General features: G+C 35.7%; 63 protein-coding genes and 1 tRNA gene. 24 read left to right on the top strand and 40 right to left on the bottom strand.

Features of this window, described 5'->3' with window-relative positions:
* Positions 1-280 precede the first annotated feature (280 nt).
* The 4 genes from ACR1PO_RS15745 to ACR1PO_RS15760 all read right to left on the bottom strand — a co-directional run bounded on the left by ACR1PO_RS15745 (position 281) and on the right by ACR1PO_RS15760 (position 1,587).
* On the bottom strand, positions 281-886 hold the full coding sequence (locus ACR1PO_RS15745; protein ID WP_433987371.1) for a hypothetical protein: 606 nt from the start codon (positions 884-886) through the stop codon (positions 281-283).
* A 72-nt stretch (positions 887-958) separates the two neighbouring features.
* Complete coding sequence (locus ACR1PO_RS15750; protein ID WP_433987372.1) at positions 959-1,276, bottom strand: hypothetical protein; 318 nt, start codon at positions 1,274-1,276, stop codon at positions 959-961.
* A gap of 18 nt (positions 1,277-1,294) precedes the next feature.
* A complete protein-coding gene (locus tag ACR1PO_RS15755) occupies positions 1,295-1,450 on the bottom strand; it encodes a hypothetical protein (RefSeq protein ID WP_433987373.1) in 156 nt (51 codons plus the stop codon).
* Complete coding sequence (locus ACR1PO_RS15760; RefSeq protein WP_433987374.1) at positions 1,447-1,587, bottom strand: hypothetical protein; 141 nt, start codon at positions 1,585-1,587, stop codon at positions 1,447-1,449. Before ACR1PO_RS15760 ends, ACR1PO_RS15755 begins: the two co-directional genes overlap by 4 nt.
* A gap of 250 nt (positions 1,588-1,837) precedes the next feature.
* Between ACR1PO_RS15760 and ACR1PO_RS15765 the strand changes: the two genes are divergently transcribed.
* The 10 genes from ACR1PO_RS15765 (at position 1,838) to ACR1PO_RS15810 (ending at position 10,880) form a co-directional block, all read left to right on the top strand.
* Positions 1,838-3,004, top strand: coding sequence for a Clp protease ClpP (locus tag ACR1PO_RS15765; protein WP_433987375.1), 1,167 nt, complete (start codon positions 1,838-1,840; stop codon positions 3,002-3,004).
* Positions 3,005-4,108 (top strand): hypothetical protein, encoded by a 1,104-nt coding sequence (locus tag ACR1PO_RS15770; protein WP_433987376.1) that lies wholly within the window; start codon positions 3,005-3,007, stop codon positions 4,106-4,108. It abuts the gene before it with no gap.
* 10 nt (positions 4,109-4,118) lie between these two features.
* Positions 4,119-4,724 (top strand): hypothetical protein, encoded by a 606-nt coding sequence (locus ACR1PO_RS15775; protein ID WP_433987377.1) that lies wholly within the window; start codon positions 4,119-4,121, stop codon positions 4,722-4,724.
* Positions 4,725-4,782: 58 nt separating this feature from the next.
* Positions 4,783-5,283: a hypothetical protein gene (locus tag ACR1PO_RS15780; RefSeq protein ID WP_433987378.1), complete on the top strand. Its 501-nt coding sequence runs from the start codon at positions 4,783-4,785 to the stop codon at positions 5,281-5,283.
* Positions 5,283-6,680: a hypothetical protein gene (locus ACR1PO_RS15785; RefSeq protein ID WP_433987379.1), complete on the top strand. Its 1,398-nt coding sequence runs from the start codon at positions 5,283-5,285 to the stop codon at positions 6,678-6,680. The genes ACR1PO_RS15780 and ACR1PO_RS15785 overlap by 1 nt, the downstream gene beginning before the upstream one ends.
* Positions 6,655-7,248 carry a DUF6712 family protein gene (locus ACR1PO_RS15790; protein WP_433987380.1) on the top strand — a complete coding sequence of 198 codons (594 nt, stop codon included), beginning with the start codon at positions 6,655-6,657 and terminating at the stop codon, positions 7,246-7,248. The genes ACR1PO_RS15785 and ACR1PO_RS15790 overlap by 26 nt, the downstream gene beginning before the upstream one ends.
* The gene (locus ACR1PO_RS15795) at positions 7,235-9,103 is read left to right on the top strand and encodes an SGNH/GDSL hydrolase family protein (RefSeq protein WP_433987381.1); all 1,869 of its coding nucleotides are present in this window, start codon (positions 7,235-7,237) and stop codon (positions 9,101-9,103) included. Before ACR1PO_RS15790 ends, ACR1PO_RS15795 begins: the two co-directional genes overlap by 14 nt.
* A gap of 18 nt (positions 9,104-9,121) precedes the next feature.
* Complete coding sequence (locus ACR1PO_RS15800; protein WP_433987382.1) at positions 9,122-9,679, top strand: hypothetical protein; 558 nt, start codon at positions 9,122-9,124, stop codon at positions 9,677-9,679.
* Positions 9,642-10,214 carry a hypothetical protein gene (locus tag ACR1PO_RS15805; protein WP_433987383.1) on the top strand — a complete coding sequence of 191 codons (573 nt, stop codon included), beginning with the start codon at positions 9,642-9,644 and terminating at the stop codon, positions 10,212-10,214. Before ACR1PO_RS15800 ends, ACR1PO_RS15805 begins: the two co-directional genes overlap by 38 nt.
* 114 nt (positions 10,215-10,328) lie before the next feature.
* Positions 10,329-10,880, top strand: coding sequence for a glycoside hydrolase family 19 protein (locus ACR1PO_RS15810; RefSeq protein ID WP_433987384.1), 552 nt, complete (start codon positions 10,329-10,331; stop codon positions 10,878-10,880).
* 58 nt (positions 10,881-10,938) lie between these two features.
* Here ACR1PO_RS15810 and ACR1PO_RS15815 read toward each other — a convergent pair whose 3' ends face one another.
* Positions 10,939-11,184 (bottom strand): helix-turn-helix transcriptional regulator, encoded by a 246-nt coding sequence (locus ACR1PO_RS15815; RefSeq protein ID WP_433987385.1) that lies wholly within the window; start codon positions 11,182-11,184, stop codon positions 10,939-10,941.
* A gap of 108 nt (positions 11,185-11,292) precedes the next feature.
* Between ACR1PO_RS15815 and ACR1PO_RS15820 the strand changes: the two genes are divergently transcribed.
* Positions 11,293-12,120 (top strand): phosphoadenosine phosphosulfate reductase domain-containing protein, encoded by an 828-nt coding sequence (locus ACR1PO_RS15820; protein WP_433987386.1) that lies wholly within the window; start codon positions 11,293-11,295, stop codon positions 12,118-12,120.
* A gap of 32 nt (positions 12,121-12,152) precedes the next feature.
* Here the strand turns inward: ACR1PO_RS15820 and ACR1PO_RS15825 are convergent, their stop codons facing one another.
* From ACR1PO_RS15825 to ACR1PO_RS15835, 3 genes are all read right to left on the bottom strand, one after another.
* Positions 12,153-12,374 (bottom strand): zinc ribbon domain-containing protein, encoded by a 222-nt coding sequence (locus tag ACR1PO_RS15825; RefSeq protein WP_433987387.1) that lies wholly within the window; start codon positions 12,372-12,374, stop codon positions 12,153-12,155.
* Between the two features lie 391 nt (positions 12,375-12,765).
* Positions 12,766-13,269: a hypothetical protein gene (locus tag ACR1PO_RS15830; RefSeq protein ID WP_433987388.1), complete on the bottom strand. Its 504-nt coding sequence runs from the start codon at positions 13,267-13,269 to the stop codon at positions 12,766-12,768.
* Between the two features lie 17 nt (positions 13,270-13,286).
* Positions 13,287-13,469 (bottom strand): hypothetical protein, encoded by a 183-nt coding sequence (locus ACR1PO_RS15835; RefSeq protein WP_433987389.1) that lies wholly within the window; start codon positions 13,467-13,469, stop codon positions 13,287-13,289.
* Positions 13,470-13,595: 126 nt separating this feature from the next.
* Between ACR1PO_RS15835 and ACR1PO_RS15840 the strand changes: the two genes are divergently transcribed.
* From ACR1PO_RS15840 to ACR1PO_RS15865, 6 genes are all read left to right on the top strand, one after another.
* Positions 13,596-14,009, top strand: coding sequence for a hypothetical protein (locus ACR1PO_RS15840; protein ID WP_433987390.1), 414 nt, complete (start codon positions 13,596-13,598; stop codon positions 14,007-14,009).
* Positions 14,010-14,012: 3 nt separating this feature from the next.
* Positions 14,013-14,315: a hypothetical protein gene (locus ACR1PO_RS15845; RefSeq protein ID WP_433987391.1), complete on the top strand. Its 303-nt coding sequence runs from the start codon at positions 14,013-14,015 to the stop codon at positions 14,313-14,315.
* A gap of 20 nt (positions 14,316-14,335) precedes the next feature.
* Positions 14,336-14,593, top strand: coding sequence for a hypothetical protein (locus ACR1PO_RS15850; protein WP_433987392.1), 258 nt, complete (start codon positions 14,336-14,338; stop codon positions 14,591-14,593).
* 211 nt (positions 14,594-14,804) lie between these two features.
* Entirely contained in the window at positions 14,805-15,113 is a 309-nt protein-coding gene (locus tag ACR1PO_RS15855; RefSeq protein WP_433987393.1) for a hypothetical protein, read from the top strand.
* A gap of 38 nt (positions 15,114-15,151) precedes the next feature.
* Positions 15,152-15,805, top strand: a complete 654-nt coding sequence (locus tag ACR1PO_RS15860; RefSeq protein ID WP_433987394.1) for an SOS response-associated peptidase family protein — start codon at positions 15,152-15,154, stop codon at positions 15,803-15,805.
* A gap of 2 nt (positions 15,806-15,807) precedes the next feature.
* A complete protein-coding gene (locus tag ACR1PO_RS15865; RefSeq protein ID WP_433987395.1) occupies positions 15,808-16,176 on the top strand; it encodes a hypothetical protein in 369 nt (122 codons plus the stop codon).
* Positions 16,177-16,189: 13 nt separating this feature from the next.
* On the opposite strand, the gene ACR1PO_RS15870 is transcribed toward ACR1PO_RS15865, so the two are convergent.
* The 3 genes from ACR1PO_RS15870 to ACR1PO_RS15880 form a co-directional block, all read right to left on the bottom strand.
* Positions 16,190-17,344, bottom strand: a complete 1,155-nt coding sequence (locus ACR1PO_RS15870; RefSeq protein WP_433987396.1) for a tyrosine-type recombinase/integrase — start codon at positions 17,342-17,344, stop codon at positions 16,190-16,192.
* A gap of 118 nt (positions 17,345-17,462) precedes the next feature.
* Positions 17,463-17,549 (bottom strand) — tRNA-Ser (locus ACR1PO_RS15875).
* A gap of 55 nt (positions 17,550-17,604) precedes the next feature.
* Positions 17,605-18,621, bottom strand: a complete 1,017-nt coding sequence (locus ACR1PO_RS15880) for an asparaginase (protein ID WP_332386178.1) — start codon at positions 18,619-18,621, stop codon at positions 17,605-17,607.
* Positions 18,622-18,788: 167 nt separating this feature from the next.
* Between ACR1PO_RS15880 and ACR1PO_RS15885 the strand changes: the two genes are divergently transcribed.
* On the top strand, positions 18,789-19,463 hold the full coding sequence (locus ACR1PO_RS15885) for a TrmH family RNA methyltransferase (RefSeq protein WP_433987397.1): 675 nt from the start codon (positions 18,789-18,791) through the stop codon (positions 19,461-19,463).
* 47 nt (positions 19,464-19,510) lie between these two features.
* Here the strand turns inward: ACR1PO_RS15885 and ACR1PO_RS15890 are convergent, their stop codons facing one another.
* The 3 genes from ACR1PO_RS15890 to tsaD all read right to left on the bottom strand — a co-directional run bounded on the left by ACR1PO_RS15890 (position 19,511) and on the right by tsaD (position 21,876).
* On the bottom strand, positions 19,511-20,206 hold the full coding sequence (locus ACR1PO_RS15890; protein WP_433987398.1) for an RsmE family RNA methyltransferase: 696 nt from the start codon (positions 20,204-20,206) through the stop codon (positions 19,511-19,513).
* A gap of 102 nt (positions 20,207-20,308) precedes the next feature.
* Positions 20,309-20,761: an IS200/IS605 family transposase gene (gene tnpA, locus ACR1PO_RS15895; RefSeq protein ID WP_433987399.1), complete on the bottom strand. Its 453-nt coding sequence runs from the start codon at positions 20,759-20,761 to the stop codon at positions 20,309-20,311.
* Between the two features lie 98 nt (positions 20,762-20,859).
* The gene (gene tsaD, locus ACR1PO_RS15900) at positions 20,860-21,876 is read right to left on the bottom strand and encodes a tRNA (adenosine(37)-N6)-threonylcarbamoyltransferase complex transferase subunit TsaD (RefSeq protein WP_332386175.1); all 1,017 of its coding nucleotides are present in this window, start codon (positions 21,874-21,876) and stop codon (positions 20,860-20,862) included.
* A 4-nt stretch (positions 21,877-21,880) separates the two neighbouring features.
* Here tsaD and ACR1PO_RS15905 point away from each other — a divergent pair, with 4 nt between their 5' ends.
* From ACR1PO_RS15905 to ACR1PO_RS15915, 3 genes are all read left to right on the top strand, one after another.
* Positions 21,881-26,671 (top strand): translocation/assembly module TamB domain-containing protein, encoded by a 4,791-nt coding sequence (locus ACR1PO_RS15905; protein ID WP_433987400.1) that lies wholly within the window; start codon positions 21,881-21,883, stop codon positions 26,669-26,671.
* Positions 26,672-26,805: 134 nt separating this feature from the next.
* Positions 26,806-27,276 (top strand): Lrp/AsnC family transcriptional regulator, encoded by a 471-nt coding sequence (locus ACR1PO_RS15910; protein ID WP_002984446.1) that lies wholly within the window; start codon positions 26,806-26,808, stop codon positions 27,274-27,276.
* Between the two features lie 69 nt (positions 27,277-27,345).
* Positions 27,346-27,723 (top strand): hypothetical protein, encoded by a 378-nt coding sequence (locus ACR1PO_RS15915; protein ID WP_433987401.1) that lies wholly within the window; start codon positions 27,346-27,348, stop codon positions 27,721-27,723.
* Positions 27,724-27,804: 81 nt separating this feature from the next.
* Here ACR1PO_RS15915 and gwsS read toward each other — a convergent pair whose 3' ends face one another.
* From gwsS to ACR1PO_RS15970, 11 genes are all read right to left on the bottom strand, one after another.
* Positions 27,805-28,875 carry a grasp-with-spasm system SPASM domain peptide maturase gene (gene gwsS / locus ACR1PO_RS15920; RefSeq protein ID WP_433987402.1) on the bottom strand — a complete coding sequence of 357 codons (1,071 nt, stop codon included), beginning with the start codon at positions 28,873-28,875 and terminating at the stop codon, positions 27,805-27,807.
* Positions 28,876-28,900: 25 nt separating this feature from the next.
* Positions 28,901-29,671 carry a hypothetical protein gene (locus ACR1PO_RS15925; protein ID WP_433987403.1) on the bottom strand — a complete coding sequence of 257 codons (771 nt, stop codon included), beginning with the start codon at positions 29,669-29,671 and terminating at the stop codon, positions 28,901-28,903.
* Positions 29,672-29,996: 325 nt separating this feature from the next.
* Complete coding sequence (gene gwsG, locus ACR1PO_RS15930; protein WP_433987404.1) at positions 29,997-30,899, bottom strand: grasp-with-spasm system ATP-grasp peptide maturase; 903 nt, start codon at positions 30,897-30,899, stop codon at positions 29,997-29,999.
* Complete coding sequence (locus ACR1PO_RS15935) at positions 30,896-31,633, bottom strand: hypothetical protein (protein WP_433987405.1); 738 nt, start codon at positions 31,631-31,633, stop codon at positions 30,896-30,898. The genes gwsG (ACR1PO_RS15930) and ACR1PO_RS15935 overlap by 4 nt, the downstream gene beginning before the upstream one ends.
* Before the next feature lie 146 nt (positions 31,634-31,779).
* Positions 31,780-31,959: a hypothetical protein gene (locus ACR1PO_RS15940; protein WP_433987406.1), complete on the bottom strand. Its 180-nt coding sequence runs from the start codon at positions 31,957-31,959 to the stop codon at positions 31,780-31,782.
* A complete protein-coding gene (gene gwsG / locus ACR1PO_RS15945; RefSeq protein ID WP_433987407.1) occupies positions 31,956-32,861 on the bottom strand; it encodes a grasp-with-spasm system ATP-grasp peptide maturase in 906 nt (301 codons plus the stop codon). The genes ACR1PO_RS15940 and gwsG (ACR1PO_RS15945) overlap by 4 nt, the downstream gene beginning before the upstream one ends.
* Before the next feature lies 1 nt (position 32,862).
* Positions 32,863-33,750 (bottom strand): hypothetical protein, encoded by an 888-nt coding sequence (locus ACR1PO_RS15950; RefSeq protein WP_433987408.1) that lies wholly within the window; start codon positions 33,748-33,750, stop codon positions 32,863-32,865.
* An 84-nt stretch (positions 33,751-33,834) separates the two neighbouring features.
* A complete protein-coding gene (locus ACR1PO_RS15955; RefSeq protein ID WP_433987409.1) occupies positions 33,835-34,017 on the bottom strand; it encodes a TIGR04139 family peptide modification target in 183 nt (60 codons plus the stop codon).
* An 804-nt stretch (positions 34,018-34,821) separates the two neighbouring features.
* Positions 34,822-35,769 (bottom strand): transketolase family protein, encoded by a 948-nt coding sequence (locus tag ACR1PO_RS15960; protein WP_374465427.1) that lies wholly within the window; start codon positions 35,767-35,769, stop codon positions 34,822-34,824.
* A 30-nt stretch (positions 35,770-35,799) separates the two neighbouring features.
* Positions 35,800-36,684, bottom strand: coding sequence for a transketolase (locus ACR1PO_RS15965; protein WP_433987483.1), 885 nt, complete (start codon positions 36,682-36,684; stop codon positions 35,800-35,802).
* Between the two features lie 69 nt (positions 36,685-36,753).
* Positions 36,754-37,272 (bottom strand): hypothetical protein, encoded by a 519-nt coding sequence (locus ACR1PO_RS15970; protein WP_433987410.1) that lies wholly within the window; start codon positions 37,270-37,272, stop codon positions 36,754-36,756.
* 312 nt (positions 37,273-37,584) lie between these two features.
* On the opposite strand from ACR1PO_RS15970, the gene ACR1PO_RS15975 reads away from it, so the two are divergent.
* Complete coding sequence (locus ACR1PO_RS15975; RefSeq protein WP_433987411.1) at positions 37,585-39,816, top strand: reprolysin-like metallopeptidase; 2,232 nt, start codon at positions 37,585-37,587, stop codon at positions 39,814-39,816.
* Positions 39,817-39,891: 75 nt separating this feature from the next.
* Here the strand turns inward: ACR1PO_RS15975 and ACR1PO_RS15980 are convergent, their stop codons facing one another.
* The 14 genes from ACR1PO_RS15980 to ACR1PO_RS16045 all read right to left on the bottom strand — a co-directional run bounded on the left by ACR1PO_RS15980 (position 39,892) and on the right by ACR1PO_RS16045 (position 53,864).
* Positions 39,892-41,451, bottom strand: a complete 1,560-nt coding sequence (locus ACR1PO_RS15980; RefSeq protein ID WP_332386160.1) for a sodium:solute symporter — start codon at positions 41,449-41,451, stop codon at positions 39,892-39,894.
* 170 nt (positions 41,452-41,621) lie between these two features.
* The gene (locus ACR1PO_RS15985; RefSeq protein WP_002984420.1) at positions 41,622-41,909 is read right to left on the bottom strand and encodes a GNAT family N-acetyltransferase; all 288 of its coding nucleotides are present in this window, start codon (positions 41,907-41,909) and stop codon (positions 41,622-41,624) included.
* Position 41,910: 1 nt separating this feature from the next.
* A complete protein-coding gene (locus tag ACR1PO_RS15990; RefSeq protein WP_332386159.1) occupies positions 41,911-42,306 on the bottom strand; it encodes an OsmC family protein in 396 nt (131 codons plus the stop codon).
* On the bottom strand, positions 42,306-42,524 hold the full coding sequence (locus ACR1PO_RS15995) for a (4Fe-4S)-binding protein (protein WP_433987412.1): 219 nt from the start codon (positions 42,522-42,524) through the stop codon (positions 42,306-42,308). The genes ACR1PO_RS15990 and ACR1PO_RS15995 overlap by 1 nt, the downstream gene beginning before the upstream one ends.
* A 1-nt stretch (position 42,525) precedes the next feature.
* The gene (locus ACR1PO_RS16000; protein WP_433987413.1) at positions 42,526-43,104 is read right to left on the bottom strand and encodes a TMEM175 family protein; all 579 of its coding nucleotides are present in this window, start codon (positions 43,102-43,104) and stop codon (positions 42,526-42,528) included.
* Complete coding sequence (locus ACR1PO_RS16005; RefSeq protein WP_433987414.1) at positions 43,097-43,636, bottom strand: NADPH-dependent FMN reductase; 540 nt, start codon at positions 43,634-43,636, stop codon at positions 43,097-43,099. The genes ACR1PO_RS16000 and ACR1PO_RS16005 overlap by 8 nt, the downstream gene beginning before the upstream one ends.
* Before the next feature lie 21 nt (positions 43,637-43,657).
* Positions 43,658-44,557 (bottom strand): pirin family protein, encoded by a 900-nt coding sequence (locus tag ACR1PO_RS16010; protein WP_332386158.1) that lies wholly within the window; start codon positions 44,555-44,557, stop codon positions 43,658-43,660.
* A 50-nt stretch (positions 44,558-44,607) separates the two neighbouring features.
* Positions 44,608-44,919, bottom strand: coding sequence for a GNAT family N-acetyltransferase (locus ACR1PO_RS16015; RefSeq protein WP_374465420.1), 312 nt, complete (start codon positions 44,917-44,919; stop codon positions 44,608-44,610).
* A 157-nt stretch (positions 44,920-45,076) separates the two neighbouring features.
* Positions 45,077-45,952, bottom strand: coding sequence for a pirin family protein (locus ACR1PO_RS16020; RefSeq protein WP_433987415.1), 876 nt, complete (start codon positions 45,950-45,952; stop codon positions 45,077-45,079).
* A 178-nt stretch (positions 45,953-46,130) separates the two neighbouring features.
* The gene (locus ACR1PO_RS16025; RefSeq protein ID WP_433987416.1) at positions 46,131-47,534 is read right to left on the bottom strand and encodes an MFS transporter; all 1,404 of its coding nucleotides are present in this window, start codon (positions 47,532-47,534) and stop codon (positions 46,131-46,133) included.
* A 137-nt stretch (positions 47,535-47,671) separates the two neighbouring features.
* Positions 47,672-48,514 (bottom strand): hypothetical protein, encoded by an 843-nt coding sequence (locus tag ACR1PO_RS16030; protein WP_332386154.1) that lies wholly within the window; start codon positions 48,512-48,514, stop codon positions 47,672-47,674.
* A gap of 300 nt (positions 48,515-48,814) precedes the next feature.
* Positions 48,815-50,482, bottom strand: coding sequence for an asparagine synthase B (asnB, locus tag ACR1PO_RS16035; RefSeq protein WP_332386153.1), 1,668 nt, complete (start codon positions 50,480-50,482; stop codon positions 48,815-48,817).
* A gap of 319 nt (positions 50,483-50,801) precedes the next feature.
* The gene (locus tag ACR1PO_RS16040) at positions 50,802-52,469 is read right to left on the bottom strand and encodes a GLPGLI family protein (RefSeq protein WP_433987417.1); all 1,668 of its coding nucleotides are present in this window, start codon (positions 52,467-52,469) and stop codon (positions 50,802-50,804) included.
* A gap of 189 nt (positions 52,470-52,658) precedes the next feature.
* A complete protein-coding gene (locus ACR1PO_RS16045) occupies positions 52,659-53,864 on the bottom strand; it encodes an RsmB/NOP family class I SAM-dependent RNA methyltransferase (protein ID WP_332386151.1) in 1,206 nt (401 codons plus the stop codon).
* A 430-nt stretch (positions 53,865-54,294) separates the two neighbouring features.
* Between ACR1PO_RS16045 and ACR1PO_RS16050 the strand changes: the two genes are divergently transcribed.
* Positions 54,295-54,639: a zinc ribbon domain-containing protein YjdM gene (locus tag ACR1PO_RS16050; protein ID WP_027373877.1), complete on the top strand. Its 345-nt coding sequence runs from the start codon at positions 54,295-54,297 to the stop codon at positions 54,637-54,639.
* Positions 54,640-54,977: 338 nt separating this feature from the next.
* Here the strand turns inward: ACR1PO_RS16050 and ACR1PO_RS16055 are convergent, their stop codons facing one another.
* Positions 54,978-55,913 carry an ABC transporter ATP-binding protein gene (locus ACR1PO_RS16055; protein ID WP_433987418.1) on the bottom strand — a complete coding sequence of 312 codons (936 nt, stop codon included), beginning with the start codon at positions 55,911-55,913 and terminating at the stop codon, positions 54,978-54,980.
* 75 nt (positions 55,914-55,988) lie between these two features.
* Here ACR1PO_RS16055 and ACR1PO_RS16060 point away from each other — a divergent pair, with 75 nt between their 5' ends.
* Entirely contained in the window at positions 55,989-56,648 is a 660-nt protein-coding gene (locus ACR1PO_RS16060; RefSeq protein WP_433987419.1) for a YceI family protein, read from the top strand.
* Positions 56,649-56,686: the final 38 nt, after the last annotated feature.

The following is a 56,686-nucleotide window of genomic DNA, read 5'->3' on the forward strand; positions in this document are numbered from 1 at the left end:
TTCAATTTCGTAGTAATAAACATTATTAGTGCCAGGTATAAGATGAAAATTGGTGCTTTCTCCTGATCTTATGTAATCAACATCGTTACATCTTTTTTCACCTGCACTATATGGGTTGCCGGTTTTACTCCATTCTTCCTTAGATATTATATCAGAAGGCGTGGTAGTTGATCCAACAGTACTTACAACCTTTCTTTGGTATTTTTGTTCAGTACATTGACATTGCCCGGGTTCGTCAGCAGAGTTACAAGATAATAATAGTAGAGAAGTGATAACGATACTACTTAAATAATTCATCTGTTTTCTTTTTTGATTTAAAAAGGTCATCAATCTTATTGACATCTAAATTATTAATAACTTGATCAAATTCCTGTTCATCATTAAAAACCAAGTAAAATCCCTTAGTGGTCATAAATTTGTTACTGCTAGAAGTTAACTCATATTCGTTACTCAGAATGAATAAATACTTACCATTAATTATTTTGAATCTAGGAATAATAGTTTTTGAAAAATCAAAATTCCATTTTGACCCATAAAGAAAAGCAATATCATATCTGCTAAATTTAACATCAATATCTTTATCAAGGTCAGTAACTTTGTTTTCTATTGCGGTTTTTTTCCAATTTGAATATACTTCCTTACATTTAGTTAAATCTGATTTAAATTTATCTAAGTCGGAAATAGGAATTAAAATGTCAATTTTTTTTACAATATTATCTTTAGGCGATGTGCCAAAATAAACTCTGGCTTTTTTTTCGGTAGGATTATCAGCCTGTATTTCATACTTTTCACCCGGAAAGTAACTCATTGTATATGTTGATAAAACTTCTTGAGCATAACTTATACAAGAAAACATAAAGGCACTTAATAAGAATATTTTTTTCATGATTATAATTTTCCACAAAGAAAGCAAATATTTTTGATATGGGTTTTGCGGGAAACCGTAATTGTTACTTAGCTATTTTTTTAAATAATCTAAAACTAAAATAAATTTCATGTTTGATCTGTTGTGTCTAAAATCTATTTTTATTTGGTTTTTCCATTTTGTTTTATGAACATATTGAATTTCGCCTATATCTTCACCAGCATCTACGAAAACAAATGTAGGACCATTTAACGATATACTTTCAACAAAAAAACCGTTTGATTCAATATTTTCAATCTGCCTAATATTATAAGATGGATATTCATTGCTAAATAATAAATTATATAATTCACTTCTTATATCTTTCTCAATATAAGGCTTATCGTAAAATAAAATATTATTACATCCCATAACTATTACATTTTTAAGTTAATATGTATTTCTGTCTAAACGTTCTAACCTTTCCTTTAAATAAGTAAGCTTTTCCAACAACACAGCGTTCTGTTTTTTGACCAATTTTAAAACTCTTATTAATTCAGCACGTGTCGGTTGTTCTACAGGTTTAGGATGTTCAATATCCATCATCTTATTGCATTATTTATTTTTTCTTTCATTTTTTCCTCCTTCATTCTCAATTCATGAAACCCGGATTTCTCCATTGGCAATTCTCCATTCATTTTACAGAACTCTAAATATTCATCATACATCTTATCGTCTACCATCTTTTTTTGATGCGTATCAATATAGGGATTTACCTGGCTTTTTTTCTTTCCAAATAAGGCATTTAGTAACCAATAGAAACAAAAACAAAGAATAAAGAACATTAATATCATAGTCGGTGCGAAATAAATAATTCGCTAAAATCCGTAATTGCTTTATTAATAGCTATAAACGATTGTTTTACTGCGAATTGTGTTTACACAAATTTACAAAAAAATAAGTGAAACTTTGTATTAGGTAGATTGGATTTTAATGAAGCACGAGATTTTTATTTACGGAGATATAGTTCCGTTCAAATGGCTGAATGATGGTAGCGAATATGACTTAAAGGATTTGAGAGATTCTATAAGTTCAATTGTTTTCCAGCCTTCTGATGAACTTATCGTTAACATTCATACTTATGGCGGTGATACCACTACTGCTTTTGCAATCAGAAACTTACTAAAAAGAACCAAAGCCGAAAAAGGCATTTCCATTAGAACAAGAGTAGACGGATACTGTGCTTCTTCCGGGGTTATTATTCTTTTGGCAGGAGACAAAGACAAGAGAACTGGAAGTAAGTTTTTAAAGCCGTTTGTTCACAATGCTTGGTCATGGATGGTTACAGGTGACAAAAATGAGGCTAAAAAGATTTTTGAAGCTCTGGATATTGTCGATAATGAGATTGCAGAATGTTACGCCGAAGATACAGAGATTTCAAAAGAAGAAGCTTTGCAATTCATGAGTGAGGACCGTGATCTTACAATAGAAGAGTGCATGAAATATGGATTTTACTCAGAGCTTGAAAATGTGCAAGCCGTTCAAAACTCCATGATCTTTAATTCTATCATTTCAAGGAATAAAGAAAGCAGAAATAATTCAATAAATAATAAAATGACGCAAGAAGAGAATTCATTTTTTAACAAGATTAAAAACTTGTTTAATGAGAAAGTTCCTTCTAAAAATGCGATGCTGTACACTGATAAAAATGAAGAGGTTGTATTTGCTGAGCTAAATGAAGGAGAAAAGCCGAAGGTTGGCGATGCTGCAACTATCAACGGCAAAAATGCGAGTGGAACAGTGAATATGGCTGACGGATCTACTTATAAGTTCGAAAGCGGTAAAGTAACTGAGATTGAGGAAAAAGAAGGAGGAATCGACTCTGTGACGCTTAATTCTATCAATGAAAAACTTGAGGGTTTAATCACTGAAAACAAGAATTTGAAAAGCACAGTTGAAGCACAAAACTTCACTATTGACGGTTTAAAAGAAAAGCTTAACAAAGTAACTGATTTTGAAGCGACTTTCAATAGTCTCAAAAGTATTGTTGGGGAATACGGCGCCGGAATGGAAAATGAGCCTCAGGCTACTCCAAACAACGTGCAACCCTCTGTGAAAACAAACAGATTCGAAAATTTCAAACTAAAAAACACAAAGTAAATGGCATTAGCATACGATTTTAATATTCAAGATTTAATTGATGCTTCATGTGATCTTGCACAAGCAAGAGAATTGAATATCAATAATATGATTTTCCAGGAGACTGTTGAAACTTCTGATTTTGCTCAGAAGCACTACATTCAAACTGGGATCGAGCATAACACTCCAATTATCGCATGGGAGCAACCTAAAAACTGGGGGTTCTTAAAAAAGTCAAGTGATACAGGATGTTCGTGGAACTCATGTACGCTGTCTTCTGAACCTACTAAAAAAGTTTGGTCGCCTCATAACTATGACTGTTCATTAGAATTCTGTTGGAATGACGCACAAATTACTAAGAACTTCAGAGCATTCTGGATGCTTAAATGCCAATCAGATCCTGAAACAGAATTTGACAGTGCGTTTTATCAATTCGTAGTAGATCAAACTATGAAAGCGGTAAACGATTCACAGTGGAGGATTACATATTTCGATTATAAAGATAACACCAATACCGATTTTGCGGGGATTGATAATATCTTCTTGAAATTACTGGGAATTCTTACAGATCCTGTTTTAGCAGCCCAGCAAAGAGTAACGATTACCGAAAATGCAGGAGCAGATATTGCCGCACAAATGACTTTGCCAGCAGATGCGGGTTATAAGTATTTCAAACAAATGTATTCTCTGATGCTGACTAACAGGCCATTTATGATGACTAAGCCAGGGCTTAAGATCAGAGCGACTCAAGAACTAGCATTGAATTATCTGAACTGGTTACAAGAGAATAAAGAAATTAATTGCTGTTTCTCACCTACTGACGGCGTGACAGGGTCAAAGTATTCATTAGAGAATCTTAATTACATGGGAGTACCTATTCAGATCGAACATGAATGGACTGAGCTGATTAAGTTTATTGCCGGACCTACTGCAACTGTGTATGACAAACCTCATAGAGCATTGCTTACTTATGATACTGAGATTTCAGTAGGTACATGTGACATGAATGCATTCAAACAAATGAAGAGAATATACGACCCGGTTACAGAAAAGCTTCATATCAGAGTTAAAACTAACATTGATGTTCAGGCAACTTTTGACAAAAATTTCATTATAGCAATTTAATAAGGAGGATATGGCAAATTGTGCAAAAATTATAAACAATTCACTATTCAATTGTGACAACAAGGCCACAGGAGGATTAGAACAAACAATAAAGCTGATTAACAGGGATGATATTTTAGCAAATCTATCGGATTTTACTATCCAAAGAGCTTTGGTACCAGCGTGTCAACATTCTATTACAGCTTATGCGGGAGACCCTACAACATTAAAGGCCGTAACCTTTGAAGGGATTCCCTCTAAACAGCTTCTTTCAGCTGCTTATAACCTGACTATTGGAGATTACGCTGATTTATTCACCCACACTGTTAACTTATTCAGTCAAGGAATGACCATTGACACTGTGTGTAACCTGAAAGCGTTAGCGGTTGGGGCTGAAGTAGTGGCAATTGTTCATCAGAGAGATAAGGGAACCGATAATAAGGATGCGTTTTGGGTGTACGGCTTTGACAACGGGTTAAAAATTGGTGAATTCACGTGGAATTCTAACGAAAATAACGGTAATTCTATTATTCCATTAGCTTCAAGAGAACCTAATCTGGAAAAGGACCCACCATTAAGGCTACTACTAACGGATTATACAACCACATTAGCATTCTTCAACTCCCTGGGAAACTAAATGGGGGTGGGGACACTCCCTTCTTCAATTACACTTTTGATTACCTATTAAGTTAGTCATGGATAGATTAGAATTAATAAATAAAGGAGCGGATGCGGTTAGGAACACACCGCTCCTTTTTAATGCTTACAAACAATTTCTCATTGAAGACTGGGGCGAATTACCGCAAGGCTGTTTTGGGTGTCAGTTCAATAACCATTTCAGTCAATGGAGAAATCAAGTTTTAAACAATAACATTATTCCTATGGAAAAGAAAGCAGAAAATAACAATAAAACATATGTTCTAAAAGATCGTGGAACATTAAAGTACCTATACGGTGACGTATGGTCGAGCAATTCATCTGATGAAGATTGGATTCGGTATTTAGAATTAAAACCAGATGCGAAAGATCTTTTTTATGTACTGCCTGTGTCGTTAGAAAAAACAACAGAGGATGCGATTATTGAGGATGATTATAAAAAAAAAGAGCTGAACGAATTGCCAATGACAGAAGGTGTTGTGGTTGATGAAGTGGTTGAGGTTGAAAAACCTAAAAGAAGAAGAAAAAAACAAAACTAATGCAGAAAGCAGAAGATAATTTAGCAAAGTTTACAGCAAAATTTGTTGAGATTTATAATCGATTAATCCCGCAACGTAAAGAGTGTGATTATGATATATATCTTAATGATGTAGATAACCTGTACCCTGATAGGTTAGAGGCTATCGAGCGTAATTCGGTTACTGCCATTAGCTGTTCAAATAAGCTAGGTAATTTCATCTTCGGCAAAGGTTTTGAGAAAAATTTCGCAGCAGAAATTAACACTAGAAATAAAAAAACAATAACTTTAAATAGGTGTTTATTAGACGTTGTTTCCTCTTTAAAAACACATAAGGCTGTATATATACATCTAAACTATGATATTGAGGGAAAAGTAAATTACTTCGATGTACTTGAGTATAAAAAATGCCGTAAAGTTAAAGAAGACGATTACGGGAATGAGGGTATTATTGTTTATAAAGATTGGTCTAAAGTAGAAAAAAGATTTAGTTTTTTCTCTGAAAGGAAGAATAAAAAAAGTAAATGGTTTTATCCTTATAATCCTGGAAGCATTAAAAATCAAAGGGAAAAAGACAGCCCAAAAAGTAATATTAAAGATCAGATAAGTAATTACCGTGGACAGGTATTGTATTATTCTTTAGACGATAAAAATAAGCAGTATTCTCATGGTTGGCTCAATGCCCAGGGTATGAATGACGCTGATTCTGAATTTAGAATGAGTTTGTATCACAACAATAATATTCGATTAGGGTTCATTGATAAGACTATTCTAATTACCAACGGATTAGATGCTGATTCAGAAGAGCAATTCCAAAAAGATTTTTACGGGTGGTTAGGAACTGAGAACGCAGGGGGTGTTTATCATATTAATACACCATATCAGGTTGAAAATATTAAAAGCACCATAGCTATTGAAACTGTTAAGTCGTCTTATGATCCCAAAAAATTCAAAGAGGTTTTAGAAGATATTAAGGACAATATTAGAAGTTGCTATCTTCAGATACCTAAGATTTTAATTAATGATAAAGATGGGGGTATTTTTGGCAATTCCGGAGAGGCTATAAAGCAAGCAACCAAAGTTTATAATTCTGAAACAGCATTTATCAGATATGAATTAGAAGATCTATTTAAAAAGATTTTCAATGCTGAATTTAAGATCATTCCAATTATCGAAGAAGAAGTTTCTAGTGATGTAGGAGAGGAATTAAGACTTAAATCACAAGCTGAATTAAAAGGATCAGTAGGAGGAGTGTCAGCTCTTATTGAGTTACAGAAAAGCGTTAGCGAAGGATATACAGAAAGAGAATCAGCAATTGAGATCATTAAAGAAATTTATGGAATTAATGCCGATTTAGCTGAAAAAATGATAGGACAACCTAAAGAAAATACCGATGATAACATGCAGCCTGGAGGATAATTTAATCCAAAAATCAGATTTTGAATGTATTGGACAAGTTGCAAAACATTGCAATTGGGAGCAGCTATGTGTATTCATTCGTGAGCAAACAAACCTGTGGCTAATTCCTAAAATAGGCTACTGCTTGGTTAGCAAAATATCTGCAAATCCGGGAAATGAATTGATAAAAAAAATATGGTGTGGCTCTGAATATGTATGCTCAGGAAAACAAATGATTCATTTCGGTTTAAAACGAGTGCTGATACATGCAAGTTATGCCGCTTACATATTCAGACATGGGTACATTGATACTGCAGTAGGAGTAGTTCAGAAAATTAATCAAGATAGCGTACCTACACCAATTAACGAACTTAAATCCATCATGAATGAACATTATCGAAATGCGGATATATACCTTGAAATGGTAAAAGATTATTTGTGTACGATAAAAGATGAAGAACTAATAAATGACTGCATTCACTTTGAATGTAAAAATTGTGGTTGCGGATCACAGAGTGTAAATAATGATATTCAAAACAGAAACCCTATCGGGAAAAATATAACGAAGTGGAATTATGGCGATAGATAAAAAACCGATACAAGACATGCCAAATAAGGCATTTGGAGACAAGCATTTTGCTTCCGAATTTAATACTGTAAAAAAGTCGTTGCTTGAAATAATTGATGGATTGAATGCTGTTCCAGCAATGGTTGAATCAGATTTTAAGGGTATACTTTCACCTTCAGATCCTGAGCCAACAGAGGACGGGACTTATAAGCCTTCTGTTTCATCAGCTGATCCAGGCACAAACTATCCAAATGCAGGAAATTTAAAAGCGAGGGATAGATACAGTACTTTATTCTATAAAAAAGGCTCTGTATGGACAAAGTCAGAAGATCGACTTCCAGACCTATCCTTAAATAGTACATTCAAGAACTATATTAATCCACCATTAGAAGTTGGAGCAATAGCATTGACTGGTTCGCCGGGTGTCCCTACAGGATCAACAACAAGAGGTAGAACAATTTCATATTTAGATATAAATTACGCTTCGCAATTGGAATTAATCGGAGATATGTTGTTTCAAAACATATTTTATTACGATGTAAATAATGCCTATTTAGGCACGCAGATTATTAATGGGAAAGTGTTTGTACCTACGATTCCCGGAAATGCGGTTAAATTTAAATTTTCATTGTATCATACTACTAACACACAAACTGTAACACAGGCGGAGTTAGATGCATTAAAAATTAATTGCTATTCTGCAGTAGATACGACATTTAAAACAGTTGTTGACAATTCAAACAATTCAGTAAAGGTTACTAACGATTATAATTCACTGATTATTAATTTAGGAGACGGAATTTATAAAGAACTTGGGGGAATAGATGTTGGAACGGGTGGGGATTCTCCAAATGATATAAGAATCCGTACTGAAAAAATATCAGTATTAAATGGAGCGCATTCTTTAACTCAGGATGCAGGATATGTTATTTCCCGTGTTTTTTATTATAAAGATGGAGTTTATACTGGAACATATGGCACATCACCTGATTTTACAATTAATACATCAACAGCAAACCAAATTAGGCTAGTTTGGTCAAAAACGAATGCTACAACCATAATAACTCAGGCGGAAGTAGATGCATTCAAATATACACTTCAAAACAAAACTGTAAGTAAGTTTGAACAGCAACAGGCTATTATTAAGAAGAATGCTTCCAAGGTTGTTTCATGGTTTACAAACAAAAAAATGTCTAGTATTGGAGATTCCATCACTTACGGGTATATTCCAAGAAATTATACGGGTTATCCGGGACAATTGGATTCTTATGCCAAGCAGGCAGCAGCTCTTCTTGGTATGACATGGGAAAATAAAGGTATTTCAGGCAGTACATTAGGGGAGGTTACAGCAGGAGATACAATTACACGTGATCCAATGGTTGACCGTTTCTCTTCAATGGCTTCTGATGCTAAAGTCGTAACCTTTATGGGAGGCACAAATGACCTTCGTAATATTTCAAATCTTGGGGTTATGACAGATAGGGTTAAAACAACATATTACGGAGCCCTGCATGTTTTAATTCAAGGTCTTTTAAATAAATATGTTTACAGTCAAAATCTGGCTCTTGCAAAGGATATTTTAATAGTTGGAATTACACCAATACGTATTTATCCAGATTCTACATATAATGGGCTTAAAATGTCAAATTATGTAGCAGCTATGAAAGAAGTTTGCGCATACTATTCAATCCCATGTTTTGATGCTTACAATTTAAGTGGCCTAACGCCTGAAGAATTTAGAACTCTTCAGGGAACCGAAACAGGGTATACGGACATGTATAATCCGTTGATAACTGATGGGGTTCATCCGACAAAAGAAGGTCATGCTATATGGTCAAGAATATTTGCCGGATGGTTGAAAACTTTAGTCGCATAAATTTAATTCATAAATGAAATGGGAAATCCAATAGTAAATTTTATCGTAAAAAATCTAATTTCGATTCATTCGGGACCGGTATATAGTAAAATATTTTCATCCTTAAAGCTTGCAGCAGTTCCGGCTGTTGGATTGTCTCTTTCTGAAAGATTTGCAGGGTGGTATGTAGATGCTCAGTTTTTTATTATTCTTTTAACTGGAGGGTTATTAGGTGATTTGATTATTGGTATTATAAAGCATTTGAAATTACACAGTTTTTCATTTAAAAAAATGCTGTTAGGTTTCACTTTAAAAATGGCAATAATAACAATAGCCTATTTTTTTACAGAGGCTATTCTACAGATAATTTCAGAAGGGGAAATGGATAGTATATATTTCAAAGTAATATCCAAGTTGGCAATATTTTTATTTCCTGCCGGAAACGCGGCAATTAATATGGGCATTATTACTAATGGTAAATTTCCACCATTAGGTTTTTTAATGAAGTTTGAGAAATTCAATAAAACACTTGATGTCAATGTATTTAAACAAAAGGAAGATGAAAGCAAGAATACTGATAATAATACTCCTGAGTAGTTTACTACTTGCATGTAGGACCAAGCATAAAACGTCTTTCTATTCCAAGGAAGGACGAACGGAGATTGAGCGATTAAAACTGGATTCAGTGAAAGAAAAGACGGTAAAGGAGTCGACAAAGAAAGTTTCTGATCAGACAGTAAAAAAGCAGATTCAAGATTTTTCCGGGGACATTGTTATAAAAGGAAAATCAGACACTTTAAACCCACTGATCTTTCACAATGTTGTCTCCGGAGATACCTTGCAAAGTATAGTTATTCGTGGAACCGCTGATTACTACATAAACAATAGCTACCGAAAATCAACAGAGAACAAAAAAGAATCTTCCAGTGAGGAAAAAACAAACATTATTCAGGATCTGGCCAAAACTGCGGTTTCTAAAGAAACTATAAAAAAAGTAGCTTCTGAAGTAGAGAAGAAAACCAATGACATAAAATCAAAAGGTTTTCAGACCGGAATGTGGATTGTCCTGGCTGTTTTTGGAGTCGTGGCAATTATAATATTTGGAATTTATAAATATGTAAAAAGAAAGTAATGGAAAACTTCGGGCTTATAATGATTTTAGCGGGTACTAATTTTGGGCTCGTTGCGATCTTAAACGAATTGATTCGTATTAGAAAGAATTTGGAGAACAAAAAAAATGAACAAGATGAACAGGAAAATATTTTTTGACGAGTACAGAAAAACTTTAGACCCTGATAAATCTATCAGCAGCCAAGAAGTCAAGGACATTGATTTGTTTTTGTCGTTTTATGAAAGAGATATTGCAATGTTTTCAGTCCCACAATGGGCATATATATTCGCAACTGTATACCACGAGACTGGAGCTACATTTCATCCAGTAAGAGAGGCGCCAAAGGCTTCAGAGGATTGGAGAAAAAGAAACTTAAGATATTACCCATATTACGGCCGTGGGTACGTCCAGATAACCTGGCAGACAAATTATGCTGCATATTCTAAAAAGCTTGATGTTGATTTGGTAAACAACCCAGACAAAACTATGATTCCGGAAGTGTCTTGGTATATTTTAGTTGATGGATTTAGAAACGGTGTTTTCACCGGAAAAAAGATTTTTGATTATATCAACAACAAAGAAAATGATTATAAAAACGCCAGAAGATGTATTAACGGAACCGATCGGATGGATCTGATCGCAAATTATGCTAAAGAGTTTGAAAGGATTCTTTTAGTGGCGAAATAAGCTGAAGTACTACAATACCGTTTTTAAATAGGAAAGCCTCCAATTAAGGAGGGCGATTTTATTTTTCTTTTATTCCATGCCAAATACCTTCTCTGTAATCGTGATAAAAATGATCAGAGGTTTCAAATAATTCATGTATTTCGCAATTAAATACTTCCGTCATTTTAACCAGTTTATCAAATGTTGGTTTACGGCTACCATTTCTATAGTTAGTTATTTGTTGATCACTTACATTTAAAAGTTCAGCCAGTCTAACATTAGAGATGTTTTTCTTTATCTGCAATTCCGCAATAAGCAATTTCATATAGATGATTATGAGAACAAATATAACAAATAGTTGTAATATTTGAGTATAACAATTTGTTGTATACAACAAATTGTTGTATTTTTGATATAATAATCAAAAGTAAATATGAGAAATATTCTAATTTCATTTTCCGGAGGTAGAACCTCTGCGTTTATGGCAAAATTTTGCAAAGAGTACTATAGCAATGATAATTTACTATTTGTTTTTGCTAATACGGGTAAAGAGAGGGAGGAAACTTTAGACTTCGTGGATAAATGCGACAAAGAATTTAAGTTAAATGTTGTATGGCTAGAGGCTGACGTGCAAGCTGAAAAAGGTGTAGGTACAAGATATAAAATTGTTGACTACTGTGCCGCTTCCAGAGAAGGAGAACCTTTTGAAGAGGTGATTAAAAAATACGGACTTCCATCTAAACTGTATCGACATTGCACAAGAGAATTGAAAGAGGTGCCAATTCATAAGTTTGCTAAAGAATATTTTAAAGGTGAAAAATATTATACTGCTTTGGGAATACGATCAGATGAGCCAAAACGGTTAAATTATAATGATCCTTTAAAAATTTATCCATTAGCGGAAATTAATATTTCAGAAGAATTCATTCGCGAATGGTGGTCAAGGCAACCGTTTGATTTAGAATTGAAAGACTACGAAGGCAACTGTGATGATTGTTTTCTAAAATCTTTGAGAAAAAAAATGACAATTGCTACTGAATGCCCAACAAGGCCATTATGGTGGATTTCAATGGAAAAAAATTACGGTACAGAAAGGCAGCCAAAGTTTGATGTTCGAAATAATTTATCATATGAAGAAATATCTGACCTTGCTATGAAGCCATTTAGCAAAGTTGTTGATAAAAAAGAAGAGCGAGATCAGATACCTAAGCTATTTGAATTGAATTTAGATATTGAATTTAGTTGCTACTGTGGAAATTAAAATAAATTCCCCACTGTTAGGTGGGGATTTTTTTAAGGTAGTTTGTACAATTCTGTATAATGACAATTCTGACAAATATAAACATCAAAAGTTTGTACTTCATCAATCTTGACCTCTGTCATTCCGTTTTGTCCTCTTATTCCTCTTGGCATTACTGCGTTTCCTTCTACTTTAATCATTGGATGATTTTGGTTACCATTTACAGTCTTTCCTTCACTAATACATACTACTTTACCTTGTTCGTTTTTAGGCATGATTTATTGTTTTTGATTGTTAAGCAGCCAATATACAAAGAACTTAAACTCAATCATTACGGTTTCCCGTAGAGTTATTACTACAGCCTCACCGTATATTTACGGAGTTATTTAGAAGATATGTACAGAAAGGTTTTTTAGCCTCATACGAGAGGTTTTTTTGTGACAATAAAAACTCTCCTTTTTAGGGGAGAGTGAATTGTACATAGGAGGTTGCACAACTATTATGGTTCAACAAATTTCAAGTTTACAAATAGAAAATTTTATGATTAAGGTTATAAACTATAATTATTTTAAATATACTCACTAGGTAATGAATAAAATTGTATATTTGTACTTCTTAGTAAAATATCGTTGTGATATTAGACCTCCTTTAGACCTGGGAGGTTTTTTATTTCTTGACATTGCTTAAGTAGTTGAGTTTTGTAAAGCCGATGTCGTTTTGCAATTTTAATATAAACTGCTTGCATTCATAAATAGATTCAGTATACAAAGGAATTAGCTTTTCAAGCTCTTCTCCAAGCAATTCGTTGTCATAAATCTTGTGAAATGAAGCTAAGAGTACGTCAATATCGCTCTTTGTATTTGGACTTGTAAATATAGCGTGTTCTGCAATTGCATTTTTAAAGTCTACGTAAATATGATAGAATTTGTCGCTTTCTTGCTTTCTGTAATATTCCGATCTTACTTGTTCCAAACCTCGCATGCTTTCTGTAACAATCTTTGCCAGCAACGTGTATACTTTCACTTTAGCGGAAAAGAGCTCGTCTCTCATTTTTTGCTCCTTGTTAAAGTTAGCTGTAAACCATGGAGTTAAAAACATAGCTATCAGTGCAACAATTGGAGTGGAGGCTTTAAGTATTTCTATTAGATCTTTAGGATCAGTTGTAAGCATGGTTAAAGTATTTAGTTTTAGATAGGGTTTTCGTTTTTATAGTCTTCTATTTGCTTTTTAGTAATCTTTTCTTTTTTTGCCTCATTTTTCAAAGCCTCTTCGATTACTTGCGCTTGTGAGTGGTCGCGTTTTTTGCAGATTATTTCAAGTATAGCCTTAGTGTCGGCATTCATTCTTATGTTCTGCTGTTTCTTTGCCATGTTCCTTATTTGCAACAAATATAGTGAAAATATGTATATCAAAATAATTTACAATTTTAACATTATATAATTGTTTTGTATATTAAAATGATATACATTTGCAAAAGAAACATAAACCAAATAGTCATGAAACTGATCCCTCTTTCCGATTTTGTTCTAGAACAAGATAAAATTACAAGCAAAAGGCCATTGCGAGGTATATATACATACAAAGCAATCAGATCATATGATAAAATAGTGGGCTATGCAAATTTTTTAAAGCAATCGGTTCATGAAGGAATGTTTATACCGATTGATGAACAAGGGAACATAATTTCAAGACCTAATTTGGAAGGTGGATATACATCGTTTGGTTATTCGTCCGAAGCATTCGAGGTTATAACTAAGTACAAAAAAGCCGAAAAGAAAGTCTTTTTCAAAGGAATATGCAAAACAGGAATGTTTGATAAGCCTATTTCTGAAATGATAGTTGAAGACTTGGTCAAGTTTGAATTTGAACTAACCCCTTCCGCTTTAGAGGCTATAGGGATAAAAGAGTAGAGTATGAAAACCAGATCAAGTGTTAAAAATCAAAATGCATTATATAGATACTTAACCGGAAATAGGCCAGAAGTTTATAATGCTTTCCTACAGCAAAAAAGCAATTCAATTTCAGAAGATAAGTCATTCGATATTTGTGTGAATAAATTCGATTCAATAGAAGAAGCAATTAAAACAAGAGATTTATCACTAGGAAGGTTTCTCAGAATAATGTTAGATCCTAAATATAAAGCAACAGTAGAAGAATTTTATGTCGTTAAAGAAGCATTTATAGATGCTGTTGAATATTTAGAAACAACGGAGTAGTCTCCACAAAATATAAGAATATGGAAATAAAATTTACGAAATTAGAATTGGAAAGATTCAAAGAAAGAGATATTCTTATGAATTTAGCTAGAGGGATAGAAGACAAATACTACAAAGCCGTTGAAAAAAGAGTTATAAAAGCATTGAAGCTTTGTAAATGTATTGAGGACATAGAGCGTATTAAAAATTCATTGCGACCTTATCCGGATTGTGCGACTAAAGTATTTTTATTTAGAGCAATAATATTAAGAGAAGAAAGAATTAAATCTGGAATTTAAATTTCATCGTATATAAAAATACAACTCATTAATTGAGTTTGCATGGTTATTAGTTTTTATCCTCGGAGAGATCCGGGGATTTTTTTGTGGATAACTTTTTTAATGCGTCAAGTTCTGACGTATAAAGGGTTTTGCTTTGTTGTCTTGAAATTGATACAAAATATATCAAAATATATTTCTATAATGTATTAAAAAGTATCAAATTTGTTTTATGGAAATCCGAGGAACAATAAAATCAAAACACGTAGATCATGTTAGACTTATCACATCAGATAAGAAACAGGAGATCGATGTCTTCTACACAGAAAGCAAGAAGTTTGATATTGAAGAGCTTAGTGAAAGAGAGCTGGTTGTTTTCCAAGTTACAGCCGAGTCTGTAGATTATTACGGGCTAAAATTGGCTAAACACTGGCTGATTCATATTCTTTTTCCGCAAAAGAAATTTGTGTATAAGGGAAAGAAGCAAAAAGGCGATAGTGAAAACAATGGTCAAGGCTGGGCAGAGAGACGTGTTAAATAATTGCATAATATTTGTATTTTAGGTTAAAAATATTAATCATGTGCAATAGAGTAGATAATGCAGGGCTTTCGATTGAGGAAGTTTCAGCGAACCTCGCTGCGGAAATAGTTGAGGGTAATTACATTCTTAAACCGGAAGTAAACGCTTTCGATGTCCCAGCTATGCCAATAGTTTTAGATCACCACGGCCGGAAGATCACGCATGGAACATGGAGACTTTACAAAGACTACGATCCTAAAAAGGCAACAAAGGGAATAAACTTGACCGCTGAAAAAACTCACACATTTTATAGAAAGTTTGAGCATAATAGAGCTGTAGTTCCGGTTACTGGCTTCTATGATTGGATGCATTTAAATAATCCCGGAAGAAAAACACCCATCACCGTAAAGCACCGTATGAACTGGAAAGATCAAGATCATTTCTTTATTGCTGCATTTTATGATGTATGGGATAACGGAGAGATCGGCTTTGGTCTTGTTACTACCGTTGCAAATGAATTGATGTCAGTTGTTCACAATTCAAAACAAAGAATGCCTATTTGCATGGACGTTGGAACCGCAAACAGGTTTTTGAACGACGAGCCGATTGAAAGCTTCGAGTTTCCGGCTTATGATCCAGCACTGGTTGCAGTAAACCTGGAACCACAAAAGATGCCTAAACAAGATCCACCAATCCAAGCATCACTATTTTAGTCATGGAAGATCACAAGTACATATTAGAAATTCTCGCAAATTATATTGAGGACGATCCGGATGATCTCGTAAACTTCTACGACGATGCTATGAATTTAATTCGTGGAGCTGCAGCAGATAAAAACATTGAGTTTGATGGTTACTTCAGGGAACGTTGGGAAATGTCAGCAGATACAATATTTGAATTTGATGAAGATTATTTTGAGGACGAAGACCGACGGGATTTGTATGTATTCCTGTCAGCATTAGTTGATGAAGAAATTTTCGCATACCTGCATTACGTATGGCACCATGTATTCCACGAAGAATTAACTGAGGATATTATAGAAAGAAGAATTTTGGAACTAAAAGAAAAAGGCGTATCGTTTTAGACACACCTTAATTTTAATATTCTTCAAGTTTTATTTTACTTGCTTCCTCAAATCTAATTGAGTTTATATAATTAGCGTATAGCTCGGTTATCTTTTCATCTGAATGTCCGAATATTTCCGATATTGTTTTAAGGTCCATACCTGCTTTTAATTTGTCATTCGCGCCTTTATGCTTGAAAGAATAGCATTTTACGTTTATTCCTAATCCATCAATTACATATTCTTTCCACTTCCTTGTGGCAGTATCCCTTTTTATTGAGTATGGATTAGGACAGAAGTAGTCATGTTTGAAAAATCTACATCCGTAAGGCTTTGGTCTTCCAATGAGATAATAGTCTTTATTGCTCAGGTCCATTTTTTTAAGCATAGATAATACAGGCTCAAAAATAGGAACATATCTGTATGAATTATCTTTTGAATCTTCAGATGCAATTCTAATTACTTTATGTTCAATGTTTATATCACCACATTTCAGCAATAGTATTTCCTTTGGTCTTATTCCCAAATAGTACTCAATGCTATAGAAAACATAATAATTGTAATCTATATTAAATAAGTGTTTGGAAATTATTTTATGTTGTTTATCAGTAGCCAGTATATATCCTTCTGTTTTTTCCTCTTTCTTTGGCCTAATATCCCGCACAACATTGAATTTTATATATTCCCATTCCACAAGCTCTGAAAACAATGATTTAATGTATCCCAGATTCTTATTATATTCTTTCCCAGTCCAGTTTCTTTCTTGCTGAATATCGTCCATTATCGATTTTACGTGATACCTTTCTACGTCTGAAATATTAACATTTGTAAATTTTAATTTGACTGCAGCAGATTTAAAAAAGTTAACAGCACAGTTATAATTTCCGTGAGAGTCTTTCGAAAGATCAGGTTTCTTTTTTTTCAGGGCGAAATCCAAAGCATCACATATCTTGATTACTTCAGCTTTCTTTTTTAGTGCCGGATTTAATTCGATTCCGGATTTTAATTTTAATTCAAGCGTTGATTTTAGAATTTCAGCAGCAAACATACGTTCACTATAATCATTTGATGAATTAAGGCCTTTTGAAATTTTCTTGATGATTTTTTGTGTCTCTGTATTGTAAACATAGACATACCAACGGTACTTCATATCCGTTGATGAAGAGATTCGGACTTCTAAATTTTTCATTTCACAAATATTTTGATTTGTGAACACTTGAGGGAGTATGAGAAAAATTTACTTATTTTTACTAAAAGTGTTATCTATAGCTTGTAAAACACTGATAAATAACACTTTATAAAAATTGCAGAAAGGAAGGGATTCGAACCCTCGATACAGTTACCCGTATACTACCTTTCCAGGGTAGCTCCTTCAACCACTCGGACACCTTTCTTTTTGAGATTGCAAAAATAGTGTATTTTCTGGAATATCCAAATTATTCTTACAAATTAATCTGTAATTTCGCCGCAAAGGCTTCTGGTGAAGTTATCTGCGAAGCTTCCGGAGTAGCTTGGATTGTCAATAAGGTGCATTGCTTTTGTAATCGCTGTTTCTGCAGTCATATCTCTTCCGCTGATGGCTCCGATTCTTGAGAAAATATTGCTGTTCTCATACTTTCCGAATGAGATACCTCCTGAAATACACTGGCTTACCACTACAATTTCAGTTCCGTTATTCCTGATTTCCTGAAGGGTTTCCTGCGTTTTGGCACTGCTGAAAATCGTTCCCGAACCGAAAACCTGAAGAATCAGTACCTTCATTTTAGGGATTTCCCTGAAATGGCTCAGATGCATACCCGGGAAAATTCTCCAGAATAAAATATCTTCAGAAATATGTTCATCCACATGAAATTCTACAGCAGGATCACAGCGGAACAAGTTGTCTTTAATAATATTCAGATGAACTCCGGACTGCCCAAGAATCGGGTAATTCGGACTTGCATACGCATCAAAATATTCTGCAGAATATTTCAATGTTCTGTTTCCTCTTAATAATTTATACTCAAAGTAAATGGCCACCTCCTGAATAACTGCTTCATCATTTTCATATAGACTGGCATAGTAAAGGCTGGTCAGAAGATTTTCCTTGGCATCCGTTCTCAGATCACCAATCGGAAGCTGGGAACCTGTCATAATCACCGGTTTTTTTAATCCTTTCAGCATGAAACTCAGTGCTGAAGCGGTGTAGGACATCGTGTCTGTACCATGAAGGATCAGAAAGCCGTCATAATCATTATAGTTTTTGTGGATATAATTGGCAATCACTCTCCATTCTTCAGGTCCCATATCCGAAGAGTCCAGCGGTTTGGCAAAAGGATGAACAAAAACTTCGCATTCCATAAGCCTCATTTCAGGCATCTTTTCGAATATATTTCCAAAATCAAAGGCACGGAGACTTCCGGTTTCGTAATCTTTTTCCATTCCGATGGTTCCACCGGTATAGATGAGCAGGACTTTTCGCTTCATGTATCAATTTAATTAAGAATTGGGCCCCGATTAGGGTTCATAGGCCAAAATTACGTTAATTTGCAAAGATTTGAAAATGAATGAAACGCTTATCATGAAATTTTATAAAAATAAAATGAAAATTGTAGTGGTTTCATAGGGCTATTGAAAAAAATAACTAAATGCAGATGAATGATTTATCGCAAACTTATGAATATTTAAAGCAGTTTTTAACAGAAGAAAGACTGTCGAAAATTGAACATTTCTCACAGGAAAGTTCAGATTTTGTTCTTCCGGTTGTAGAAGATGTCTATCAGTTCAGAAATGCAGCTGCAATCGTACGTTCTGTGGAGGCCTGTGGTTTCCATAAAGTAGTGGCTTTGCAGGAAGAATACAGTTTCGAACCCAATCTTCGGGTAACAAAAGGGGCAGACACATGGGTTGAGGTAGAAAAACTTCCCCGGAATATGGAGTCTTTTCAGAATATTAAAGACAGAGGATATAAAATTGTGGCTGTTTCACTGGAAAACAATGCTAAAATGCTGCCTGAATATGAAGTAACTGAACCTATTGCTTTAGTTTTCGGAACTGAAATGGAGGGTGTTTCCCAGGAAATTTTAGATTTTGCCGACGAGACACTGGCTATTCCCATGTATGGCTTTACAAGAAGTTTCAACGTTTCTGTGGCAGCTTCAATCTGTATGTATGAATTGAAACAGAAGCTTATAAAATCTGATATTGATTATAAATTAAATGAAGAAAAGCTTTTAAGGATGAAAATCCTTTGGGCTGTCAATTCAATCAGAAGCGGTCAGCAGATTTTCGAAAAATATCTGAGAGAAAATAATATTGACTGGAGATAGTCAATCTGAAATAAAAAAGAGAAGGTTGCCCAGCCTTCTCTTCATATTTATATCATCTTATAATAATTCCATGCTGCTACGAAAACGCCTGCTGTCTCCGTTCTCAGTCGTTGGTTTCCGAGGGATACGGCTCTTACCTTATTTTCTGCTAAAAATGCAATCTCCTTTTCAGAAAAATCGCCTTCAGGACCTATTAAAAATGTAAGCTGTTCCAGCTGAGGGATATCTTTAAGACCCATTCTTTCTAAATTTTCATGGCAGTGTGCTACAAATGTATGCTCCGGATCAATGTTTTTGAGAAAATCCTGAATTTTAGTTAAATCATTGATAACCGGAAAATGAAATCTCAAACTTTGCTTTGATGCGGCAACAGCCTGTTTCCTGATTTTATCAATATTGACATTCTTACGTTCTGTTTTCTCAGTCTGCAGAATTGTAATCTCAGAAATACCCATTTCCACAGCTTTTTCCACAAAAAATTCAATCCTGTCAATGTTCTTGGTGGGGGCAATGGCAATATGAAGCCCGGGATTGAATTCAGGCAGATTTTCTTTGATCTCAGAAATTTCAATACCAGCTTTCTTCCCTTCTATAATGAGCTTTCCGGAAGCTAATTTTCCCTTGCCATCTGTCACATGCATGTCTTCTCCATCTTTCATTCGAAGAACTTTCACGATATGCTGCTGCTCTTCATCGTTGATTGTTACTTTATTTCCGTTGATTTCTCCGTAGAATAGTTTCATCTTATTTTTTTTAAGAGCCACGAAGTGGCGCAATACTTAGCAAAGACTGCAGGTCTTTGTTTTGAATTAAGTTGTTTACCTGAGCTCTGAAAGAGCGGAATATTAATCCCAGACATATCTTTCATCAAATTCCATTTCATAATTTCTGAGAAATATTAAAAACTCTTCCTTAAAATTTTTAATTGTATGATGTTCCTTTTGATTGCTGATGTATTCAGTTACAGTGTCTATTTCTTTTGGATTAACTGAAAAACTCCCATAGCCATTCTGCCAATAAAAATGCGAATATTTTTTGTCTTTAGTTTTAATCCATTTTGAAGAATGAGATTTCAAACTTTCCAAAAGCTTTATGAGAGTCACTTTTTTTGATAAAAGACAAAGGATGTGAACATGGTCTTTATAGCCTCCGATTTTTACGGGATTACACTCCATATTTTTAAAGATCCCTGCCAGATATGAAAATAATTCTTCCTGTATTTCTTCATCAATGATTGGTTCTCTGTTTTTAGTAGAGAATACAATATGAATATAATTTTTAACAAGAGACTGTCCCATTTTTATCTCGCTACTTCGTAGCTATTTACTATTAGCCTATTTATCTCAAAGGTTTAAACCTTTGCTTTTTTACGTCACCACTTCGTGGCTCCGCATTCTTATAAATCATATTTTGCCGTTGCCGTTGTTCTGAGATCTGTAAACTCTCCTCTTTCAAATTTCAGCTTTGCTACCATAGCAATCATGGCTGCATTATCTGTAGTATACTCAAACTTTGGAATATAGATATTCCAGTCCAGTTTTTCTCTGTTTATCTCCATAGCTTTTCTCAGGGCAGAATTGGCAGAAACACCTCCTGCGATGGCTACTTCATTCACATTAAGATCTTTGGCAGCTTTCTCAAGCTTATTCATCAGAATCTCAATAATGGATTTCTGAACGGAAGCACAGAGATCGTTAAGATTTTCCTTGATAAAATCAGGATTTTTTCTGACTTCTTTCTGGATGAAATATAACACGGAAGTTTTAATTCCGCTGAAAGAATAATCATAGTTCTCCAGTTTAGGTTTGTTGAATTTAAAAGCATCAGGATTTCCTTCCTTGGCCAATCTGTCAATGATAGGTCCGGCAGGGTAGTCAAGGTCAAAGATTTTTCCTATTTTATCAAAAGCTTCTCCTGCGGCATCATCAATGGTCTTTCCGATAATTTCCATATCGAAATAGTCTTTTACGAGCACAATCATAGTGTGTCCGCCACTTACCGTAAGACATAAAAAAGGAAAGGCAGGCGGCACAGGATTTGCATCTTCGATGAAATGGGCCAGAATGTGGGCTTGAAGGTGATTTACTTCAATTAACGGAACGTTAAGGCTCATAGCCAGAGACTTAGCAAATGATGTTCCTACCAGAAGAGATCCTAAAAGTCCGGGTCCGCGTGTAAATCCTATAGCTGAGATAGCATTTTGTTGTATATTTGCTTTGGAAAAAGATTTTTCAACAACGGGGATAATATTTTGCTGATGGGCCCGTGAAGCCAATTCAGGCACAACACCACCATATTCTTTGTGGATGGCCTGGTTCGCGGCAATGTTTGAAAGAATAGAATTTCCCTTGATGATAGCTGCTGAGGTGTCGTCGCAGGACGATTCAATACCTAAAATTATAGAGTCGCTCATAATAATGGCAAAGTTAGAGAATAATAACGAGAATGAGAATAAAAAATCAGTAGCTGAAAACCTAGGTAATCAGGTACAAAAAACTGTCGAAAATGTAGAGGAAAAAGTTCGGGAGACAGTGAAAGAAGCATCTGAACTGGCTTCAGATGCCATACACCATCCTGTGGAAACAGCTGAAGAATTTGGGAAGCAGGCTGTAAAAGATGTTACCAGCTATACCTGGTGGGCAAAACTTCTCTTGATTCTCTTCTGGCTCGGAATTGTGCTTGTTGGGGGAGTGCTTATTGCCATTAATCTTCCCGTGACAAAGCAATGGGCAGCCGATCAGGCACTGAAGCTTGTTAATAACGATTTTAAATCTGATTTTTCTACGGAAAGTGTAGATGTAAATTACTTTGGAGACGTAACCATAAAAGGCTTAAAAGTAAAAGATTATAAAGGCTTTAATTTTATTACTGCCCGCGAGTTCCGTGCAGATTCAGACTGGATGTCTCTTGCAGTAAATGCTATTTCCGGAAACAGCAATTCCTTAAGTTTCAATTCTCTTGCTCTTGTTAATGCTGAAGTGAAGGTCATTACCTATAAAGGTGACAGCATCTCTAATTTTGTGAGGTTTGTTGAGCTTTTTGATAACGGGAAGAAAAGGGACCCGAAAAAACCTCCTTTTCAGCTGAATTCCAGAATACAGATTATTGATTCCAAAGTTTCCATTGTCAATCAAAATTCTCCCGGCGAACAGGGAAAATGGCTTACGGCAACACAATTCAATTTAAAAGCTCCCAATGTAAAAGTTAACGGCCCGAATGTTTCGGCACTGATCAATAATATGTCGTTTGTAACTTCAAGATGGGGGAAAGCTCATCTTGTAGATACGTTTTCAACAGAGCTGTCGTTAACGAAACAGTTTCTGTCACTAAAAGATCTTACCCTGAATACAGATCATACCTTGCTTCAGGGAGATATTAAATTCAATCTTCATGACGGTTCATGGGCCGATTTTGCCGATAAGGTACGATGGGATATGAATATCAAGCAGGGAAGCCAGTTAAGCGGCTATGACATCAGCTATTTTGTAACAAACTGGGATAATATCAAGCCGTTCAATCTTTCAGGAACAATGACCGGTCCTTTGAACAAGTTTCATCTGGAAAACTTCCTGATCAGAAATCCTGATGTGAATATTGCCACTAAAACAATGAAGGTTGATCATCTGCTGAAAGGGCATTTTGCTATCGAAACGAAAGACCTTTCCACAGATTTTACTTACAAGGATTTAAAAGCAATGATGCCTTCATTTATTTCCAAAAAGATGAAGAATTTTGCTGATGATTTCGGGAAATTAAAGTACAACGGAACAGCAAAAGTGAACCCGGATCAGATCTATGTGGATAACGGAAACCTGATGACGGGAATAGGGCAGGCGAAGATTTCCAAGCTTACTCTGACAGGTTACAGCACAGCTATGCCAAAATATTCCGGGTATCTTGATGTGAAAGATCTTAACACCTCTGTGATCACGAAGAATAAAACAGTGGGTTTGATTTCCGGTAAATTTGATCTTAACGGACAAAGCTTTGATGTCAATACCATGCGTCTGACTACAAAATCTCAGATTGCAAGTGTTGAAATTATGGATAAAACGATCAACAACCTTTATCTGGACGGGCTGTTGGATCATAAAAAATATAACGGATTAATCACCGTTAATGATGAGCAGGCAAAAGCTACAATCAAAGGATTGATAGACTTCAGTACTTCAAGAGTTGCCATGGATGTCAATGCTGATGTCACATACCTGAACATGAACTACTTTACCAATAAACCTGGTACTCAGGTGGTAAGCGGACAGGTTGAAGGTAAAATGGCTATGTCTTCCATTAATGACCTTACTTTGGATGTGAATGCCAATAATCTTCATTTTGCAACTGCTACCCAAAAATATAATATTCCGAATGCCAGGTTAAAAACCTTTATTGAAGCTGGATCCCGTGTAATAGATGTAGACGCTCCGGGAGCTGCTACAGGTAAAATTTCGGGGAGATACAGCCTGGCAGATCTTGCCGGAATGGTAGAAAACGGATTAGGAAAAATACTGGTAGGGCCGCCACCAAGGAAATTATACCGCGGACAGAATTTCGCCCTTAAGTTTGATGTTCAGCAAGGATTGGTCAATTACTTCCTGCCTGATCTCAGGCTGCCTCAGGGAGCTGTTGTAGAAGGGGAATATGATGGAAATTCCAATAATCTTATCCTGAATCTTGATGCAGCCTCTTTAAAATATATCATGACAAAGGAGGAAGAAATTACAGATGCTGATAAAGCGCTGGCAACTTCCAACCCTGATTATAAAGTCAATGACAGGAAAAATATCAGCAGAGACAGTGCATTGGTGGATAGTGTTAAAGTGAGAATTAACACAGCAGACCTTAATCAGCAATTGTATGCCAAGATCAATAGAGTAGTCTATAATAAAAATGTAATCAGGGACTTTGAGCTTAAAGGAAATAATGAAAACGGAAATACGCTTCATTTAGCAACTGTATTCAAACATGGAAGTCCGGATGATGAACTGAATGAAAAGCTTAAAGAATATGCTATTAATGTGGATCAGTCTACAGATGCAGCGGGTGATTATGTGTTCAGGTTTGAGCCTACGGAAGTGAAATTCAATGAAGTTACATGGGCTATAGATACAAGTCCGGAACTGAATCATTCTATTACTTACAGAAGGAAAACCGGTGATTTTGATATCAGGAACCTGAGGGTATATTCCGATAAAAGTGCTTTGTTTATTAAAGAAGCACAGTTTAAATCAGCTAAAGATTTTTATGTAGATGCAGATATCAATGATTTTGCTGTAGAAAAACTGCTGGAAATGCAGTCCGGAGGGAATACGATGGATATCAAAGGTCTTGCCAACGGAAGTGTGAAGATCAAAATGGATAAAAGTACCCTTCAGCCGCTGGTAGACCTTAATATTGATGATATTAAGATGAATGGCAATGATATGGGAGATATCTCTATTTCTGCCACCAATGGCTTTTCATTGAATGTTTATGATATCGATGTGAAAGTTCACTCCGCAGGAGTACTTGGAAACAACAGCCTTAATCTGACAGGAACCGTTAATAATAATACATCTTCTCCGATTATTGATCTTACTGCAGAAATGCGTGATTTTGACCTTTCATTTACGCAGCAGTTTGTACAGACCGTTTTTGGAAACCTTCGTGGAAAGGCTACAGGGGATCTTAAAATCAATGGAAAACTTAATGACCTTGACTATAGCGGGGATATTGCTTTAAAAGATTTTGGATTAAAACTTTTGTTTACGGGAGTAGATTATTCATTTGATGATACTGTAATCCAGCTGTCCAGAGGACTTGCCATTCTCAACAATATTGAAGTGCATGATGGAAGAACCAATTCCAAAGGAAATGTTTCGGGGGCGATTCAGTTTGAAACCCTTTCTTCCATGGGGGTGTCACTCGTAATGAGGGCAGACAATCTGTTGATGCTGAATACGACACAGAAAGATTTTGACCTGTTCTGGGGAAGAGTTTACGGGCAGGGAGACCTGTACGTGGACGGCCCGGTTTCGGGATTAAGTATAACAACTCCTAATATGAAGGCACTTAACGGAAGTACCTTTACCTTTAATTCCAGTTCTACTTCCAATGTAGAAGAATTCAAAATGCTGCGCTTCCTGAAGGAAGGAAAAGATGGTCTGATTACCCTGGAAGAAAAGAAAAAAACAGGAGCCAATATGAATATTGATTTTAATCTGGCTGTTGATAAGGGAACCACTGTAAATGTACTGGTAGGAGATGATGTAGGGAATATTACCGTAAAAGGATCTGCAGATCCGTTGAGGTTCCACATGAACAGACAGGGAAATATTGCAATGAGCGGTACCTATAAAGTAGATAACGGAACATTTGTCTCTAAGGCTATCCTTAATAAAACATTCCAGATAGAAAGAAACAGCAGCATCAGATGGGATGGTGATGCAATGAAACCTACATTGGATATTAATGCCAATTACATAAGAATGGTTTCCAATGCCGGGGAATACCTGAGTATGGGAAAACTGCAGCCTATCAGTATATTGCTTCAGGCTCACATTACCCAGTCTTTGGTAGATCCTAAGATTGATCTGAATGTGACGGCCATGGACGTATCCAGCCAGGTAAGAGAAACCCTTGCAGCAAAAATGAGCCAGGAAGGAGAGAAAGTTCTTCAGTTCGGATCTGTATTGCTGTTGAGCACCTTTAACGTATCCAATACAGGTGGATTCGATGTGAATGTAGGAAATGTAGCGGAATCCTCAGGATATAACATGCTGCTGAAACAGTTGGGATCTGTACTTAATACGATGAGTAACGAATTCCAGATTGACCTTAATTATGTAAAAGGAGACCAGAATTCAAATTTCGGGGACAGAGCCAATGCCGGGGTAAGTGTAGCCGTTTCCCCAAGAGTCAATATCAAGACAGGGCTGGGGATTCCATTATCAAAAACAGATGGTGCACAAAACAATTATCTTTCCACGGAAGGGTCAGTAGAATATGATTTATCTAAAAAGAATGACGGATCACTGGTGATACGTGCGTATTCCAAGCCTACAAACATCGGAATGGTGAGTACAAACGGTTCTGCTAATCAGGCCTATGGAGGAGGGGTAGTGTGGAGTAAAAGCTTCAATTCTTTGTTTAAAAAGAAGAAAAAAGACAAAAAAACTTCGGAGGCAAAAGGTGAAATAAAAACAGATTCTATAAAATCGCAAGGTAAATAATTAGAATATTTTAATGATTTTTATCATCTGTGTTAATTATTGTTAATATTTGATATATATTTTTTAGTTAAATTATTTTTCGTAAATTTGCAAAAAATACATAGATTTTTTAAAGAAATTGTAATTTAACTAATATGAACTATCAACTGGACGAAATAGACAAGAAGATTCTTGATTTCTTAGTAGAAAACACAAGAATGCCTTTTACTGAAATTGCAAAGCAGATGGATGTTTCTGCTGGAACAATTCACGTAAGAGTGAAAAAGATGGAAGATGCAGGTATTATTTTGGGATCATCTCTTAACATCGATTATGGTAAGCTGGATTATCACTTTACAGCTTTCATAGGTATCCTTTTGACAAAATCAAACCGTACTCAGGAAGTATTGAAAGAATTGTCAACTATTCCTAACGTAATCGAGGCTAGCGTTATTTCCGGAAAATATAATATTTTCTGTAAAGTAAGAGCTAAGAACACTGATGATGCTAAAAGAATTATTTACCAGATCGATGACATTCAGGATGTAATGAGAACTGAAAGTATGATCTCTATGGAGGAATTCTTAAGTGACAAAAACAGACTGATTAACGCAATCTCTGTGTAAGTCAAATTTTAAACGAATAATTATAAAAGAACTTATGAAATCTCTCATAAGTTCTTTATTTTTGTAGATATGGAAGAATACAGCTATTTTGACGAAGACCCGAAGAAAGGATGGGGATTCATACTGGCATTTGCCGCCTTGATGTTGTTTACCGTAATGGGGCTTGGAATAGATGTGGATGAATATCTGCAGCATGAATACCTGCAGATTCCTAGGTGGTACTTCTATGTGATCTTTTCTATTGATGTACTGATGATGATCGGGCTGCTGCTGATGTTCTTTTACAGGAAGATTGGGATCTTTATGTTCCCGGCTTTACTGGTGCTGCATTTCTTTATGCACAATTATTATCTGTCTACATTCCTGTATACGGATGTTACCAATCTTTTCCTGTTCACAGGGTTCGGAATGCTTGCCATTATCCCGAAATGGAAGTTTTTTAAATAAGACTTAATCAATTGCAATAAAATAATAAACCGCTTTTAAATAACTTTTAAAAGCGGTTTTTAAAAGTAAAAAAGGGAAATATTATCTGAGTTCCAGCGAATGAAAAATTTCTTGCTTTAAAGGATTCTTAGACCAGTCTTCCCATACTCCGGTATAAGGATTATAACCGCATTTCAGAGGTTTGGATATATCCAGGCCCTCCTTGTTTTTTTCAGTATTTTCAGTGTAGACCCTGCAGTCTGTACAGACAAAACGGAATTCACAGTCCTTGCAGGTTTCTATATAATCTTTTGTAAGATTCCAGTATTTTTTGAAACCTGGCTGGTTTACTGTTTCTTCAAGGCTTTGGCTATTGATGTTTCCAAAGCTTTCATTCATGAGAGGGCAGTTTTTGAGGTTGCCGTTTTTGTCTATACCCATTTTTTTATACAGACAGGAATTGTGGTTAACGGCTTCTAAGACTTTAGAAATATTGGTGTTGAAATACTTCAGTTCTACTTTTCCGCAGGCAGATATTTTCAGGTCATCTTTAAGGAAATGCAGCGAGAATCTGTATTCATTTTTAGCTTTGAAAGGAGGTTCCGAACAATTGTAGAAGATAAGACTGTATATTCTGACTGTATTTTTCTGAAGAGCCTGTATAAAAGACAGGTTGACCTTCTGATTGAATGGTGAGAAAATTTCTATTCCAGATAAAACTGAGGTTTTAAAAATGGTATCAATTTCTATAAAATCTTCCGCGGTTAAAGAGATCAAACTATAAATGACCAAATGCTTGATTCCGAGATTCTCTACTGATGGATATACTTTTTTCAATATTCCGATATCTTCCATTTCTATGAAAAGATTGGTTATTGTGCTGGGTTCATGATGTTCAAAAGAAAGAGGAGGAAAATTCCTGTCCCAGTCATTCTCTGTAATAAATCCATATTCCTTTTCCAGCAGGAGATCAATATATTCCTGAACAATCGCCCTGGATTCCTGATCGTAATCTTTCAGCAACGTTTCAATAGAATAGGTTTTCAGCCCTGCTATAATCTCATACAATTCCAGAGGGTATAGTTCTGATACATTTCTCTGCAGATCCGAGATCAGAATTCTTGTGGAACCTTTGGTGATGAGGATATTGCTGAATAGGTTGAAATAGTTCATAGGAAGTTTTGGCAAATGACCGGTATTAATTTTTTTTTGAATTATTCTTTAAAAATTCTTTTGTTATTTTTCTCCTAACTTTGAGACTTTGCAGCCCGATAAGCTTTCTATTATAATTAATATTCACAGAATCTTTTATAATTTCTTCATCATTACTTTTTACGCCATATACAGGTTTTAAATGATTAACCTGCACATGTCTTTCTACCATTTCTACATAATCTCTTGGCGGTAGATCACCGGATTTTACATAGTTCAATAGTTTGGTTTTGAAATACTCATAGTCTTCTATTTGTGCCATATGATTTAAATAAATAAACATGGGCATAAAAACACCATCATCTGTTTCAAGTCCTATTTTTTGCATTGATGGGTAGCCATAGTTTGTTAATGTCCACTTTAACAATGCTGCATTTTTTCTAAAATTATTTAATGATTGCTGACCAGTTATTGAATCCTTCGACTGATCTCTGATAAATGCGATCCTAAAAGAATCAATAAGTTGCTTGTTTAACGAATTTTTCCATTTCACTACCTTCTGCTCTATTGTAATACTATCAATGCCATATTTTTTATATAGTTTAAAAAAATCTGTATCTTTTCGTTTGAACTTCCAATATGGAGCAACTAAGGGTATAAGTTTATATAGGCTTTTTTTTCCTCCAAAATTTTTATTGTATTTATCTGAAAACTTAATATAGTTTTCGTATTCTTCCATTCTTTCATTATTTCGTGGCTCAAAATTTCGGAATACTCTTTTAAATTTTTTTATAGCAGTAAGGGTATCATTTTTCATTCTGTAGATACTGTCAATTTCATTTACCTTATTATAATATAAAATGTAATTTCGATTTTTGCAGGCACAAAGAAATAAGCAAAGAATAAGACAAGTGATGTACGTTAAGCCAATGTCTTTATTTTGTGTTTTTATATTACAGTATTTCATAATAATCTTACAATTGACTTTGTAGGTTTTAGTCTCATTAAAAAATCAGTTTGATATTCTGTTGAGAAAACATAATCAACTTTATAGTTATTCTGTGTTTCTGCTGAAGTGTCTCTAAATTTTTCAATATACTTCAGAGTAAGAGGCAATTTATTTTTTTCTTTAAATTTCTTTTTCATAAGTATTCTGCTATTTCTTTTTCAAGTAAGTAATTGCAAATTGCAGATAATCCTAAAAACTGACCAACAGGGTTTATTTCTAAAAAGTAAAAATCATTTTTGTTTTTTATAAAATCGAGTGAGCCACAATTTATATCCAGTTGCAGCATAAGGATATGTATTTTTTCTTCAATATCTTTTGAAAGATTATACCTAACATTCCGATTGGGCGTCTCATGATTATATTTTCTATGATCAAGTTGGGTTTTCTTATCATTTTGAGAAAAAATAGCAGTAGACCATATTTTACCATTAAGATAAAAGGCTCGTACTTCAAAATCTTTTTCAACCATTTCCTGAAAAAAGGTAATAAAGAAATTTTTCTTTTCTTTTTCTGTGACAAGAGAGGTATACAAAATACCTTCAGGAAAGTCACCCACTGATTTTAATATTATATTTTCAGCAATAGATTTGGTAATCGTTTTATTAACAATTAGCTGCTCTGTGTTTTCTGCCAGATAATATTCTGGAACTTTCAGTCCTGCTTTTTTTGCTTGGTCAAGTACGAAAAGTTTATTCAAATGATTGTTGCTTTGCTTATTAATATGTTTTTTAGCTTCAAGTAATTTTATAACATAATCTTCAAGCCAATATTGAGTTTCATTCATATAAGCATTAATTGAAGGATTATTATATTCTTTCCTTATAAATTGTAACCCTCCTCTGCGATACCAAACGCTCGTAATATCTTCAATAAAAAAGTTATTTCTTTGACTTTGCAAAACGATTCTGTTTTCACATACTTTTATCTCAAAAATTTCATCTTCCTGGATACGGATAAAAGCTTTGCCTAGTGCTTTTAACCATTTAATAACTTCATTTGTTGTTGTTTCCTGATTGGTAGAAAGAATAAGAATCATTTTTTCTTAAATTTATCTTTTCTGATTTTAGATGCATGTTTTATACTGGGAAGTCCTATACTTTTTCGATTGCGGTTAATCCGGACAGAATCCTGATTATTATTTCGTAAGCTGTATCGTACAGCAGTATTTCTATAGTAATCATAGGTATCGGACATTAAGGCATATTCTTGAGGAGAACAATGGCCTGATTTTACATATTCGAATAATTTTCTTCTGAATTCAGGATATTTTTTTGAAGCAATCATATGGCTTAGTAATGTAGGCATAGCGATGAAAACGTCATTGTTTCCGAACTTACCTATTTTTTGTCCATCAGGAAACCCATAGTGCTTGAATGTCCAGAAAAAAAGATCTGCATTTTTTTCAATGTTTTTATTTACAAGGGCTATATTTTCAGGCCTTCCTTCCTGGTCACGGATCATAGCAATAGTAAAGGAATCTACGAGTCTTTTATTCAGGTTCTTTTTCCAGTCGGCTACTTTTTGGTTGACTTCCAGACTGTCTATTCCATATTTCTTGCACAGCGGGTAAAGTTTTTTATAGGTATTACGATAAGGAGCGACCAATGCAATAAGTTTGTACAGGCTCTCTTTTCCACCAAAGTTTTTATGATAATGATCTGCAAGCTCAATATATGTTTTATATTCTTCATTAAGCTCTTGGTTTCTAGGTTCATACTTTTGAAACAGTTTTTTGAATTTTTTTATAGCTTTTTCAGGTTTATTAGCCATTCTATAAATACTGTCAATTTTGTTTGCTTTGTAGTAATAAGTAATGTAATCCCGATTTTTGCAGGCACAAAGGAATAGGCAAAGAATCAGACAAGTGATGTGCGTTAAGCCAATGTCTTTATTTTGTGTTTTTATATTACAGTATTTCATAATAATCGGGTTAATGATTTTACAGGCTTTTCTCTTACATAGAAATTCGTCTGATATTTTTCGCAGGTTAAAACATAAACAACGTCATTAGGCTTTTTGCGTTTCTGATCATTAAAGGTTTCAATATACCGGAAAGTAAGTGGCAGCTTATTTTTTTCTTTAATTTTAATTTTCATAAATAACCAGCTATTAATTTGTCCAACGAATAATTACAGGTATGAGACAATCCCAGAAACTGTCCGATAGTATTAACTTCTAAAAAATAAAGTTTACCATCTTTTCCTTTGATCAGATCCAATGATCCGCAATTAAGATCTAATGCCTGCATCAGAAGGTGTATTTTTTCTTCAATGTCAAATGTTAATTTATAAGGAACATTTCTGTTAGGTTTTTCTAGATTATATTTTCTGAAATCTGTCTGGGTTTGCTTATCATTTTGAGAAAAAATAGCCATTGAGTAACACTTTCCATTAAAATAAAATGTTCTGATTTCAAATTCTTTGTCAATTTTATGTTGAAAGAATGTTGTAAAGAACTTCATCTTTTCTCTCTTATGTACAACAGAGGTATACATAATACCATTTAAATCCATATCAATATCATCTAATATAGGATTACCTCCAATCGTTTTTACAATGGTTGTATTCAGAGATACCTGATCTGTGTTGTCTGCCAGAAAATATTCCGGAACCTCTAGCCCTGCTTTTATAGCTTCTTCCAATACCAGTAACTTATTAACATCACTGTTACTCTCTTTATTGATATGTTTTCTGGATTCCAGTTTTGTTCTTACATAATCTTCCAGCCAATGCTGTACTTCGTTCATATGCGCATTCACAGAACTGTTGTCATACCGCAGACGTTTGATTTTTAATCTACCTCTTCTGTACCACACACTGGCTATTTCATCAAGGAAAAAAGAATTTCTGTCACTTTCTAAAAAGATCTTTTTGTTTTCAGTTTTAATTTCAAAAATTTCATCTTCATGGATGCGGGTAAATTTTTTTTTCTTGGCAATAAGCCATTTTATGATGATGGTGGTGGTCCTTTCATTATTGTTGGAAATAATAAGAATCATTTCACAATTTTTTATTAATTTTAGAAGAACGTTTTAAAGGACGGAGCCCTATTTTTTTCCTATTACGGTTTACTTTCATAGTATCAATAACAGTACTATAACTTGGATAAGAGCCATAAGGCATCTCTAATTTATCTATTTGGAGGTTATGTCTGTCTACCATATTAGCATAATCTTTTGGAATGCAGTCTCCAGATTTTACATATTCCAGCATTTTTGCTTTGAAATAAGAATATTCTTTTGCATCTATCATGTGGCTGAACAAGGCATGCATAGGCATAAATACACCGTCATTTCCAATAAGCCCGATTTTTTGTACTGAAGGATAGCCGTGGTTTTCAAAAGTCCATTTTATCAACCCTGCGTTTATCCTGTCATTATTTTCCATAAGCTGGACGTTTCTCCGCCCCTCGGCCTGATCACGAATAAAAGCTATACTAAAAGAATCTACAAGCTGTTTGTTTAAACCTTTTTTCCAATCTGCAATTCTCTGTTTTACCTCGCTGCTATCTATACCATACTTTTTAAACAATCCGAAATAACTTCCATACGACCCTTCGTAAGGAGCAATCAGAGGAATAAGTTTGTATAGACTTTTCTTTCCTCCAAAATTCTTTTGATGTTGATCCGAAAGTTTAATGTAGGTTTCATACTCTTCATTATTATCCTGATTTTTTGGATTGTACTTGCGAAATAATTTTCGATATTGTTTTATTGCTTCTTCCGGCTGATGAGCTATTCGGTAAATACTGTCAATTTCATTTACTCTGTTGTAATAAACAATATAATTATTGTTTTTACTCTTACAAGAAATGGTTAAACAGCTTATTGTAAGTAGAAATAATGTATAAATTCCAATAGTCTGTTTCACAACTATCTTTGTTGACATTTTTATTATTTAATTTTGTATAGTGGTTAAAAATAAACTGCAAAAGAAAGATTTTCTTTCTTCTGCAGTACTTGTTGATCTACTTTAGCAAATTTCTAAAGTAGATTCAAGTCGGTGATCTCTCCATGTTTCCTTATCATAGCACTCACCTTTGTTAGTAGAAACATAATTAATAGCAGTATCCCCACCTTTAATTGTCTGTAAATTTTTCATTTTTTTGTTTTCCAAAGAAGAGAAGTCTCTCTTCATTCCATTTAATTTTTTCATTTTTGATAGGATTTTTGTGTTATGTAAATTATTTGTGTCATATAAACCCTGACATTTGGGTGAATGATTTCTCTTGTTTCTCATGTACTGTACACATACAATCTAAAAATGGAAATGCATTCCGTCAACGTTGATGTTTTCAAATCTATAAATATTCAGTTCACGTCAATGAGATAAAATATGTAAGTGATTTGTTTATTTTTTGTACACACATGCACATGCGAATTCTGAATATATCAGAAGGTTGGGTGAAATAGTTCAAACATTGAAAAGTATAAAGTGAAGTCAGATAGTGTAAAGAAAATCATGAAATATAACAGAATGGGTATAGAAATATATTCTATTGTACAATACCGTAAAACAAGTAAAATCAAACATTGAAAAAGTGGTTATTTACAGCCTGTTTTGAAAGGAATTTGCATGTTTGCATCAGTTGTTTGTAAAAAAATCAGCGATTTCTGACTGAAAAACAGCATAATTGCCTGATGAAATTTTATAAGAAAACGGATTTTTTTATATTTTAAATTGAAAGATGACGCTTTCTGATAAGATACTTTCCTTTTTTATTATTTGAAAAAATGTGCCGGTATTTAGAAAAGTTAGAAAACTCTTTGAAAAATAGATCGGATATCAACTATGACCATGATGCGTATAACCATTCCCCTCCTCCGGAGGGGTGGCGAAAATTCAAAGAATTTTTGACGGGGTGGTCATGAATAGAACAACAATCAACATTTTATAACCTAAACAAAAACCCCGGCTGGTTCAGAGAACCAGCCGGGGCCTGTATTATAATTACTGATCTTAGTTCGCTAAAATTCTCTTTACAGCTTCTTTTACTGCTGCTGCATCAATATTATACTTCTTCATCAGTTCTGCAGGTGTTGCAGACTCTCCGAAGGTATCGTTCACTGCTACAAACTCCTGTCTTGTAGGTCTTCTTCTTGCCAGCATACCTGCAACAGATTCTCCTAAACCGCCAAGGTAGTTGTGTTCTTCAGCCGTTACAATTTTACCTGTTTTTTCAACAGACTTTAAAATGATCTCCTCATCAAGAGGCTTGATGGTGTGAATGTTGATAACCTCACAGGAAATACCTTCTTTCTCAAGCTCATCAGCTGCCACAAGGGATTCCCATACAAGATGTCCGGTTGCAACAATGGTTACGTCAGTACCTTCCTGAAGCATAATTCCTTTTCCGATTTCGAAAGGCATATCTTCCGGGATGAATACAGGAACTACCGGTCTTCCGAATCTTAAATATACAGGACCTTCAAAATCTGCAATCGCCAATGTAGCTGCTTTAGTCTGGTTGTAATCACAAGTGTTGATCACTGTCATTCCCGGAAGCATTTTCATCATACCGATATCTTCAAGAACCTGGTGTGTAGCTCCGTCTTCCCCTAAAGTAAGACCTGCATGAGATGCACAGATTTTTACATTTTTGTCAGAATAAGCGATTGACTGACGGATCTGGTCATATACCCTTGAAGTAGAGAAGTTGGCAAAAGTTCCTGTGAAAGGAATCTTTCCTGTAATGCTGAGACCTGCAGCAATTCCCATCATGTTGGCTTCAGCAATTCCTATCTGAAAGAATCTTTCAGGGGCCTTCTCAATGAATTTCTCCATTTTCAAAGAGCCGATAAGGTCTGCGCAAAGTGCTACTACATTAGGATTTTTGTCAGCGAGTTCTGCTAATCCTGCTCCGAATCCTGAACGAGTGTCCTTTTTTTCTGTATATGTATATTTCATTTTTATTGTATTAATCGAGATGTTAAGATATTAGTAATCAGCCGGAGCTTCCAGGTACAATTGCTTGAATGCTGTGTCTAACTGCTCATCATTAGGAGCTTTACCATGCCATGCATGAGATCCCATCATATAATCTACTCCATAACCCATTTCTGTATGAAGAAGGATGGCTACGGGCTTTCCTTTTCCGGTTTCTGTTTTTGCTTTCTCAAGGATTGCAATGACCGCTTCAAGATCATTACCATTCTTTTCTTCAAGAACAACCCATCCGAATGCTTCAAGTTTTGCATGAAGATCTCCCAGGCTTAATACATCATCTGTATCTCCGTCAATCTGACGTCCGTTATAATCAATAGTAGAAATAATATTATCTACTTTTTTAGCGGAAGCATACATCAATGCCTCCCAGATCTGACCTTCCTGAAGCTCACCATCTCCGTGAAGAGAGTAAACAAGAGACTGATCACCATCTAATTTTTTACCCTGTGCTACTCCAAGCGCTACAGAAAGTCCCTGTCCAAGTGAACCTGAAGCAATTCTAACTCCCGGAAGTCCTTCATGGGTAGTAGGGTGTCCCTGTAATCTAGAATCTAATTTTCTGAAAGTACTCAGTTCTTCAACAGGGAAGAAACCGAATCTTGCCAAAGTAGAGTAGAATACCGGAGAAATGTGTCCGTTTGATAGATAAAAATGATCCTCATTTTTGCCTTCCATGGTGAAAGGAAGTTTATAGTTCATGACCTTTCCGTAAAGGGCTGTGAAGAACTCTGTACAACCTAGGCTTCCACCCGGGTGCCCTGAATTTACAGCGTGAACCATTCTTAAAATGTCTCTTCTGATCTGCGTAGTAAGAGTTTTTAACTCTTCAATACTTTTACTCATTATATCTGATTTATTTGTATGCGAATTTACAATTTTTTACCGGAAATGCCGGTCTCCGGATATAAAAACCCGGATTTGTATGATTTATTTAATACTCCTCTTTTAACAGCCCTCATTGAGGTAAACGGAAATTTCAGTAACAATATTATTAACAAATTTAAAGCTTAATAGGGTTCCTGCCTGGCTGTCTTCAATATTGAAATAACCGGAATCCTTAACAGGCTTGTCGTTTTTATCCCAATCCGGACGTACACTGAAGTTAGGGTAATTTCTATAAGCGTTAATGAGGTCATCTCTTGTGCTTCCGACCCCGATCCCGCTTTTGGTTTTAAATTTTTTACTTGTTGTTGTCATATACGTGATGGAAGGAACACTTGGATTAGCCTCATTGATATAATTATCAAAAAGATCAATCTGAATGGTTTCTCCACCATACCTGACAATATTTTTTTTCTCTCCGTTTGAATCAGTCAGTTTTGTTCCTGCGATTTTCTCAGCTTCAACCTTTGGCATGAAGACCTTAAATGGACCGATTCTTAATGTCGATACTTCAAAATTTTCCTGAGCATTCATAAAGCTCAATGTTAATAGAAATGTGAAAATTGTAATAATTTTTTTCATGGTTTTTTAATTTCGGTTTTTTTATTTTAATGAATTGTCACATTTATTTTATTCAATTCAAAGATATTGAAATACGCCGAGTAACTATTTATTAAAAAGAAAAAAAATAAACTATTCTTTTTGAGTTTAATGCTTTATGCATCAGTATTTTTATTGTTTTTGTAAGTTTATATTAATTTTTTTAAGTTTTATTATGTGACAATCAGATTAATTTGATTAATTTTATAATTCAAGAATATTTGATTTATTTTTCTTTGATTGAATATTTTCAGCCTTTATGACTGAATGAATAAAAATTACATACCATTATATATGAAAATTAAACAATTATTTTATTTGGGGATATTCATTATATCCGTTTCCCTGGGGAAAGCCCAGGATTTTTTTACGGTAATCAGTGAGAGATCTATTAAAGCAGATCCTAAAAACAGAACCGTACAACCGGAAAAGTCACTGACCTATACATTGGATGTGGCCGGAATGAAGAATTATTTTAATACTGTTCCGGAATTGAAAGACAGTGACCGTAAGGATAACGCACCTGTTATTGTACTGCCAATGCCTGATGGTACAAAAGCGAAATTCAGGATCTGGAAATCTTCAGTGATGGCTCCGGAATTAGCCGGTCAGTTTCCTCAGATTGTTACTTTTACAGGGCAGGGAATTGACGATAAGTATGCTACAATTAAACTTGATTTTACAGAATTAGGGTTCCATGCGCAGATAAAATCTGCAGTAGCAGGGGACACTTATATTGATCCTTACGCGAAACAGGATATTAACAATTATATCATTTATAAAAAGAGTGATTTAATTGATAAAAATCCAAGAACTTGCGGCGTAAAAGATGAGGATACTCCGTTAGGAAAAAAAAACGCTCAGAAAACCGTAAGCCCAAGCGTAGGAACTCAAATTAGAGTTTTCAGATTTGCTGTGGCTTGTACCCATCAGTATGCAATTGCTGCAACCGGAACAGCAACACCTACTGTTGCGCAGACACTTTCGGCAATTGTAACCTCCGTAAACAGAGTAAATGGGGTATATGAGCAGGAAGTAGCTTCAAGATTGATATTGGTAGCTACCGAAGCCAATGTTATCTTTACAAATGCTGCTACAGATCCTTTTACAGGAAATGATAATGCCGGAACATTAATTAATGAAAGCCAGACTCAGATTGATTTACTGATAGGAAATGCCAATTATGATATCGGCCATACTTTCAGTACCGGAGGTGGCGGATTGGCAGGATTAGGTGTAATCTGTAACAGTACCAATAAGGGAAGAGGAATCACCGGTTCGCCAAATCCAGTGGGCGATCCTTATGATATTGATTATGTGGCCCATGAAGTAGGGCATCAGTTTGGAGGCCCTCATACCTTTAATGCAACTACAGGCAGCTGTAGTGGTAACCGTAGTGCGGCCAATGCTGTAGAGCCGGGAAGCGGAATTACGATTATGGCTTATGCCGGAATTTGTGGAAGTACAAATAACTTAGCGGCCAACAGTATTCCTACTTTCCATACAAAATCATTCCAGTCCATCACGGCAAAAGTTCAGTCAACAACTTGCCAGGTTACCCTTCCGGTTAACAATTTCGCCCCTACTGTTAATGCAGGTGGTGATTATACAATTCCTAAAGATACACCGTTCAGATTGGAAGGATCAGCTTCAGATATTGATAACAATCCACTTACTTACAGTTGGGAACAGAATGATGTAGGACCTGCAGGTGACTGGAATGCCCCTACAGGAAATGCTCCACTATTCAGATCATACGTACCGGTAACGGTTCCTTACAGATATTTTCCAAAACTTACAGATGTAATCAATGGTACTGTTTCCAAAGGGGAAGTTAAGCCATCTTATGCAAGAACAATGGAATTCAGACTGACTGTAAGAGATAACAATGCAGGTTGTGCAGGGGTTTCAAACGATGATGCTATTATTACTGTAGATGGTAACTCAGGGCCGTTTACTGTAACAGCACCTACCACAGCTGTAAACTGGGCAGGGAATTCTACCCAAACCATAACATGGAATGTTGCCAATACAACTGCATTCCCGGTAAATGCCGCTACTGTAAATATTTACCTCTCAACAGACGGAGGTCTTACTTATCCTACATTGATTTTAGGTTCTACTCCGAACGACGGTTCCGAAACGGTTACTATTCCTAACGTGAATACTACACAGGCCAGAATTATGGTAGCTGCAGAAACGAATGTTTTCTATAATATTAACCCGATTAACTTTACCATTACCCAGACATTGGGAGTGAATGAAGCATCTGCAAATAAGGAGGTATTCGTAGTATATCCTAATCCAAGCAAAGGACTGCTGAATATTCAGTTTGCCAGTTCAAATGAAGTATATGATATTACGATCTACGACGTAAGCGGAAAACTGGTATTCAGCCAGGCAAATAACAGGCTGAATCATGATAAAACAGGTACTTTCGACTTGTCTTACCTGGTTAAAGGAGATTACCTGATTAAAGTTAAATCTAAGAATATAGATAAAACAGTCAAGTGGATTAAAGAATAACCCGTCCGGGTTATGATATAAAAGACGGCTGTTTTCAATTGAAGAAAACAGCCGTTTTATTTTTTACGATTAAATTTAAACTACTCTTAAATGTTGTCTGTCTTTTACCATCCATAGGCCGATAAAAGTTAGTAATCCGTTCAGAACGATCAGCTCTACACCAATTCTGTAATCTGTATAAGTGGTAACAGCCAGATTGATCAGATAAGTCAGTACAGGAGCTAAGATCGTTACGGTAAGAATAGAGTATTTTCTTGAAATCTGAAATTTGGTGAAGATTCCGAAAGCGAAAAGTCCTAAAAGCGGTCCGTAAGTATATCCTGCAATTTCCATGATCAGGTAAACAATAGACTTGTCATTCATGGCCTTGAAGACCATAATCAGGATAAAGAAAACAACGGTGAAAGTTAGATGTACTTTCATACGAAGGCGTTTCTTTTCTTTTTCAGTTTTGGTTTTATCCTCATTAAGGTTTAATAGATCTACGCAATATGAACTTGTTACAGCTGTCAGAGCGCCGTCAGCTGAAGGAAATAATGCGGAAATCAATCCGATAATAAAAATAACGGAAATAGCCATCGGAAAATATCCCTGAAGGGACAGCGCCGGGAAAAGATCGTCTCCCATTATGTTTTTGATGTTTCCTGCGGTATCTTTAAATCCGAAAATATTCGTTACTGTTTCCCCGTTTATCGTTCCATATTCTGCTCCATGCTGCAGTGCAAAAAGGTATAATAATCCTCCCAGGAATAAGAAGGCAAGGTTTACCAGAAGAAGTGTTCCTGCAAACGTAAGCATGTTTTTCTTGGAGTTCTTAAGATTATCCACAGAGATATTTTTCTGCATCATTTCCTGATCAAGCCCCGTCATGGCAATCGTGATAAAAATTCCTCCCAGAATTGTTTTCAGGAAAAAAGTTTTGGAATTAGGATCAAAATTGATGAAATGAGTATAATTTTTCTGCTCCAGAATGGTGTATGCTTCCCCAAAGGATAAGTTCAGGTTAGATAAAATGTAAGTGATACATGCTATAAGACTGATGATCATAAAGGAGGTTTGCAGCGTATCTGTAATCACAATCGTTTTTACGCCTCCTTCAAAAGTATACAGAAGTACCATCAGTAAAAGTACAAGTGAGGTTACCCAAAACGGAACTCCCAATCCTTCAAGCAGGAAAATCTGTAAAACGTTTACCACAAGATATAGCCTCGCCGTAGCACCAATTGCTCTTGAAATAATAAAAAAGATCGAGCCTATTTTATGAGCTTCCACATTGAATCTTTTTCCAAGATAAGTATAAATGGAAGTCAGATTCATTTTATAATAAAGCGGGAGTAATATTGCCGCAACAATAAAATATCCGATGAAAAACCCGATAACCATCATATAATACTCAAAACCTCCGTAAATATATTCGGAGCCGGTCATTTTTCCGACAGTTCCCGGAACTGAAATGAAAGTAACCCCGCTTAAGCTGGTACCAATCATCCCGAATGCTACGAGCCACCATTTGCTCTTTTTGTTACCGATAAAAAACGACTGGTTATCAGAATTCCGGCTGGTGAAATAAGAAATCACCAAAAGACCGATAAAATAGACGAAAACAAATAGCAAAAGGATAGTTCCTGGATTCATGCCTGATTTTTAAATTTTAGCAAATATATAAAAAAGATCAGTCGTGAATCGTGAATTTAGTTCAGACACGATTTTTAAGGAAAAAACTGGTATTGAAAATAAAAATAACGGCATAAAAAACCTTCCGGAATAAGTCCGGAAGGTTTGTATTGTAAGGGTGGAAACAGTGGTTAATTCACCAAAACATCCTGAAGTTCCTCGCTTTTCTGGAAACTTGCCTTAGCGAAAGGGCAGAGGGGGATAATCTTTTTCCCGTTTTTTCTGGCGAAATCTACTGCTGCCAGAAGCATTTCCTTACCTACACCTTTTCCGTTGTAGGCTTCTTCCACCTCGGTGTGGTCTATAATAAATCTTTCTTCTCCCGCCCAGGTATAGGTCATCATTCCTGCGCGTCTTCCATCTATGAAAGCTTCAAAACTTCCGTGTTTTTCGTCGTTGTTTTGTTTTACTTCGATCATACTATGAGAATTTGGTTAATATTTCTATGTCGTTGGTTAATATTTTATGAACAGGACATGCATCGGCAATGGTGTGCAGTCTTTTTCTCTGTTCATCATCCAGAACACCTTCAAAGCTGATATCTCTTTTGAAGACTGCTCTTTTCGTTAACGGGAAATTTTCAAGTTCTACTTCCACATTGATGTTTTCCACATCCCATTCCTTTCTTTCAATATACATTCTCAATGTAGCAGCTGTACAGCTTGCCAGTGACGTTGCCAGAATTTCAAAAGGATTGAAGCCCTTATTCTGTCCGCCTTTATCAACCGGCTCGTCAGTAATGATCTGATTATCGCCGGCTGTTACTTCTGTATAATATTTTGTTTTTCCTAAACTTGCTTTTACTGTTACCGCCATTATTTTTCTGTATTGAATTTGTAACTTAATGCACCGGAAGGGCATTGGTCTATCTGTTTTTTAAGTTCTTCAGGAGTTGCATTTTCCGCTTTTATCCAGGGTCTTTCTTTTGGATTATAGACTTTGGGAAGCAGTTTTACACATACAGCCGAGTGGATACATTTTTGGGGCTGCCAGATGACAGTAATGTCGCCGTTGGTATATTCGTGTGTTTCCATATTAATTTTCTTTTAATGATTTTTCGATTCTTCTGTCCGGAATCAGCCATATGAGAGCCACGATATAATAAAAACCTATGGCAATATAAGGATAAAAAAATGAAGTAGCGATTCCCAGAATATAAAATACGATGGAGATATATTCTTTATATTTTGAGTGAATTGCCTCTTTCAGTTTTGAATCTTCCCCTTCGCAGCGGATGATCACATTTTCCAGAATCGTATAAGCAATTGCCGGCATAATGAGCCCGATACCATAGGCCGCTACAGGGTTTTTTGCAAAACCTGTATTCCCGATCCATTCTGTAGCAGCAGGCATCAGAGAGAGCCAGAACAACAAATGAAGATTGGCCCAAAGAATACTGCCGTTTACTTTTTTTACGGTCTGAAATAAATGATGATGATTGTTCCAGTAGATTCCCACATAGATAAAACTGAAAATATAGGCCAAAAACTTAGGGAGAAGAGGTTTAAGACTGGCCCAGTTATTTCCTTCCGGTACTTTCAGCTCAAGTACCATAATGGTGATAATGATAGCCAGAACACCATCACTGAAAGCCTCCAGTCTTCCCTTAGTCATTTGTTTTAACCTGATTTTTAAAATTCTGTATTTTATTTTTCAGGTCATTCAGCATTTCCGGATTAATGACCCCGCTTGCAAGATCAAAATTTTCATAAAATTTAGGTAATGAAAATGTATCCTTGATATCTGCTGCAAACTGTGGGAAAAATGTTTTTGCTGTATTCATCACATTTCCGCCGCCATAACCTCCTGGAGACGTGCTCATCAGAAGCATCGGCTTGTTCTGAAATACTTTTACATTGATCCTTGAAGCCCAGTCAAAAACATTTTTAAAAGCAGCGCTGTAAGAACGGTTGTGCTCTGCAAGAGAGCAGATGATGACATCACATTCCTCAATAGCTTTTAAAAACTGATGAGCCTGATCAGGAAAGCCCTTCTTTTCAAGGTCTACAGAGAAAACAGGCATAGTGAAATCGTTGAGGTCAATCAGATTGATTTCTTCATCCTGAAAATCTTTCAGAACAAATTTAACCAGTTCCCTGTTGATAGACGTGGAAGATGTACTTCCTGCAAATGCTAATATTTTCATGATTAATCAATCGGACTGAAGTTATTTTCTGTTTAAAATAGCCTTAGGAAGCGGAACATATTCGTTTTCGTCACCCGGTACCAGAGGAAATGCCTCGTGATTCTGGTCATTCCAGTTTACTTTTGCCTGCTCAATTACTTCTTTGTCAGAGTTGACGAAATTCCAGAATATAAAACGCTCTTCATCAAAGGGCTCACCACCGAAAAGATAAACAGTTCCGTTCTCACTCATGTCAAACTCACAAAGCTTGGTGTCTTTAGCGATCATCAGCTGTTTTGAACCATAAGAGTTTCCGTCTGTAGTTACAGTTCCATCCAGAACGTACATTGCCGCCTCTCCGTAAAGATCCTTTCCGATGCTGATTTTCTTAGCTTCCCTGGTTTTGATTTCAAGGAAAAATAACCTGCTGTGTACCGGAACCGGAGAGGTCCTGCCAAATGCTTCACCGGCAATTAATTTATACTGGATGCCGTCTTCCTCCCAAACCGGAATTTCATCCGCTTCGATATGATGGAAGGTAGGCTCCGACTGCTCAAGATGCTTTGGAAGTCCTACCCAGATCTGGAATCCGTGAAGTCTTTTATCACTATGCCTTAAATATTCAGGAGTTCTTTCAGAATGTACCACTCCTTTTCCGGCAGTCATCCAGTTTACGGCACCCGGTTTTATTTCAATAGCGCTTCCGATGCTGTCTCTGTGGAAAATAGAGCCTTCCAGCAGGTACGTTAATGTAGATAAACCGATATGAGGATGTGGCGGAACATCAAGATTCTGATAATCTTTTAATTCTGATGGTCCCATATGATCAATAAAAACAAAAGGTCCGACAGCTCTTTTTTCACGGAAAGGAAGAAGTCTTCCTACCAGGAAATTACCGATATCCGCTGCTTTTTCTTCAATGATAAGTCCAATATTTGACATAATGATGTGATACTTTTTTAAATGTTAATTAATTAGATTGATGAAAGTGTTCAGAGTTTGTCATATCCTTCAAATCTCTCATCCACGATACGCTTCCATTCAGGATGCTTCCTGATAAAGGCAAAAACATAAGGACAGAACGGAAGAAGTTTTTTCCCGCTCTCTTCAATATAATGGAGTGTTTTTTCCACTACAGCTGCGGCTGCACCTGTTCCTGCCAGTTCAGCATCTGCTTCAGTATGAATTAAAGAGATCTGGTGCATGGTCTCACGATAATCAATAAATGCGTGGTGCCCGTTGACTTCTATTTCAAATCTTTTTTCTGCTTTTACAAGAGGTATATTTTCAAATTCAGGTTTCATAATTTTTGCATTAAAGGTGTTTGTTTTTCAAATAGAATAAACAACACGTATTCATAATAACAGCTAAACCTTACAGGTTTCTGAAACCTGTAAGGTTTGCCATCATATAAAGTTAATAAAAAAGGAATAATTAAAGATTACGATAAATTTAATTCTTTTAATCTTCCAGATATCCGAATTTCCCGGTATTGAAATCCTCGAAAGCCTGCATGATTTCCTCCCTCGAATTCATAACAAAAGGGCCATGAGGATAAATCGGTTCGTTGATAGGCTCACCACTGATGATCAAAACAACAGCGTCTTCTTTGGCTTCAATGCTGAATGTTTCACCTTCATTCTTAAAAAGAACGAAATGATCCTGTTTAACCGTTTCTTCGCCATTAATAATAACACTTCCTTCAATAACCAAAGCAGCTGTATTGAAATGGGCAGGGAAATTAAAATCAGCTTTTCCTCCTGATGTAAGTTTGGCATTCATCATGTGAACCGGTGTGAATGTACTGGCTGGCCCTTTGTGACCGTCATATTCTCCGGCAATCACCTCTATAAAACCATTGTCACCAAGGTCAACTCTTTCCATCTTAGCGTTTTCAATAGCCTGGTATTTCGGACAGCTCATTTTGTCTTTCGCTGGAAGATTCACCCAAAGCTGAACCATCTGAAAAATTCCTCCTTCTTTTGCCCATTCGGTTTCATGATATTCTTTATGAAGAACTCCTTTAGCTGCAGTCATCCACTGAACATCCCCTTCTCCGATAACACCGCCGCCACCGGCGCTGTCATGGTGTTCTACTTTTCCGCTGTATGCTATTGTTACGGTTTCAAAACCCCTGTGCGGATGAACGCCAACTCCTCTTGGCCTGTCTGATCCGTTGAAGTGAAATTTTGAATTGTAATCCAGCATAATGAACGGATCCATTCTTTTCATATCCAATCCAGGCACTCCCGGAATGAAATTATGAACCCTGAATCCATCACCTACAAAATGTGCAGGTCTTGGAGATACTACGATTTCTATTATTTTAGTTGCCATCACATTGTTGATTTATGTAAACAAAATTACCATAGTTACCTGTGAAAAGCATTGATCTGTGTTAAGTTCGTGAGAATGGGGAATGAAAGGCGGAAATGCAAAACCGCTCTGTATTAGATTTCGCTATTTTGCCTTTTTGCTGTTTTACGATTCTACCTTTTTATTATTTCCCTTACAATTATTCCTCCTTCGACTTCATATTTTTTCCATCCGAAATATGCAGTCTCCTGAATACAAAACCTGATAAAATCGTTAATATGCCTACTGTAAGAAAAGTTAACCGGAATGCATTATGGATTTCTCCCTTAATGAGATCTGTATTTTCATACAGCTTTAAAACAATCAGTCCGAAAGCTATTCCGAAACCTATTGCCAGCTGTTGATTGACAGAGAGTAAAGAGTTTCCGCTGCTGGTCTGAAAGTTCCGGAGATCGGCAATAGAAATAGTGTTCATGGAAGTGAACTGTATAGAGTTGAAAAAACCTAATATCGCGATGATCGGAACAAACCAGTACAGAGAAGTATGGATGTCAGGAATAGCAAGCAGGCAAATCAGAGTTCCGATGATGAACGTATTGATCATTAAAGTCTGGCGGTAGCCATATTTATCTAAAATTTTAATCACATATGATTTCCCGAAGATAGCGGTTAAGGCCATAGGGGCAATGATCCAGCCTGAAGTTACTGCAGACTGTTTATAGGCAATCTGGATCATCAATGGCAGCAATAACGGAACAGAGCTGATTCCTAATCGGGTGGCAAGGTTTCCTACAATACCTACCCGGAAAGTTCTTACCTGAAACAGATTCAGAGGAAAGATAGGGTTTCCTCCTCTTTTGGCATGTTTGTAATAATAATACAGGAAAAGAAATCCCATAATAAATACAAGTAAAACAGGAGTAATATTCTGTATGTCTCCAAAAAGTTCCAATGAAACGGAAAGCAGGAGAGAGGCTGCTGCAAAGATTAAGAAGCCTTTTAAATCAAAATCTACATCATCAGATTTATAATCAGGCATGAATTTTAATCCCAAAAGAATTCCCAGAAGGCCAATCGGGATATTGATAAGAAATATCCAGTGCCATGAAAGATAATCTACCATATAACCTCCTACCAAAGGGCCAAGCACAGGCCCGATAAGCGCAGGAATAATGGCGAAATTCATTGCCTTAAGCAATTCGTTTTTATCAAATGTTTTGATAAGTGCAAGTTTTCCTACAGGGGTCATCAAACTTCCTCCAACTCCCTGGATAACTCTTGAAATTACCAAATGAGTAAGATTCTGAGACATGGAACAGAACAAAGAACCCAGACTGAATAATATTAAAGAAAATATAAACACTTTTTTTGTTCCAAACCTGTCCGCAAGAAAACCGCTGGCCGGCATAAAGACCGCCAGGGTCAGAACGTAACTGATGATGGCATTCTGCATATTGAGTGGCGACTCATTCAGGTCTTTTGCAATGGCGGGCAGGGAAGTATTCAGGATCGTGGAATCCAGCATTTGCATAAAAATAGCAGTGGCCAGAATTAAGGGAAGTATTTTTTTTACGGATGTCTGTGGTGTATTTGCTTCTGTCATTTCGTACCGGCTGGGTCATAAAAACTCCCAGGCTTATTTGATTTGAAGAACCGCTTGCTTTAAGCGGTTTGATCCTTAGATAAAGAAATCCATATAAAATTAAAAAAGTCCTGTGAAATTTCACAGGACTTTTTTAATTATTTTCTAGGTTTTTCTACTCCTTTCCATTCGTCACCGGCTTTTCTGTACTGGCTTAAAGTGAAAGTTTTAAAATCTTTTGTTTTGTATTCAATATTGTCTGTATTCTGCTCAAACGGCATGATGTAATAGTATTCAATGTCCGTTTTATCAGATTTGTTCCCTTTTTTTACAGTGGGAACGTACTTTGAAAATTTATAATTGGGAAGATATTGTCTTAATCTGGTATAAAAAGCTTTGTCCTCTTTTTCGTTAGGAATGATATCTACAATGTTCAGATCGTCTTTTTTCTTGTCAATCCAAAGATAATATGTTTTTTCCTCTCCGATGTTTCTGTTGTAAGAATTGAAAGCAAACAATTCTTTAGGTACGAGTTCCTTGATTTTTTCCGGATCAACCTTAGTGTAATACTGGCCTTTTGAAGGATCTACATACGTCTCAAGGTTGTACATTAAAACAGAATTGTTTTCAAATTTTTTATTTTTAAAATACTGATTTAAAGATAATTCTGCTGTTGCTCTTAGCTCTTTTCCTCTGTCATCAAGTTTTTTTGTCGGATTCTGAGGGTTAACATATTTTACGAATTCGTATAAAACAACAGGTTTTATATCTTTAAGGTGAGGATACGTTTTCAGCTGCTCTGCCTTTACAAGCCAGTAATATTGTTGATAGTAGTCATCTTTATCCTGGTCTTTCACACTCTTGTAAGCCAAAGCAAGCTTCTTTGAATTCAGATATTTGCCATATTTTCCTTGTCCAAAAGCGAAACTTATGGCTAATAAGGCAAATAAAACAGTAAGGTTTCTTCTCATTTTTTTATAATTGATATTTTCGTTTTCCAAATATAATTATTTATTAGATATTATTTTGGATTGTGAGTTAAATTATGCCATATTGTTATTGTTAATTCAAGAAAAAATCCTGTATTGCTACAGGATTGATAAATTATAACTGAGAGAGTTATAGGTTTAGAGTCATGAAATGAAATAGCAATGGTGAATTTTTGCTTCGCAAAATGAATGCGTAACCGCAGACTAAAAATACTTTCGTGCTGATGGTTCTTAATCCGATCCCGCAACCCCGATCCCGCAGTAATTCACATGTGCAGCGAATTAATCATTGCCGATTCATCAACCGGTTTTCTAGTATGACGTCTCATGTACCTTCACCGCTCTTCCGCTTGGGTCATTCATTTTTTTGAAGGCTTCATCCCATTCCAAAGCAATAGGAGTGGAGCAGGCTACTGAAGGAACAGACGGAACTGTAGCGGCGGCTGTTTCACTTGGGAAATGTTCTTCAAAAATAGTTCTGTATCTGTACTCTTCTTTGTTCTGAGGAGTGTTCAATGGAAATCTGAATCTTGCATTAGCCATCATTTCATCCGTTACTTCTTTTTCGGCTACCTCTTTTAAAGTATCGATCCATGAATATCCTACGCCATCAGAGAACTGTTCTTTCTGTCTCCAGACAATAGAATCAGGAAGAATATCTTCGAAAGCTTTTCTTAATACCCACTTTTCAATTTTTCCTTCTGCGGCGCTGATCATTTTATCTTTTGGATTAAGCGTCATTGCAATATCCATGAATTCTTTATCAAGGAAAGGAACCCTTCCTTCAATTCCCCAGCTCATTAATGCTTTGTTGGCTCTCAGACAATCATAAAGGTGGAGTTTTCCCAGTTTTCTCACTGTTTCATCATGAAATTCCCTTGCATCAGGAGCTTTGTGGAAATACAAATAGCCACCGAAAAGTTCATCGGAACCTTCTCCTGAAAGAACCATTTTAATTCCCATAGACTTGATCACTCTTGCCAGAAGATACATCGGAGTGGATGCTCTGATGGTTGTTACATCATACGTTTCAAGGTGGTAAATGACGTCACGTACAGCATCTAATCCTTCCTGTACGGTAAAGTTAACTTCATGATGTACAGATCCGATGTGCTCTGCTGCTTTCTGAGCCGCTGCCAGATCGGGAGAACCTACAAGTCCCACCGCAAAACTGTGAAGTCTTGGGTACCAGGCTTCCTGGGTATCACCGCTTTCAATTCTCTGGCGTGCAAACTTTGCTGTGATGGCTGAAATGACAGATGAATCCAAACCTCCGGAAAGAAGTACTCCGTAAGGAACATCACTCATCAGTTGTCTGTGTACGGCATCTTCAAGGCCTTTTCTTAATTTTGCAATATCCGTTTCGTTTTCTTTTACATGATCAAAACTTTCCCAGTCTCTTTTGTACCACTGCTGAAGCTCAGCGCCGTCTTTGCTGTACACAAAATGTCCCGGTAAGAATGTTTCGATTTTTTTACAAACTCCTTCAAGAGCTTTCAGTTCAGAAGCTACATAATAGTTCCCGTTTTTGTCCCAGCCCTGATAAAGCGGACAGATTCCCATATGGTCACGGGCAATCAGGTAAACATCGTTTTCAGTATCATATAAGGCGAAAGCGAAAATTCCGTTCAGTTTTTCAACGAAATTTTTTCCGTATTTTCTATAAAGAGCCAGGATTACCTCACAGTCAGACTGAGTCTGAAACTCATAATCAGGAAACTCTTCTTTTAATTCTCTATGGTTGTAGATTTCACCGTTTACAGCTAATACTACTTTTCCGTCCTTGGTAAATAAAGGTTGTTTTCCGGATGTTGGATCTACAATGGCAAGTCTTTCATGAGAGAAAACTACTTTTTCGTCCTGAAAAACTCCACTCCAATCCGGCCCTCTGTGACGGATTTTTTTTGACATTTCCAAAACCTGGGGTCTTAATACATCAGTTTTCTGTTTGGCGTCAAATAAACATACAATTCCACACATAATTTTTATTATTTATGGGACAAAAGTAGAAGTGATGTTTATAAATAACAATGAAAAAAGTTTAAATGTGAAAATTTTTAATCAATTAATATTTTAAAGTTAAAAATTTTAACTATTTATTGAAATTGACATGTTTTTGATTAATTTTTTTCGCTGAGGCAAATTATTGTCATCTCTATACGAAATAAAAATGACATATTTATTAATCTATGGTAATTAATTATATGAATTTTACCCCTTACTTTGTGGCTCGAAATAATTTTTTTTCATCATTTGTGTTTTTACCTTCTTGCAATTCTCATGCAAGAAGGTTTTGTTTTTATTGGATCCCAAGTAATGTTCCCGAAACATTCCATGAGCTGAAGCTTGTTCCTTCGGTTGGTCCCTGTGGAATCTTTACCTGTATTGTATGTTTTCCTGCTTTCAGATCTCCAAGGTGGATGAATTCAGGATTGGTAACCGTTCCCGGACACCAGTTTGATCTGCTGAGGTCTGATGACGAAAGACCATCCTGGAAATTTCCGGAGGCCGGATTGTATAAACGATATGAACCACAGTCTGTTCTCCAAGGTACAAATGAAAATATCAGATTTCCATCCACAAAGATAGAATTGGTTTTAGGGACGAATTCGTCTCCGTTTTCCCAGCCGCCATGGCCCGTTGTGGTATATCTTAGCTGAGCGTTTTTCAGATCTTTATCCAAAGTGAAACTGACAAGAAGGCCTTTATCCTGACTGAACATGGTAGAATAGTCCTGTCCGGCCATTTCCATAATGTTTAAAGTGTTGAATAACGGGATGGCTATATTATTTTTATTAACGTTTTGATCGCTTTTGTGAATCGTAATATCAAGACTTACTTTGTGTCCTCCTTTATCATAATTTCCAATAAAAGTTCCTATCCAAAGTTCTTTTCCGGATAAAGCAGGTTTTAATTCCGTAATATCCTGCCGGTAAGGGCTGATGGTGTGCCAGTCTTTTCCCTTAAGCTGAATATGATTAAACTTCTGAATGCCAAAAGCGGTAAAGAACCGCATCATTTCCATGGCAGGGCTGTAGCTGCTGGTAGCTGTTACTCCGTAATATTGTTTTCCGTTTCCGTTTTCGTAGACTGGAAGTGTTTTTACTCCTTTTTCCAGTCCATCAAAAAACGATTTTTCTTTGTCCTGCGGAATAAAAAATACAGTTCCTGTTCGGTCATAGGCGTCTCCGTCAGATTGCTGCTTTAACTCTATAAAAACGTTTTCACCTTCTGTAATAGCAGGAAATTTTATTTTTTTAAGAATAACAGTTCCGTTGGCATATCTTTTTATCTGGCTGTCAGATTTTGAGGCATCAGAGAAATTGATAGTTTCATTTTCAAAAACATTCAGTGTGGTAAATCTGCTTTTCCAAAGAAGATCTTTATATCCTAACTGATCTGTTGTCTGAATATTTCCTTTGATGATACTTTCAATTCCGGTACTTCTGGTCTTTTTGATTGAACTGGCTGTCGTTAAAGAATTTTTATTTCTCTCCACTTCCAGAACCAGTCCCAGATTTTGTCCCAAAACAGAAGGTCCGCCTTTTAGTTTCAGATCATTGGTGTACCATACTTCAATGGTATTGGAATTGACTTTTGTGACCGCTTTTTTGCAGTTGTATCCCAGAATTTTTTTCGTTTCATTGGTCAGTTCGAAATCCTGTTTTCCTACAGATTCAGCATCTGACGTCGTGATGATTGTTCCGGGTTTTAAAAAAGCATAAGAGACAATAGTATTGGATGGCTTTTCTACCTTAGTGATCTCATAAGGATAGCTGCTTTTTTGTTCCTTGATCGTATTGTTGAGAATAAAATTTTCCTTTTCATTAACCCATACAATGGTAGAAGGCGGGTCAGTTAATATTTTTCCGTTATAAGAGCTGGTATACTGAATTTCATACGTCTGTGCAGAAAACAGACAGTATAAAAAAACAGCCAGAAAATTGAAAACAATTCTTGTATGCATAAATAAATGAGTTTGCTGCAAAGTTATTCTAAACTTTCTACAGCGTCAAAAAACGGATTAAATCTATACAGTTAGTAGGTAACCTTTACTAAATGTTACAAAAATTGTTACATTTTTTATAAAGATTTTAAATAAAAAAACTACTCCAAAAAATAGAGTAGTTTTTATGTATTGTTTATTGGGTTTAGACTAAGAAACTCTCTCAATCAAAGCCATATAGAATCCGTCATACCCTTCGCTAGGCATTACTTTTTCATCTTTAATCATTTTGAATCCAGGGTTGTTTTTGATGAATTCTTCTACCTGCAGATTATTTTCAGAAGGAAGGATAGAACACGTTGCGTAGACCATTTTTCCTCCTTTTTTAAGCATTTTAGAATAATCCTGAAGAATTTGTTGCTGTTCCTTTTTAATTCTGTCAATAAAATCCTGATCAATCTTCCACTTACTGTCCGGGTTTCTTTTTAAAACTCCAAGACCTGAACATGGGGCATCAATCAGAAGCCTGTCTGCTTTTTCATGAAGACGCTTGATCACTTTGTTGTCGGAGATCATACGGGTTTCGATGTTGTGGGCTCCGGCTCTCTTTGCACGGCGCTTCAACTCCGCAAGCTTCCAGTCGAAGATATCTAATGCTATAATCTGTCCTTTGTTTTTCATTAATGCTGCCAGATGAAGCGTTTTTCCTCCCGCGCCGGCACATGCATCCACCACTCTTTGTCCCTCCTTTACATCAAGGAAATACCCGATCTTCTGGGAAGAAGCATCCTGAACTTCAAATAATCCTTCTTTGAAAGCTGTGGTAAGGAAAACATTCTTCTTTTCCTCCAGCTGAACAGCATCAGGATAACCGTTAACAGGAAAAGAGACAACACCTTCATCCGAAAGATCAGAAATAAGTTCTTTGGTTGTTGTTCTTAAAGAGTTAGCTCTTAAAACAGTAGGGGCCTGCTCATTTAAGGCAGTCATTTCTTTTTCCCAGTTGGCACCCAGTTCTTTTTCAAGTGTTTCAGCAAGCCAGTCGGGAATAGAATGTTCTATTGCTTTTGTAGGAACGGTGTTCTTTTTAAGTTTGGTAAGAATATCGGCGATTTTGATTCCGTCAAATTCTTCAAATTTTTTATAATTGGTTTTGCTCCAAAGCAGATACGCAATGATCAGTTTGTAAATATTGTTGGGTTTTACCCCTTCACCCATATAGTATTCAAGGCGTTTTTTCCAACGGATAATATTGTAGAAAATTTCAGAAACAACAGCTCTGTCCTGGCTTCCCCATTTTTTGTTTGCTTTCAAAAGTCTTTCAATAACTTTATCGGCATATTTGTTTTTCTCAAAAAATGTCTCCTGTAAGGCATCGTGAATTCCGATTGCCAAGTTTCTGTGAATAAGTTCCATAAATTTGCTTCGCTGTTTGAATCTGCAAAAATACGACTTTTAATTGAGAGTTTGGAATTTGGGGTGGGAGAGTTGATAAAGGATGGTGAATTGTGAATGGCCAATCCGCTTTGCTGGTGAATTTTTATACAGCAAATCAATTTTTATGCTGAATTTGTAGCTATTTTACGAATATTTATATTTTTTTATTTGCTTACAATAGCCTTTTATTCTAAGATGAATAAACCTGTATTTTTGCTTAATGAAAAATATTTGTTAACAAAATATACACTGTTCATTATTATACTTTATTTTCTTTGCGACAGGTTTATTTAATTTGCATTAATTCACTTGATGGTGTGAAATTAATATATGCTTATTGTCTACTATACTGAGCTTTACCTCTTGACTTCAACCTTTAAAAAGCCCTACCTTTGCAAAAAATTAAAATATGAGTGATACAGTACTTTGTCCGAAATGCAGCTCTGAATTTACTTACCCAAGTGATAACATGATGGTATGTTCTCAGTGTTTTTACGAATGGAATCCTGAAGAAGCTGCTTCTGAAGCTGCAAATGAAGGAAAAATATTGGACTCTAACGGAAATGAGCTTCAGGATGGTGATTCTGTAGTAGTCGTAAAAGACCTTCCCGTAAAAGGAGCGCCAAAGCCGGTAAAAGCAGGAACTAAAGTGAAAAATATCCGTTTAAGACCGGGAAGCGATCATAATATCGACTGTAAAATTGATGGTTTCGGAGCGATGGCTCTTAAGTCAGAATTTGTAAAGAAAGCGTAAGAGAATTCTTCTTTTATACCCTGAAAAATAAGAAAAGGAAAAAATTGGACAGTGTAATCTTTCAAGAGACTTAATTGCAGTACTGCTAATGTCCGTCCGGAAGGCAGAAAGAGAATTAACCAAAAATTTCCTTATGCTGTGGAAATACAAATGTAAGAAAAAGTTTTATAACAGCTTCTTATATTTGTATTTTTTTATTGGGTAAGTATAAGAAAATGTAGGAGTTAAGTGGAGTGGCAACATGGCAAAACCGTGAAATAGCAAAATTGCTTATTAGTCAGCCAGATGATCTGTTTTACGATTTTTCCTGTTCGTCTTTTGCGATTTAGCATTTTCTTTTACATAAACGAAATACATATTGATCCGGATATTTTATCATCAGTATAAACTACCAGTTCTTTACCTTTTGCTCTTAGTTTATTCCAATAATAATTTCCTGCAAATCTGCTTTCCAGAACTTCAGCTTCAAAACCTGCTTCGGTGATTTTTATTTCTTTCGGATAATAAGAAAATTTTGAAAGCTGGAAATCTTCGGCTTCAGTTTCAGAAAAAATATTCACTTCTCCGAATAGTCTGGCAACATAAGAATTGTAAGGATGTCTGTAGGTTTCTTCAGGACTGTCATTCTGAATCAGTCTTCCGTCCTGCAGAATAACAATCTGGTCCAGCCATGGCATAATATCCTGGAGCTCATGGGTGGAAATAATTAAGGAAACTCCGTGCTGCTTTACATATCTGAAAAGTCTTTCCCGGATTTCAATTTTTCTTGGGAAATCAAGATTACTGAACGGTTCGTCTAAAATCAGAAGCTTTGGAAGTACGGATAATGCTCTGGCAATAGCCACTCTCTGCTGCTGTCCGCCACTTAAATATTTGGGGAGTACGTTGGCAAATTCCTGAAGTCCTACGACCTCAAGAAGTTCCGTTACGGTTTCTTTTTTTTGTTTTAAATTGATATTTGAAATAAATTTTCCTACGTTTTCAGCAACAGTAGCGTAAGGCATAAGATCAAAATTCTGTGCTACGAATTTCATTTCAGGTTCTCCGGGAACAAGATTTCCTTTTGGTCCTGAAAGCTTTGTTCCGTTAAAAATAATTTCTCCGCTCTCCCAATCAAGAAGGCCATAGATCAGGCTGAGAAGGGTAGATTTTCCACATCCGCTTTCACCGGCAAGAGCTATAATTCTGTTTGCCTCAAACCTTAGATTAAGGTTCTGAAACAGGGGATTTTCTTTATTGTGAGAGAAAAATAAATTGTTTATTTCTAATAGCATATTACAAATGTAAGGTTTTTATGAAAACATATTTTTTTTTATTATATTAGCAGAACTAATAAAAATAAATCAAAAATGAGAAAAAAACTGTTTTCGTTAGCTATTCCTGCATTATTTATTACTGCTGTAATGGTTTCTTGTAAAAAAGATAAACCGCTTACCAGTGAAAGTAATGAGGTGACGACTACTAAAGAAGGTAGCCAGTTCACTTTGGATACGCTAAACAGTAAAGTTGAATGGAAAGGATACAAAGTATTTAAATCTGAAAATACGAGTCATTTCGGAACGATCAGGTTTGAAAGCGGAGATGTGACAGTGAAGGACGGAAAACTGGAAAGCGGAAAATTCGTTGCTGATATGAATTCTTTAACTTCTGTGGATCTTAAAGACAGCCCGGAAGATTTAGGAAAATTAAACGGCCACCTGAAGAGCGGAGATTTCTTTGAAGTGGAAAAATTTCCTACAGCTTCTTATGAGATTACAAAGGTAACTCCGGCTACAGAAGGTGATTATAATACTCTTTTGGACGGTAATTTAACAATTAAGGGAATTACAAAACCTGTTCAGTTTAAAGCTAATGTTTCTGTGAAGAATGGAGAAGTGAGTGTCGCTACTGAGCCGAAAGATATCAAGAGAGAAGAGTTTGGGGTGAAGTTCCAGGCTCCTGCTGAAAACGGTGTCATCAAAGATGAGGTAACTCTTCAGATCAGCGTTAAAGCATTAGAAAAGAAATAATTTTTTTATTTAAGTGAAATAAGTGATTGAAGTCTGCC

It is taken from the genome of Chryseobacterium amylolyticum (genome assembly GCF_051011775.1).
In the GTDB taxonomy this organism is placed as follows: Bacteria; Bacteroidota; Bacteroidia; order Flavobacteriales; family Weeksellaceae; genus Chryseobacterium.

Bases quoted from the DNA above. Each gene is read 5' to 3' on its own strand.
- ACR1PO_RS16005 (WP_433987414.1), bottom strand. From the start codon at position 43,636: ATGAAAATATTAGCATTTGCAGGAAGTACATCTTCCACGTCTATCAAC.
- ACR1PO_RS15815 (WP_433987385.1), bottom strand. From the start codon at position 11,184: ATGAAATTGCTTATTGCGGAATTGCAGATAAAGAAAAACATCTCTAAT.
- ACR1PO_RS15780 (WP_433987378.1), top strand. From the start codon at position 4,783: ATGGATAGATTAGAATTAATAAATAAAGGAGCGGATGCGGTTAGGAAC.
- ACR1PO_RS15940 (WP_433987406.1), bottom strand. From the start codon at position 31,959: ATGAAAATTAAAATTAAAGAAAAAAATAAGCTGCCACTTACTTTCCGG.
- asnB (WP_332386153.1), bottom strand. From the start codon at position 50,482: ATGTGTGGAATTGTATGTTTATTTGACGCCAAACAGAAAACTGATGTA.
- ACR1PO_RS15830 (WP_433987388.1), bottom strand. From the start codon at position 13,269: ATGCTTACAACTGATCCTAAAGATCTAATAGAAATACTTAAAGCCTCC.
- ACR1PO_RS15995 (WP_433987412.1), bottom strand. From the start codon at position 42,524: ATGGAAACACACGAATATACCAACGGCGACATTACTGTCATCTGGCAG.
- ACR1PO_RS15785 (WP_433987379.1), top strand. From the start codon at position 5,283: ATGCAGAAAGCAGAAGATAATTTAGCAAAGTTTACAGCAAAATTTGTT.
- ACR1PO_RS15955 (WP_433987409.1), bottom strand. From the start codon at position 34,017: ATGAAAAAATTAAATGGAATGAAGAGAGACTTCTCTTCTTTGGAAAAC.
- ACR1PO_RS15925 (WP_433987403.1), bottom strand. From the start codon at position 29,671: ATGAAAAATGATACCCTTACTGCTATAAAAAAATTTAAAAGAGTATTC.
- ACR1PO_RS15890 (WP_433987398.1), bottom strand. From the start codon at position 20,206: ATGAAACTATTCTACGGAGAAATCAACGGAAATAAAGTAACAATCAAC.
- ACR1PO_RS15880 (WP_332386178.1), bottom strand. From the start codon at position 18,621: ATGAAGCGAAAAGTCCTGCTCATCTATACCGGTGGAACCATCGGAATG.
- ACR1PO_RS15770 (WP_433987376.1), top strand. From the start codon at position 3,005: ATGGCATTAGCATACGATTTTAATATTCAAGATTTAATTGATGCTTCA.
- ACR1PO_RS15825 (WP_433987387.1), bottom strand. From the start codon at position 12,374: ATGCCTAAAAACGAACAAGGTAAAGTAGTATGTATTAGTGAAGGAAAG.
- ACR1PO_RS15775 (WP_433987377.1), top strand. From the start codon at position 4,119: ATGGCAAATTGTGCAAAAATTATAAACAATTCACTATTCAATTGTGAC.
- gwsS (WP_433987402.1), bottom strand. From the start codon at position 28,875: ATGAACTATTTCAACCTATTCAGCAATATCCTCATCACCAAAGGTTCC.
- ACR1PO_RS15860 (WP_433987394.1), top strand. From the start codon at position 15,152: ATGTGCAATAGAGTAGATAATGCAGGGCTTTCGATTGAGGAAGTTTCA.
- ACR1PO_RS15985 (WP_002984420.1), bottom strand. From the start codon at position 41,909: ATGATCGAAGTAAAACAAAACAACGACGAAAAACACGGAAGTTTTGAA.
- ACR1PO_RS15885 (WP_433987397.1), top strand. From the start codon at position 18,789: ATGAATGATTTATCGCAAACTTATGAATATTTAAAGCAGTTTTTAACA.
- ACR1PO_RS15850 (WP_433987392.1), top strand. From the start codon at position 14,336: ATGGAAATAAAATTTACGAAATTAGAATTGGAAAGATTCAAAGAAAGA.
- ACR1PO_RS16055 (WP_433987418.1), bottom strand. From the start codon at position 55,913: ATGCTATTAGAAATAAACAATTTATTTTTCTCTCACAATAAAGAAAAT.
- ACR1PO_RS16045 (WP_332386151.1), bottom strand. From the start codon at position 53,864: ATGGAACTTATTCACAGAAACTTGGCAATCGGAATTCACGATGCCTTA.
- ACR1PO_RS15765 (WP_433987375.1), top strand. From the start codon at position 1,838: ATGAAGCACGAGATTTTTATTTACGGAGATATAGTTCCGTTCAAATGG.
- ACR1PO_RS16040 (WP_433987417.1), bottom strand. From the start codon at position 52,469: ATGCATACAAGAATTGTTTTCAATTTTCTGGCTGTTTTTTTATACTGT.
- ACR1PO_RS16010 (WP_332386158.1), bottom strand. From the start codon at position 44,557: ATGTCAAATATTGGACTTATCATTGAAGAAAAAGCAGCGGATATCGGT.
- ACR1PO_RS16015 (WP_374465420.1), bottom strand. From the start codon at position 44,919: ATGAAACCTGAATTTGAAAATATACCTCTTGTAAAAGCAGAAAAAAGA.
- gwsG (WP_433987404.1), bottom strand. From the start codon at position 30,899: ATGATTCTTATTCTTTCTACCAATCAGGAAACAACAACAAATGAAGTT.
- ACR1PO_RS16050 (WP_027373877.1), top strand. From the start codon at position 54,295: ATGAGTGATACAGTACTTTGTCCGAAATGCAGCTCTGAATTTACTTAC.
- ACR1PO_RS15840 (WP_433987390.1), top strand. From the start codon at position 13,596: ATGAAACTGATCCCTCTTTCCGATTTTGTTCTAGAACAAGATAAAATT.
- ACR1PO_RS15970 (WP_433987410.1), bottom strand. From the start codon at position 37,272: ATGAAAAAAATTATTACAATTTTCACATTTCTATTAACATTGAGCTTT.
- ACR1PO_RS15960 (WP_374465427.1), bottom strand. From the start codon at position 35,769: ATGAAATATACATATACAGAAAAAAAGGACACTCGTTCAGGATTCGGA.
- ACR1PO_RS15950 (WP_433987408.1), bottom strand. From the start codon at position 33,750: ATGTCAACAAAGATAGTTGTGAAACAGACTATTGGAATTTATACATTA.
- ACR1PO_RS16000 (WP_433987413.1), bottom strand. From the start codon at position 43,104: ATGACTAAGGGAAGACTGGAGGCTTTCAGTGATGGTGTTCTGGCTATC.
- ACR1PO_RS15855 (WP_433987393.1), top strand. From the start codon at position 14,805: ATGGAAATCCGAGGAACAATAAAATCAAAACACGTAGATCATGTTAGA.
- ACR1PO_RS15750 (WP_433987372.1), bottom strand. From the start codon at position 1,276: ATGGGATGTAATAATATTTTATTTTACGATAAGCCTTATATTGAGAAA.
- ACR1PO_RS15915 (WP_433987401.1), top strand. From the start codon at position 27,346: ATGGAAGAATACAGCTATTTTGACGAAGACCCGAAGAAAGGATGGGGA.
- ACR1PO_RS15790 (WP_433987380.1), top strand. From the start codon at position 6,655: ATGATAACATGCAGCCTGGAGGATAATTTAATCCAAAAATCAGATTTT.
- ACR1PO_RS15795 (WP_433987381.1), top strand. From the start codon at position 7,235: ATGGCGATAGATAAAAAACCGATACAAGACATGCCAAATAAGGCATTT.
- ACR1PO_RS15820 (WP_433987386.1), top strand. From the start codon at position 11,293: ATGAGAAATATTCTAATTTCATTTTCCGGAGGTAGAACCTCTGCGTTT.
- ACR1PO_RS15760 (WP_433987374.1), bottom strand. From the start codon at position 1,587: ATGGTAGACGATAAGATGTATGATGAATATTTAGAGTTCTGTAAAATG.
- ACR1PO_RS16060 (WP_433987419.1), top strand. From the start codon at position 55,989: ATGAGAAAAAAACTGTTTTCGTTAGCTATTCCTGCATTATTTATTACT.
- ACR1PO_RS15980 (WP_332386160.1), bottom strand. From the start codon at position 41,451: ATGAATCCAGGAACTATCCTTTTGCTATTTGTTTTCGTCTATTTTATC.
- ACR1PO_RS15975 (WP_433987411.1), top strand. From the start codon at position 37,585: ATGAAAATTAAACAATTATTTTATTTGGGGATATTCATTATATCCGTT.
- ACR1PO_RS15755 (WP_433987373.1), bottom strand. From the start codon at position 1,450: ATGATGGATATTGAACATCCTAAACCTGTAGAACAACCGACACGTGCT.
- ACR1PO_RS15905 (WP_433987400.1), top strand. From the start codon at position 21,881: ATGGCAAAGTTAGAGAATAATAACGAGAATGAGAATAAAAAATCAGTA.
- ACR1PO_RS16025 (WP_433987416.1), bottom strand. From the start codon at position 47,534: ATGACAGAAGCAAATACACCACAGACATCCGTAAAAAAAATACTTCCC.
- ACR1PO_RS15935 (WP_433987405.1), bottom strand. From the start codon at position 31,633: ATGGCTAATAAACCTGAAAAAGCTATAAAAAAATTCAAAAAACTGTTT.
- ACR1PO_RS15870 (WP_433987396.1), bottom strand. From the start codon at position 17,344: ATGAAAAATTTAGAAGTCCGAATCTCTTCATCAACGGATATGAAGTAC.
- ACR1PO_RS15835 (WP_433987389.1), bottom strand. From the start codon at position 13,469: ATGGCAAAGAAACAGCAGAACATAAGAATGAATGCCGACACTAAGGCT.
- gwsG (WP_433987407.1), bottom strand. From the start codon at position 32,861: ATGATTCTTATTATTTCCAACAATAATGAAAGGACCACCACCATCATC.
- tsaD (WP_332386175.1), bottom strand. From the start codon at position 21,876: ATGAGCGACTCTATAATTTTAGGTATTGAATCGTCCTGCGACGACACC.
- ACR1PO_RS15990 (WP_332386159.1), bottom strand. From the start codon at position 42,306: ATGGCGGTAACAGTAAAAGCAAGTTTAGGAAAAACAAAATATTATACA.
- ACR1PO_RS15800 (WP_433987382.1), top strand. From the start codon at position 9,122: ATGGGAAATCCAATAGTAAATTTTATCGTAAAAAATCTAATTTCGATT.
- ACR1PO_RS15745 (WP_433987371.1), bottom strand. From the start codon at position 886: ATGAAAAAAATATTCTTATTAAGTGCCTTTATGTTTTCTTGTATAAGT.
- tnpA (WP_433987399.1), bottom strand. From the start codon at position 20,761: ATGGGACAGTCTCTTGTTAAAAATTATATTCATATTGTATTCTCTACT.
- ACR1PO_RS15805 (WP_433987383.1), top strand. From the start codon at position 9,642: ATGAAAGCAAGAATACTGATAATAATACTCCTGAGTAGTTTACTACTT.
- ACR1PO_RS16020 (WP_433987415.1), bottom strand. From the start codon at position 45,952: ATGGCAACTAAAATAATAGAAATCGTAGTATCTCCAAGACCTGCACAT.
- ACR1PO_RS15910 (WP_002984446.1), top strand. From the start codon at position 26,806: ATGAACTATCAACTGGACGAAATAGACAAGAAGATTCTTGATTTCTTA.
- ACR1PO_RS15845 (WP_433987391.1), top strand. From the start codon at position 14,013: ATGAAAACCAGATCAAGTGTTAAAAATCAAAATGCATTATATAGATAC.
- ACR1PO_RS15810 (WP_433987384.1), top strand. From the start codon at position 10,329: ATGAACAGGAAAATATTTTTTGACGAGTACAGAAAAACTTTAGACCCT.
- ACR1PO_RS15865 (WP_433987395.1), top strand. From the start codon at position 15,808: ATGGAAGATCACAAGTACATATTAGAAATTCTCGCAAATTATATTGAG.